General features: G+C 61.7%; 54 protein-coding genes and 1 other RNA gene (1 of these 55 cut by a window edge). 28 read left to right on the top strand and 27 right to left on the bottom strand.

Going from position 1 to position 55,900, the window contains the following annotated elements; translation table 11 throughout:
- Positions 1-535, bottom strand: partial view of an NADPH-dependent FMN reductase gene (ssuE, locus tag AB4Z20_RS09385; RefSeq protein WP_223472091.1) — the 5' portion only. 59 nt of this gene lie to the left of the window's left edge; only the first 535 of its 594 coding nucleotides appear in the window; it begins with the start codon at positions 533-535; the stop codon falls past the left edge of the window.
- A 317-nt stretch (positions 536-852) separates the two neighbouring features.
- Positions 853-1,491 (bottom strand): peroxiredoxin, encoded by a 639-nt coding sequence (locus tag AB4Z20_RS09380; protein ID WP_024617266.1) that lies wholly within the window; start codon positions 1,489-1,491, stop codon positions 853-855.
- A 337-nt stretch (positions 1,492-1,828) separates the two neighbouring features.
- Between AB4Z20_RS09380 and mntA the strand changes: the two genes are divergently transcribed.
- Complete coding sequence (gene mntA / locus AB4Z20_RS09375; protein ID WP_014340760.1) at positions 1,829-2,224, top strand: type VII toxin-antitoxin system MntA family adenylyltransferase antitoxin; 396 nt, start codon at positions 1,829-1,831, stop codon at positions 2,222-2,224.
- Positions 2,214-2,642, top strand: a complete 429-nt coding sequence (gene hepT / locus AB4Z20_RS09370) for a type VII toxin-antitoxin system HepT family RNase toxin (protein ID WP_214510042.1) — start codon at positions 2,214-2,216, stop codon at positions 2,640-2,642. The genes mntA and hepT overlap by 11 nt, the downstream gene beginning before the upstream one ends.
- A 96-nt stretch (positions 2,643-2,738) precedes the next feature.
- Here hepT and AB4Z20_RS09365 read toward each other — a convergent pair whose 3' ends face one another.
- The 3 genes from AB4Z20_RS09365 to argE all read right to left on the bottom strand — a co-directional run bounded on the left by AB4Z20_RS09365 (position 2,739) and on the right by argE (position 7,133).
- Positions 2,739-4,064, bottom strand: a complete 1,326-nt coding sequence (locus AB4Z20_RS09365) for an OprD family outer membrane porin (protein ID WP_339479487.1) — start codon at positions 4,062-4,064, stop codon at positions 2,739-2,741.
- A gap of 473 nt (positions 4,065-4,537) precedes the next feature.
- Positions 4,538-5,836: an amino-acid N-acetyltransferase gene (gene argA / locus AB4Z20_RS09360; RefSeq protein ID WP_214510044.1), complete on the bottom strand. Its 1,299-nt coding sequence runs from the start codon at positions 5,834-5,836 to the stop codon at positions 4,538-4,540.
- Positions 5,837-5,975: 139 nt separating this feature from the next.
- A complete protein-coding gene (gene argE, locus AB4Z20_RS09355) occupies positions 5,976-7,133 on the bottom strand; it encodes an acetylornithine deacetylase (RefSeq protein ID WP_253470296.1) in 1,158 nt (385 codons plus the stop codon).
- A gap of 147 nt (positions 7,134-7,280) precedes the next feature.
- Here argE and AB4Z20_RS09350 point away from each other — a divergent pair, with 147 nt between their 5' ends.
- Positions 7,281-8,648 (top strand): CYTH domain-containing protein, encoded by a 1,368-nt coding sequence (locus AB4Z20_RS09350; RefSeq protein WP_442089784.1) that lies wholly within the window; start codon positions 7,281-7,283, stop codon positions 8,646-8,648.
- 106 nt (positions 8,649-8,754) lie between these two features.
- Here the strand turns inward: AB4Z20_RS09350 and AB4Z20_RS09345 are convergent, their stop codons facing one another.
- Positions 8,755-9,225 carry an Lrp/AsnC family transcriptional regulator gene (locus AB4Z20_RS09345; RefSeq protein WP_057449489.1) on the bottom strand — a complete coding sequence of 157 codons (471 nt, stop codon included), beginning with the start codon at positions 9,223-9,225 and terminating at the stop codon, positions 8,755-8,757.
- A gap of 126 nt (positions 9,226-9,351) precedes the next feature.
- On the opposite strand from AB4Z20_RS09345, the gene AB4Z20_RS09340 reads away from it, so the two are divergent.
- The 4 genes from AB4Z20_RS09340 to AB4Z20_RS09325 all read left to right on the top strand — a co-directional run bounded on the left by AB4Z20_RS09340 (position 9,352) and on the right by AB4Z20_RS09325 (position 12,465).
- The gene (locus AB4Z20_RS09340; RefSeq protein ID WP_320389606.1) at positions 9,352-9,696 is read left to right on the top strand and encodes a hypothetical protein; all 345 of its coding nucleotides are present in this window, start codon (positions 9,352-9,354) and stop codon (positions 9,694-9,696) included.
- A 144-nt stretch (positions 9,697-9,840) separates the two neighbouring features.
- Positions 9,841-11,625: a GspE/PulE family protein gene (locus tag AB4Z20_RS09335; RefSeq protein ID WP_253470300.1), complete on the top strand. Its 1,785-nt coding sequence runs from the start codon at positions 9,841-9,843 to the stop codon at positions 11,623-11,625.
- A gap of 37 nt (positions 11,626-11,662) precedes the next feature.
- Complete coding sequence (locus tag AB4Z20_RS09330) at positions 11,663-12,049, top strand: NfeD family protein (RefSeq protein WP_442089831.1); 387 nt, start codon at positions 11,663-11,665, stop codon at positions 12,047-12,049.
- Positions 12,050-12,114: 65 nt separating this feature from the next.
- Positions 12,115-12,465 carry a DUF2388 domain-containing protein gene (locus AB4Z20_RS09325; protein WP_442089830.1) on the top strand — a complete coding sequence of 117 codons (351 nt, stop codon included), beginning with the start codon at positions 12,115-12,117 and terminating at the stop codon, positions 12,463-12,465.
- Here the strand turns inward: AB4Z20_RS09325 and gcvH are convergent.
- The 8 genes from gcvH to AB4Z20_RS09285 all read right to left on the bottom strand — a co-directional run bounded on the left by gcvH (position 12,446) and on the right by AB4Z20_RS09285 (position 21,566).
- Entirely contained in the window at positions 12,446-12,835 is a 390-nt protein-coding gene (gcvH, locus tag AB4Z20_RS09320) for a glycine cleavage system protein GcvH (protein ID WP_258689700.1), read from the bottom strand. The two genes, AB4Z20_RS09325 and gcvH, sit on opposite strands and share 20 nt — an antisense overlap.
- A gap of 52 nt (positions 12,836-12,887) precedes the next feature.
- Entirely contained in the window at positions 12,888-13,970 is a 1,083-nt protein-coding gene (gcvT, locus tag AB4Z20_RS09315) for a glycine cleavage system aminomethyltransferase GcvT (RefSeq protein ID WP_442089783.1), read from the bottom strand.
- Positions 13,971-14,125: 155 nt separating this feature from the next.
- Positions 14,126-15,742, bottom strand: a complete 1,617-nt coding sequence (locus AB4Z20_RS09310; protein ID WP_442089782.1) for an ABC transporter permease — start codon at positions 15,740-15,742, stop codon at positions 14,126-14,128.
- A gap of 210 nt (positions 15,743-15,952) precedes the next feature.
- On the bottom strand, positions 15,953-16,957 hold the full coding sequence (locus AB4Z20_RS09305) for an extracellular solute-binding protein (RefSeq protein WP_442089781.1): 1,005 nt from the start codon (positions 16,955-16,957) through the stop codon (positions 15,953-15,955).
- 225 nt (positions 16,958-17,182) lie between these two features.
- Entirely contained in the window at positions 17,183-18,400 is a 1,218-nt protein-coding gene (locus tag AB4Z20_RS09300; RefSeq protein WP_253478336.1) for a 2-octaprenyl-3-methyl-6-methoxy-1,4-benzoquinol hydroxylase, read from the bottom strand.
- Between the two features lie 67 nt (positions 18,401-18,467).
- Positions 18,468-19,655 carry a 2-octaprenyl-6-methoxyphenyl hydroxylase gene (ubiH, locus tag AB4Z20_RS09295; protein ID WP_442089780.1) on the bottom strand — a complete coding sequence of 396 codons (1,188 nt, stop codon included), beginning with the start codon at positions 19,653-19,655 and terminating at the stop codon, positions 18,468-18,470.
- A complete protein-coding gene (gene pepP / locus AB4Z20_RS09290) occupies positions 19,652-20,986 on the bottom strand; it encodes a Xaa-Pro aminopeptidase (RefSeq protein WP_442089779.1) in 1,335 nt (444 codons plus the stop codon). The genes ubiH and pepP overlap by 4 nt, the downstream gene beginning before the upstream one ends.
- Before the next feature lie 25 nt (positions 20,987-21,011).
- A complete protein-coding gene (locus AB4Z20_RS09285; protein ID WP_442089778.1) occupies positions 21,012-21,566 on the bottom strand; it encodes a YecA/YgfB family protein in 555 nt (184 codons plus the stop codon).
- A gap of 129 nt (positions 21,567-21,695) precedes the next feature.
- On the opposite strand from AB4Z20_RS09285, the gene AB4Z20_RS09280 reads away from it, so the two are divergent.
- The 4 genes from AB4Z20_RS09280 to AB4Z20_RS09265 all read left to right on the top strand — a co-directional run bounded on the left by AB4Z20_RS09280 (position 21,696) and on the right by AB4Z20_RS09265 (position 23,149).
- Positions 21,696-21,905 carry a TIGR02449 family protein gene (locus tag AB4Z20_RS09280; protein WP_003177365.1) on the top strand — a complete coding sequence of 70 codons (210 nt, stop codon included), beginning with the start codon at positions 21,696-21,698 and terminating at the stop codon, positions 21,903-21,905.
- The gene (locus AB4Z20_RS09275) at positions 21,902-22,219 is read left to right on the top strand and encodes a cell division protein ZapA (protein ID WP_003177364.1); all 318 of its coding nucleotides are present in this window, start codon (positions 21,902-21,904) and stop codon (positions 22,217-22,219) included. The genes AB4Z20_RS09280 and AB4Z20_RS09275 overlap by 4 nt, the downstream gene beginning before the upstream one ends.
- 30 nt (positions 22,220-22,249) lie before the next feature.
- Positions 22,250-22,429, top strand: a non-coding RNA gene (gene ssrS, locus AB4Z20_RS09270) — 6S RNA.
- Positions 22,430-22,543: 114 nt separating this feature from the next.
- Positions 22,544-23,149, top strand: coding sequence for a 5-formyltetrahydrofolate cyclo-ligase (locus AB4Z20_RS09265; RefSeq protein WP_442089777.1), 606 nt, complete (start codon positions 22,544-22,546; stop codon positions 23,147-23,149).
- Between the two features lie 35 nt (positions 23,150-23,184).
- Here the strand turns inward: AB4Z20_RS09265 and AB4Z20_RS09260 are convergent, their stop codons facing one another.
- Positions 23,185-23,331: a hypothetical protein gene (locus AB4Z20_RS09260; RefSeq protein WP_003206689.1), complete on the bottom strand. Its 147-nt coding sequence runs from the start codon at positions 23,329-23,331 to the stop codon at positions 23,185-23,187.
- A gap of 195 nt (positions 23,332-23,526) precedes the next feature.
- On the opposite strand from AB4Z20_RS09260, the gene AB4Z20_RS09255 reads away from it, so the two are divergent.
- The 4 genes from AB4Z20_RS09255 to AB4Z20_RS09240 all read left to right on the top strand — a co-directional run bounded on the left by AB4Z20_RS09255 (position 23,527) and on the right by AB4Z20_RS09240 (position 28,861).
- Positions 23,527-23,976 (top strand): EVE domain-containing protein, encoded by a 450-nt coding sequence (locus tag AB4Z20_RS09255; protein WP_442089776.1) that lies wholly within the window; start codon positions 23,527-23,529, stop codon positions 23,974-23,976.
- Positions 23,977-24,057: 81 nt separating this feature from the next.
- The gene (locus tag AB4Z20_RS09250; protein WP_442089775.1) at positions 24,058-25,023 is read left to right on the top strand and encodes an HlyD family secretion protein; all 966 of its coding nucleotides are present in this window, start codon (positions 24,058-24,060) and stop codon (positions 25,021-25,023) included.
- Positions 25,020-27,743 carry a ribosome-associated ATPase/putative transporter RbbA gene (rbbA, locus tag AB4Z20_RS09245; protein WP_442089774.1) on the top strand — a complete coding sequence of 908 codons (2,724 nt, stop codon included), beginning with the start codon at positions 25,020-25,022 and terminating at the stop codon, positions 27,741-27,743. Before AB4Z20_RS09250 ends, rbbA begins: the two co-directional genes overlap by 4 nt.
- The gene (locus tag AB4Z20_RS09240; RefSeq protein ID WP_214510058.1) at positions 27,743-28,861 is read left to right on the top strand and encodes an ABC transporter permease; all 1,119 of its coding nucleotides are present in this window, start codon (positions 27,743-27,745) and stop codon (positions 28,859-28,861) included. Before rbbA ends, AB4Z20_RS09240 begins: the two co-directional genes overlap by 1 nt.
- Positions 28,862-28,928: 67 nt before the next feature.
- Here AB4Z20_RS09240 and AB4Z20_RS09235 read toward each other — a convergent pair whose 3' ends face one another.
- On the bottom strand, positions 28,929-29,345 hold the full coding sequence (locus tag AB4Z20_RS09235) for a flagellar basal body-associated protein FliL (protein ID WP_018610646.1): 417 nt from the start codon (positions 29,343-29,345) through the stop codon (positions 28,929-28,931).
- A 150-nt stretch (positions 29,346-29,495) separates the two neighbouring features.
- Here AB4Z20_RS09235 and AB4Z20_RS09230 point away from each other — a divergent pair, with 150 nt between their 5' ends.
- Both AB4Z20_RS09230 and glpT read left to right on the top strand, forming a co-directional pair.
- A complete protein-coding gene (locus AB4Z20_RS09230; protein WP_320389612.1) occupies positions 29,496-30,473 on the top strand; it encodes an NADPH:quinone oxidoreductase family protein in 978 nt (325 codons plus the stop codon).
- A gap of 215 nt (positions 30,474-30,688) precedes the next feature.
- Positions 30,689-32,038: a glycerol-3-phosphate transporter gene (gene glpT / locus AB4Z20_RS09225; RefSeq protein WP_253470312.1), complete on the top strand. Its 1,350-nt coding sequence runs from the start codon at positions 30,689-30,691 to the stop codon at positions 32,036-32,038.
- On the opposite strand, the gene AB4Z20_RS09220 is transcribed toward glpT, so the two are convergent.
- From AB4Z20_RS09220 to AB4Z20_RS09195, 6 genes are all read right to left on the bottom strand, one after another.
- Positions 32,014-32,682: a gamma-glutamylcyclotransferase gene (locus AB4Z20_RS09220; protein WP_442089773.1), complete on the bottom strand. Its 669-nt coding sequence runs from the start codon at positions 32,680-32,682 to the stop codon at positions 32,014-32,016. The genes glpT and AB4Z20_RS09220 overlap by 25 nt on opposite strands.
- Before the next feature lie 310 nt (positions 32,683-32,992).
- A complete protein-coding gene (locus tag AB4Z20_RS09215; RefSeq protein WP_253470313.1) occupies positions 32,993-33,961 on the bottom strand; it encodes a CDP-6-deoxy-delta-3,4-glucoseen reductase in 969 nt (322 codons plus the stop codon).
- Positions 33,961-35,427 (bottom strand): 4-hydroxy-3-polyprenylbenzoate decarboxylase, encoded by a 1,467-nt coding sequence (ubiD, locus tag AB4Z20_RS09210; protein ID WP_039590257.1) that lies wholly within the window; start codon positions 35,425-35,427, stop codon positions 33,961-33,963. Before ubiD ends, AB4Z20_RS09215 begins: the two co-directional genes overlap by 1 nt.
- 124 nt (positions 35,428-35,551) lie before the next feature.
- Positions 35,552-36,811: a transcription termination factor Rho gene (gene rho, locus AB4Z20_RS09205; RefSeq protein WP_003206716.1), complete on the bottom strand. Its 1,260-nt coding sequence runs from the start codon at positions 36,809-36,811 to the stop codon at positions 35,552-35,554.
- A 241-nt stretch (positions 36,812-37,052) separates the two neighbouring features.
- Positions 37,053-37,382 (bottom strand): thioredoxin TrxA, encoded by a 330-nt coding sequence (trxA, locus tag AB4Z20_RS09200; protein ID WP_214510063.1) that lies wholly within the window; start codon positions 37,380-37,382, stop codon positions 37,053-37,055.
- A 120-nt stretch (positions 37,383-37,502) separates the two neighbouring features.
- Positions 37,503-38,210, bottom strand: coding sequence for a FadR/GntR family transcriptional regulator (locus tag AB4Z20_RS09195; RefSeq protein ID WP_214510064.1), 708 nt, complete (start codon positions 38,208-38,210; stop codon positions 37,503-37,505).
- Between the two features lie 254 nt (positions 38,211-38,464).
- Between AB4Z20_RS09195 and AB4Z20_RS09190 the strand changes: the two genes are divergently transcribed.
- From AB4Z20_RS09190 to ppx, 5 genes are all read left to right on the top strand, one after another.
- Entirely contained in the window at positions 38,465-39,250 is a 786-nt protein-coding gene (locus AB4Z20_RS09190; protein ID WP_018610665.1) for a transporter substrate-binding domain-containing protein, read from the top strand.
- 21 nt (positions 39,251-39,271) lie between these two features.
- The gene (locus AB4Z20_RS09185; RefSeq protein WP_014340792.1) at positions 39,272-39,952 is read left to right on the top strand and encodes an amino acid ABC transporter permease; all 681 of its coding nucleotides are present in this window, start codon (positions 39,272-39,274) and stop codon (positions 39,950-39,952) included.
- Complete coding sequence (locus tag AB4Z20_RS09180) at positions 39,949-40,599, top strand: amino acid ABC transporter permease (RefSeq protein WP_003206735.1); 651 nt, start codon at positions 39,949-39,951, stop codon at positions 40,597-40,599. Before AB4Z20_RS09185 ends, AB4Z20_RS09180 begins: the two co-directional genes overlap by 4 nt.
- Positions 40,586-41,320: an amino acid ABC transporter ATP-binding protein gene (locus AB4Z20_RS09175; RefSeq protein ID WP_442089772.1), complete on the top strand. Its 735-nt coding sequence runs from the start codon at positions 40,586-40,588 to the stop codon at positions 41,318-41,320. Before AB4Z20_RS09180 ends, AB4Z20_RS09175 begins: the two co-directional genes overlap by 14 nt.
- Before the next feature lie 294 nt (positions 41,321-41,614).
- Positions 41,615-43,117 (top strand): exopolyphosphatase, encoded by a 1,503-nt coding sequence (gene ppx / locus AB4Z20_RS09170; protein ID WP_253470316.1) that lies wholly within the window; start codon positions 41,615-41,617, stop codon positions 43,115-43,117.
- Between the two features lie 231 nt (positions 43,118-43,348).
- On the opposite strand, the gene ppk1 is transcribed toward ppx, so the two are convergent.
- Together ppk1 and hemB are read right to left on the bottom strand one after the other, a co-directional pair.
- On the bottom strand, positions 43,349-45,565 hold the full coding sequence (ppk1, locus tag AB4Z20_RS09165) for a polyphosphate kinase 1 (RefSeq protein ID WP_214510069.1): 2,217 nt from the start codon (positions 45,563-45,565) through the stop codon (positions 43,349-43,351).
- Between the two features lie 17 nt (positions 45,566-45,582).
- Entirely contained in the window at positions 45,583-46,596 is a 1,014-nt protein-coding gene (gene hemB, locus AB4Z20_RS09160) for a porphobilinogen synthase (protein ID WP_063323855.1), read from the bottom strand.
- A 205-nt stretch (positions 46,597-46,801) separates the two neighbouring features.
- Between hemB and AB4Z20_RS09155 the strand changes: the two genes are divergently transcribed.
- Positions 46,802-47,425 (top strand): DedA family protein, encoded by a 624-nt coding sequence (locus AB4Z20_RS09155; RefSeq protein WP_442089771.1) that lies wholly within the window; start codon positions 46,802-46,804, stop codon positions 47,423-47,425.
- Here AB4Z20_RS09155 and AB4Z20_RS09150 read toward each other — a convergent pair.
- On the bottom strand, positions 47,406-48,653 hold the full coding sequence (locus AB4Z20_RS09150) for a sterol desaturase family protein (protein WP_442089770.1): 1,248 nt from the start codon (positions 48,651-48,653) through the stop codon (positions 47,406-47,408). The genes AB4Z20_RS09155 and AB4Z20_RS09150 overlap by 20 nt on opposite strands.
- A gap of 123 nt (positions 48,654-48,776) precedes the next feature.
- Between AB4Z20_RS09150 and elbB the strand changes: the two genes are divergently transcribed.
- Positions 48,777-49,445 carry an isoprenoid biosynthesis glyoxalase ElbB gene (elbB, locus tag AB4Z20_RS09145; RefSeq protein WP_253470319.1) on the top strand — a complete coding sequence of 223 codons (669 nt, stop codon included), beginning with the start codon at positions 48,777-48,779 and terminating at the stop codon, positions 49,443-49,445.
- 121 nt (positions 49,446-49,566) lie between these two features.
- Here elbB and AB4Z20_RS09140 read toward each other — a convergent pair whose 3' ends face one another.
- Positions 49,567-50,022, bottom strand: coding sequence for a YaiI/YqxD family protein (locus AB4Z20_RS09140; RefSeq protein WP_253470322.1), 456 nt, complete (start codon positions 50,020-50,022; stop codon positions 49,567-49,569).
- 108 nt (positions 50,023-50,130) lie between these two features.
- On the bottom strand, positions 50,131-52,029 hold the full coding sequence (locus AB4Z20_RS09135; protein ID WP_258689739.1) for an FTR1 family protein: 1,899 nt from the start codon (positions 52,027-52,029) through the stop codon (positions 50,131-50,133).
- A gap of 313 nt (positions 52,030-52,342) precedes the next feature.
- Here AB4Z20_RS09135 and AB4Z20_RS09130 point away from each other — a divergent pair, with 313 nt between their 5' ends.
- From AB4Z20_RS09130 to AB4Z20_RS09115, 4 genes are all read left to right on the top strand, one after another.
- Positions 52,343-53,737 carry a COG3014 family protein gene (locus tag AB4Z20_RS09130; protein WP_214510074.1) on the top strand — a complete coding sequence of 465 codons (1,395 nt, stop codon included), beginning with the start codon at positions 52,343-52,345 and terminating at the stop codon, positions 53,735-53,737.
- Between the two features lie 18 nt (positions 53,738-53,755).
- Entirely contained in the window at positions 53,756-54,127 is a 372-nt protein-coding gene (locus tag AB4Z20_RS09125; protein ID WP_003206754.1) for a YcfL family protein, read from the top strand.
- A 153-nt stretch (positions 54,128-54,280) separates the two neighbouring features.
- On the top strand, positions 54,281-54,868 hold the full coding sequence (gene lpoB / locus AB4Z20_RS09120; RefSeq protein ID WP_003177333.1) for a penicillin-binding protein activator LpoB: 588 nt from the start codon (positions 54,281-54,283) through the stop codon (positions 54,866-54,868).
- Between the two features lie 3 nt (positions 54,869-54,871).
- Positions 54,872-55,615 carry a penicillin-binding protein activator LpoB gene (locus tag AB4Z20_RS09115; RefSeq protein ID WP_253470325.1) on the top strand — a complete coding sequence of 248 codons (744 nt, stop codon included), beginning with the start codon at positions 54,872-54,874 and terminating at the stop codon, positions 55,613-55,615.
- Positions 55,616-55,900: the final 285 nt, after the last annotated feature.

Here is a 55,900-nt window from a genome sequence, read left to right as displayed (position 1 = left end):
TGGGCCGACGGGCCATGGCGCTGAAAAACTGTTCCAGCGCCTCGTCCAGGCGCTGTTGCAGGGCCGGTACCAATTGCGCCTGGGCGCTGCCTTCGCCATAAGCGATCTGGCTATCTTCAGCAAAGATCCCATGGAGCATTTCCTGGGCCTTGAGCGCAGACAACACCGGCTTGAGGGCGTAGTCCACTGCCAGCATGTGGGCGATGCTGCCGCCGGTTGCCATCGGCAACACCACTTTATGAGCCAGGGCCCGTTCAGGCAGCAGGTCCAGCACGGTCTTCAGCGCACCGGAAAAAGACGCCTTGTACACCGGCGTGGCAATCAACAGGCCGTCGGCATTTTCGATCTGCTGGAGCAGGTCGATCACCTTCGGGCTGTCGAAACGGGCATGGAGCAGATCTTCGGCCGGAAAGTCGCGTACCTGATAGCTCACCACTTCCACACCTTGCTGCTGCAACCAGCGTTGCGACCGCTCCAGCAGCACCCCGGAGCGGGAGCGTTGGCTGGGACTGCCACCGAGTGAGACGACCAACATGCCTGCCATTCCTTAACTGTCACGTGCGATTCGCGGTGGGCGATCTCGCTGTATGGGTCAAACCATAACAGGGGATTAATATATCTTTAAATCATATTTATTCATTTGGTTATGCAATTTGGAGATATGAAACCCACTCTCTTCAAGCAATAAAAAAAGGCCGTCGAAACGGCCAAAACCCTTGGTGCACAGAAATCCCCTGTGGGAGCGAGCTTGCTCGCGATAGCGGTGTATCAGTCGACATCGACGTTGGCAGATCCGACGCCATCGCGAGCAAGCTCGCTCCCACAGCTTCAGAGTCAGGTTCAGGGGTTGCGTCAGCGGTTGGGCTGCGGGGTCAGGCGCAGGTAAGGCTTCACGGCGCGGTAACCCTTGGGAAAACGCTGCTTGAGTTCCTCTTCATCCTTGAGCGACGGCACGATCACCACTTCATCGCCGTCCTGCCAGTTGGCCGGGGTGGCGACTTTGTAGTTGTCGGTCAATTGGAGCGAGTCGATCACCCGCAGGATCTCATTGAAATTGCGCCCGGTACTGGCCGGGTAGGTAATGGTCAGGCGGATCTTCTTGTTCGGGTCGATCACGAACAAGGAACGCACAGTCAAAGTGTCGCTGGCGTTGGGATGGATCAGGTCGTACAGGTCCGACACCTTGCGGTCGGCATCGGCCAGGATCGGAAAATTGACCACGGCGTTCTGGGTCTCGTTGATGTCCTCGATCCATTTGTGGTGCGAGTCCACCGGGTCAACCGAGAGGGCAATGGCCTTGACCCCGCGCTGGGCGAATTCGTCCTTGAGCTTGGCGGTCAGGCCCAACTCGGTGGTGCACACCGGGGTGAAATCCGCCGGGTGGGAAAACAGCACGCCCCAGCTGTCGCCGAGCCATTCGTGGAAGCGAATCTTGCCGGCGCTGGAATCCTGTTCGAAGTCGGGGGCGATGTCGCCGAGTCTGAGGCTCATGGTGCGGCTCCTGGATGAGGTTGTTGTGAGCCCAACTTTGCACCGCTTTCGATTGCTTTAAAAAGAATAAATATCCATTTATCTAGATCGATAGGGAATATAAAAAACTGTTCACTGGCGCCACAACACATAGCGGCCCAAGATCATTTCCGAGGTTTCGAGAAGGCCTCGAGTTGCTGAAAAGAGGAGAAGGTTCGGGGAAGGCTACAGGGGTGGGCCAGACCCGAAACGCAAAAGCCCCGCCCGGCGTGTTGCCGGGCGGGGCTTTTTTTTGTTTTGTACCCACACTGCGGAAATTATTGACGCGATTTCAGGACGAGCGGCTAGGATAGGCAGCATGAACACTCAAGCCTTGTTGGCCCATCTGCAAAACCATCTCCCTGGACTGCTGGCGGTTTACCTGTTCGGCAGCCATGCACAGGGCACCGCCGGGCCTGACAGTGATGTCGATTTGGCTGTGCTCTTGTCCGGCGAGGTCGATCCTGTGTCGTTATGGCAGCTTTCAGGGGATTTGGCGGATATCGCGGGCAGTCCGGTGGATCTGATCGATCTACGCGAGGCAACGACCGTGATGCAGTACCAGATCCTTACCCGAGGTCAGAGGCTCTGGGCCAGAGACGTACAGGCGGGGTTGTTCGAGTGTTTTATTCTCAGCGAAAAAACCGCTCTCGATGAGGCTCGGGCGGGATTGCTCAAGGATATTCAGGAAGAAGGCAGCGTGTATGGCCGATGACGTACTGATCAATAAAGCAGCGAGTATCGAGCGTTGCGTCGCCAGGGTGCGAGAGGAATACGAGAAAGATCCCGCTACGTTTGCCACCGATTTCACTCGCCAGGATTCGGCCGTCCTGAACATCCAGCGTGCGTGCGAAGCGGCACTGGATATGGGACAGCATTTGATTCGACGTGAGCGATTGGGGGTCCCGCAAAGTGCCCGCGATACATTCGAGTTGCTTTTTCAAGGGGGCTGGGTGGAAGAAGGCCTGGTGAAGAACCTGAAGAACATGGTGGGCTTCAGGAATATCGCCGTGCATGACTACCAAGCCCTGCAGTTGCCGATCATGGTCGCGATCATTACCGGACATCTGGATGACTTTCTTGCATTCAGCACATTCATCCTGCGTAAGGACGCGGCGGAGTCCGCACCATAGCGGCGGGAACGCTAAGAGAACCCTCTCGCGTCCCCAAAAACGCAAAAGCCCCGCCCGGCGTGCTGCCGGGCGGGGCTTTTTTTACTTCGCTACGTCTTACATGAAGTTGTAAGTGTAGTTGAAGATCAGGCGGGTCTGATCCTGGTCGGCAATACCGGTGCTGCTGCCACGGTAGGTACCGTGACGCAGGGTGGTGCCGAAGCCTTTCAGAGGGCCTTGCTGGACGACGTAGTCCAGGCGCATGTCACGTTCCCACTCGGAAGTGTCGCTGCCGCCGGTAGCCGACTTGATGTCATCACCGTGCAGGTAGGCAATCGAAGCCTTCAGGCCTGGAGCACCCAGGGCCGTGAAGTCGTAGGAGTATTGACCGAAGGTGGTGTTTTCACCAGCACGGACAAACGCGTTGATCATGCTGTCGGTGAACAGGTAGAAGCTGGAACCACCCGCGCCTTCGTTACGACCGGCGTCATTGAGCAGGCTGCCCTGGTTCAGGTAGACGAAGCCACCGTCATCACCGACTTGTTGGTGACCCAACAGGAACGCGCTGCCACCCAAGGTGTAAGTGAACATGGCGCTCCAGGTCTTGTTATCGACCTCGCCCGGGTTCTTGGCGTAGCCACCGTTGTTGTTGAAGCGATAGCCCGCATCACCGTTGCGGCCATCCGAGCTGCTGTCGAAGTAACGCAGGTCAGTCTTGAACGACTGGCCTTCGCTGATCGGGAAAACGTGTACTGCGCCCAGGAAGTGCTGCTTGTAGTAATCCTGCAGGTTGGCGTAGTAGTACTGCAGCGTCAGGTCCTTGGTGACCTTCCAGTCGGCACCGCCGTAACGGAACTGGTTGCTGTCTTCAGTACCGCCGTTTACCGACATGCCAGTGCTGTTGGTGCCGGCACGACCCACAACGTGTTCCAGCTGACCGGCGTTGAACGTCACATTGTCGATTTCCTTGGAGGTGATGGTGCCACCTTCAAAGGTTTGCGGCAGCAGACGACCGTCGCTGGCGACCAGGATCGGCAGGTTAGGCGCCAGGGCGCCACCCAGGTGGGCCTCGGTCTTGGAGAACAGCGCCTTCACGTTGCCGGACAGACGGCTCCAGTCGTGTACGGCGGAGCCATCGGAATCGCTTGGAACGAAGGAGTTGGTATCCGGGTGATGGCCTCTGCCGCCATCGAGGTGGATACCGACCAGTGCTTGGGCATCGATACCGAAACCAACAACACCTTGAGTGAAGCCGGACTTGTAGTCGAATTTCAGGCCAGTAGCCGTCTCACGCTGGTCATTGCCGCCTTCGCGGTTATCGTTATCAAAGTACAGGGTACGAGAACTGACAGACGCCTTGCTGTCCTCGATAAAACCAGCGGCGCCTGCCTGCTGCGCCAAAACCCCAACGGCCACAGCCAGGGCCAAGGTGGACTTGTTCATGCTTCGCTCCTCTCGTTTTCTAATTCTTGTGTGTCTTTGGTTCCGGATCGAACGCCCGGATTCCGCGGATGCGCGATTAGCGCCAGACCGTGACTGACAAGTCAATCGTAACCATTTATGACTACGACTATGGTCTAACCCCTCTACACCGGATCGCAGAATAATGGATTGTTTATAATTCCAAAAAGAATTGTTTCAACAGTTTTCAGCTCATTTCGACATATGAGTGCCATCACGGCACCATCAGGCCGTGACATGACTTATCGGCGACGCAGGGAATTACTGAATGCTGATTCGTCGGGGATTTACGAGGCCCGCGAATTCTTGGCGGCGAGATCTGTTTGCGCGCCTCCTGCGCCTTCGATTCCTGTTCAAGACTGCGCGCGCATGCCGCGATCTTGACGTGTTCCAGACTAGCTGCTCATTGTCTGAAATCAAGAAGATCGCGACAGCGCGAATTTTCCGACGGCCGCTTACAAGGATTTTTCGAAGATTTTCGAGTTGCGCTGGTAGTTGTAGAGCGAAGCCCGCGCCGCCGGCAGGCGCTCGACACTGCTGGGTTCAAAGCCACGTTCACGGAACCAGTGGGCGGTCCGGGTCGTCAGCACGAACAGCGTCTTGAGCCCCTGGGCGCGGGCCCGGGTTTCGATCCGCTCCAGCAGCTCATCGCCCCGGCCACCATGGCGGTACTCCGGGTTCACGGCCAGGCAGGCCAGCTCCCCGGCGTCCGAATCGGCAATCTGGTACAACGCCGCGCAAGCGATGATCATGCCTTCGCGCTCGACCACGCTGAACTGCTCAATCTCGCGCTCCAGCACTTCGCGGGAGCGACGCACCAGGATCCCCTGCTCTTCCAGCGGGCTGATCAGGTCCAGCAGGCCGCCAACATCCTCAATGGCCGCTTCGCGTACCACCTCGAATTGCTCCTGGGCCACCAGCGTCCCGCTGCCATCGCGGGTGAACAGTTCGGCCAGCAGCGCACCGTTCTCGGCATAGCTGACGATATGGCTGCGCGCGACGCCGCCCCGACAGGCCTGGGCTGCCGCATCCAGCAATTCGGCCTGATAGTCGCTGCCCAGGCGTTGCATATGGCCCGGAACCTGTTGCGGGCGCAATTCGCGAACCAGCCGCCCGTCCTCACCGATAAGCCCCTGTTCGGCACCGAACAGCAGCAGCTTGTCGGCTGCCAGGTCGATGGCTGCCCGGGTGGCAACGTCTTCACAGGCGAGGTTGAAGATCTCTCCGGTGGGCGAATAACCCAACGGCGACAGCAGCACGATGGAGCGCTCGTCCAGCAAGCGATTGATGCCCTTGCGATCGACCCGGCGCACTTCACCGGTGTGGTGATAATCCACGCCTTCGAGCACGCCGATGGGACGCGCGGTGACCAGGTTGCCGCTAGCGACCCGCAGCCGCGAGCCCTGCATGGGCGAGGACGCCATGTCCATGGACAGGCGGGCCTCGATGGCGATGCGCAACTGGCCGACCGCGTCGATCACGCACTCCAGGGTCGCGGCATCGGTGATGCGCATGCCGTGGTGGTAATGAGGCGTGAGGCCCCGTGCAGCGAGGCGGGTCTCGATCTGCGGGCGCGAACCATGGACCAGCACCAGGCGCACGCCGAGGCTGTGCAGCAGCACCAGGTCATGGACGATGTTGCCGAAATTAGGGTGTTCCACCCCGTCGCCGGGCAGCATGACGATGAAGGTGCAATCGCGGTGGGCGTTGATGTAGGGCGAAGCGTGACGAAGCCAATTGACGTATTCGGGCATGAACCTGGACCTGTAATAAATAACAGCCAAAACAAAGACGAAACAGAACGCACAACGGGGCTGGTGGTTATCGTCGGAACAGGCTTGGCGACACGCGCGCTCTCCTCATGTGATGAATACGGCCCCGCAAGGGGGCAATTTAACCGACCGTGGCCGGCGTCAGGCAGTAATGGCCGATCAACTGCCGCAACAACTGTACGGTAGGTTGCAAACGTGACATTTCAAGGTACTCGCCCGGTTGGTGGGCGCAGGCGATATCGCCAGGGCCGAGCACCAGGGTTTCGCAGCCAAGGCGCTGAAGATAAGGCGCTTCGGTGCCAAACGCCACTGCTTCGGCACGATGGCCGGTAAGTCGCTCGGCCACCCGTACCAGCTCGCAGTCTTCGGCCTGCTCGAAGGGTGGCACTTCGGGGAACAGCGGTGCGTAGTCGATCTTGACTTGATGGCGTTCGGCGATGGGGTTCAGCTTCTGTTGGATCGCCGCCCGCAGCACTTGCGGGTCCATGCCCGGCAACGGGCGCAGGTCGAATTCCATGGAGCATTGGCCGCAGATGCGGTTGGGATTGTCGCCGCCATGGATGCAGCCGAAGTTCAGGGTCGGTTGTGGCACGGTGAACTGCGGGTTACGGAACTCACGTTGCCATTGCAGGCGCAGTCCGCGCAGTTCGCCCATGGCATCGTGCATGGCTTCCAGCGCGCTGTGGCCCAGGCTCGGATCGGAGGAATGGCCGCTGCGCCCGAGAATGTCGATGCGCTCCATCATCACGCCTTTGTGCAGGCGAATCGGCCGCAGGCCGGTCGGCTCACCGATCACCGCCGCGCGCCCCAGTGGTCGCCCGGCATCGGCCAGGGCCCGGGCGCCGGACATGGAGCTTTCTTCGTCGCAGGTCGCGAGGATCAGCAGCGGTTGCTTGAACGGTTGGTCCAGCAGCGGCTTGACCGCTTCGATGGCCAAGGCGAAAAAACCCTTCATGTCACAACTGCCCAGGCCCACCCAGCGGCCATCGACCTCGGTGAGCTTCAGCGGATCGGTCTGCCACAACGCGCCGTCGAACGGCACCGTGTCGCTGTGGCCAGCCAGCACCAGCCCGCCGGGACCGCTGCCAAAACTGGCCAGCAGGTTGAATTTGCCGGGGTTGACCTGCTGGATATCACAGCAGAACCCCAGCTCGGTGAGCCAGCCTGCCAGCAGCTCGATCACGGCACTGTTGGACTGGTCCAGCCCAGGCTGGGTACAACTGACCGAAGGTGCGGCGATCAGGGCAGCGAATTGATCTTTCATGGACGGCAAAGGCATCGCTGACTCCGGGCTTACAGATTGGCGTTCATCATAGAACCATCTGGACCCAGGAATAAACCTAGGGCGAGTGAGTCCTGTACACTGCACGGCCTTGGCAGCCACACCTTCCCCCGGCTGCACACCCGATCCCTGGATTTTCCGGCCATGCAGAAAGAAACCGAAATCAAACTCCGCGTCAGCCGCGAGACCCTGGCAGCCTTGCGCGAGCATCCGCTGCTGAAAAAACGCAACAAGAGTGGCTGGGAACGCCACGAACTGATGAACCAGTATTTCGACACGCCGGAGCGTGACCTGGCCCAGGCCAAGGTCGCCCTGCGCCTGCGTCGTGACGGCGAAGAGGTGATCCAGACCCTCAAGACCCGCGGCCAGAGCGTCGCCGGCTTGTCCGAGCGCAACGAGTACGATTGGCACCTGCCCAAGGCCAAGCTCGACCTGAAGAAGCTCGACGGCGAATGCTGGCCCGAGGCCTTGGCCGAACTGGACAAGAAAACCCTCAAGGCCATCTTCACCACCGATTTCGTTCGCGAACGCGCTGAAATCGCCTGGGGCCGTGGCAAAAGCAAGGTGGTCATCGAAGCCGCCCTGGACCTGGGCCATGTGGTGGTCGGCAAGCAGAAGGAAGAAATCTGCGAACTGGAGCTGGAACTGCGCGAAGGCGAACCCGCCGCCCTGCTGGAACTGGCCGCCGAGCTGGCCGCGACCCTGCCCCTGATGCCCTGCGACATCAGCAAGGCCGAGCGTGGCTATCGCCTGTATGACGCGGGCAGCTACGCCCTGAGCCTGCCAGCGCCACAACTGACCGCCGAAACGCCGCTGGATGACGCCTTCGCCGCGCTGAGCTGGCACCTGCTCGGCAGCAGCCAGCGCCTGGCCGAACAATACCGTTTCAACGGCCATTGGCGCCTGCTGCAGGACTGGGTGGAAAACCTCGCCGAACTGCGTGCCCTGCTCAGCAGCCTCGGCCAGGCCGCGCCGCGCCAATCGAGCCACGACTTGCGCCTGGCCCTGGACGCGTTGCTGGAAGACTGGCGCCCACTGGTCCAGGCCGGCCTGGATGACGAAGACGTGCGCAAGGCGGCACCGGAACAGTTCCTTGAAGAGCTGCAAGACCCGCGCTGGGGCCTGTTTTCCCTCAACACTTCACGCTGGCTGTTGGCGCGCAGCTGGGCCGCCGAGCGCAACACCCGTGGCAATCGCCAGGGCGCGGCGCAACTGGGCAGCTGGCTGCCGCGCCTGCTCGGCGAAGAATCCTCGTCCCTGCAACTGCAACGCTACCAGCAGCAGCCGGAAGACCTGGCCGAGCAACTGCCGCGTATCGAACGCATCCAGGCCTGGCTGCACCACGCCCGCCATGTGCTGGAGATCCCGGAAATGGATCGCCTCTACGGTGAACTGAACAAACTGGCGCAATTGGCCAACCAACCGATCACCGACGAAACGCTGGATGCGCGCAAGCAACAGGCGATTGCGGTTTACCAGAATCGGGCCTGGAAGACTTTGTTGCGCCTGTAAGATCGCCATCGCGAGCAAGCTCGCTCCCACAGGGGTCTATATCGAGATCCAATGTGGGAGCGAGCTTGCTCGCGATGAGGCCAGCACAAACACCGCAGAAACCAGCTCAGCGCAGCACCGGTAAACTCGTCGTCGACTTGATCTCCGACAGCGCCACGATCGAGTTCACTTCCTGGATCCCCGGCACCATCGACAGCTTTTCGAAAAAGAATCGCTCATACGCCTCGATGTCCGCCGTGACGATGCGCAGCAGAAAATCCACCGACCCCATCAGCACGTAACACTCCAGCACTTCGGGAAAGCCGCGGATCGCCTCGGTGAATTCGGTGAAGTTCGAACGGCCGTGGGCGTTGAGTTTGATTTCGGCGAAGATCTGCGTGTTAAGGCCGATTTTCTTGCGATCCAGCAGGGTCACCTGGCCACGAATGATGCCCTCTTCCTTCATCCGCTGGATCCGCCGCCAGCATGGCGATTGAGACAAGCCGACCTGTTCAGCGATCTGTGCACTGGACAGCGAGGCATCCTCCTGCAGCAGCGCCAGTATCCTGCGGTCATAGCTATCCAATTCGCTGTGCATAATCAAACCCGAAATGATTGATGTAGAGAATCAAGCGATTCGAAATGTCGCCAGAATCACTCATCTTAGATAAGAAATACCCCGCCTGGCATGTAAATATTTCTCCCGCCACCAAGGAGACCGAACATGCCCCCACTCGAAGCCGTTGCCGTTGCCGTAGTCCCGACCCGCACCGACGTCTGGCACGCCGCCAACACCCATTGTCGGGTGCAGTACCAGATATTGGCCGAAGCCGAGCCGGATTTACTGTGTCGGGCGTTGAACCTGTTTGCCTTGCAGGGCCTGACGCCGCAGCGGGTTCACGTAGAACGCCCAGGCGATATGCTATCGCTGGACATCGTCATGGACGGGCTGAGCTGGCACCGTGCCCAGGTCATCGCTGAAAAATTACGTAACCTGATCAGCGTCTGCTCGGTGGACCTGCAAGACGCTGATATTGCGCACGTTGGGCCGGCCCAAGCCGTCTGTTGAACACCCACGGGCAAGAATTGGTAACGCATTGGTCGGGTAGTGGCCCAACGGCCTACGAGGTCGGGACTATTCTTTTGCAGACCGAGCGAGGACGCCGAAGCGTCTGTATCGCGGCTTTGCTGCAATTGTCCAATAGGAACCCGCATGTCCACCAAACACGCCACTCAGGACCGCTGGCTGGACCTCAACGATCTGCTGCGCCAACTGGTCACCCAGGGCCTCATCAGCCAGGATTCAGCCGAAACCGCGCTGAACGCCCGCCGACGCCACAGCGCCAATAGCCAGTTGCATCCGCTGGAGTTCATCGCCAACCAGCACCTGGACGACCTCAGCCGACCCGGCAAGCGCCTGGACCTGGAGAACCTGACCCTGTGGTTGTCCCAGCAGGCCGACCAGCCCTACATGCGCATCGACCCGCTGAAAATCAACGTCGCGGCCGTGACACCCTTGATGTCCTATGCCTTTGCCCAGCGCCACAAGATCCTTGCGGTGGCGGTCGATCGTGACGCCGTCACCGTCGCCAGCGCACAGCCCTACGTCAACAGTTGGGAAGCCGACCTGACCCACGTGCTCAAGCTGCCGATCAAGCGGGTGGTCGCCAACCCGGTGGACATCCAGCGCTTGAGCGTGGAGTTCTATCGCCTGGCCAAATCGGTCAGCGGCGCCACCACGGTCGATCAGCAACCGAGCAACCTGAGCAATTTCGAACAGTTGCTCAACCTGGGCGCCAGCGACCAGGAGCCGGACGCCAACGACGCCCACATCGTCAATATTGTCGACTGGCTGTTCCAGTACGCCTTCCAGCAACGCGCCAGTGATATCCACATCGAACCGCGCCGCGAGCAGGGCACCGTGCGGTTTCGCATCGACGGCGTGCTGCACACCGTCTATCAGTTCCCGCCGCAGGTCACGATGGCAATCGTCAGCCGTCTCAAGAGCCTGGGGCGGATGAACGTCGCCGAAAAACGCAAACCCCAGGACGGCCGGGTCAAGACCAAGACCCCGGACGGCGGCGAAGTGGAATTGCGCCTGTCGACCTTGCCCACCGCGTTCGGCGAAAAAATGGTCATGCGGATTTTCGACCCGGAAGTGCTGCTCAAGGACTTCGACCAACTCGGCTTCTCCGCCGACGACCTGCGTCGCTGGCAGGACATGACCCGCCAGCCCAACGGCATCATCCTGGTGACCGGGCCTACCGGCTCCGGCAAGACCACCACCCTCTACACCACCCTCAAGAAGCTGGCGACACCAGAAGTGAACCTCTGCACCATCGAGGACCCGATTGAAATGGTCGAGGCCTCTTTCAACCAGATGCAGGTCCAGCACAACATCGACCTGACCTTCGCTGCCGGGGTGCGGGCGCTGATGCGGCAAGACCCGGACATCATCATGATCGGTGAGATCCGCGACCTGGAGACTGCCGAGATGGCGATCCAGGCGGCGCTCACCGGGCACCTTGTGCTGTCGACGCTGCACACCAACGACGCGCCGAGCGCCATCAGCCGCCTGCTGGAGCTAGGTGTGCCCCATTACCTGATCAAGGCCACCGTGCTCGGAGTCATGGCCCAGCGACTGGTGCGCACCTTGTGCCCGCAATGCAAGGCGCCCCTGACCCTGGACGAAGATGACTGGCAAACCCTGACGCGGCCCTGGCAGGCGCCACTGCCGAGCAACGCCCAACAGGCCGTCGGTTGCCTGGAATGCCGTGACACCGGTTACCGCGGTCGCGCGGGCGTCTACGAAATCATGCAACTGACCGACAGCGTCAAGGCCTTGATCCACCCCGACACCGACCTGCTGGCGGTGCGCCGCCAGGCATTCAAGGAAGGCATGCGCAGCCTGCGACTGTCGGGGGCGCAAAAGGTGGCGGCGGGCTTGACCACGGTCGAGGAAGTGTTGCGGGTGACGCCGCAGAGCGAGCAGAAGTAGCTGTGGCAGCACCTGTGGCGAGAGGCGTCTCCTGCTGATCCTTGAAGTGTTCGGCGCCGGCGGCTACTTGCTGTGGATCGGCATGGCCGCCGCGGCGGTCGGCGTGCTCACGTTCATCCTGCCGCAGATGCCGTGGGAGCTGCAGTTCCTGTTGTTCGGCCTGTTCGCCATCGCAACAGCGCTGTACTGGTGGCGGCGCCAGCGCAGCGCGGTGCGCCAAAGCGATCAGCCGCACCTGAACCTGCGCGGGCAAGAGCTGATCGGCAAGGTCTTCCAGGTTCATGAAGCGATTGTCGATGGCCGCGGCAAGATCAAGGTGGCCGACAGTGTCTGGCTGGCCAAGGGGCCCGAGTCGTCCGTGGGAATGCGGGTCAGGGTGGTGGCGCAGGAAGGCGCGGTGCTGCAGGTGGAACGGGCTGACTGACAAGGCATGGAACTGAATAGAGGCGCAGGTAATCCAACATCATAGTTAACCCAGTGGAGTCCCCTATCATGCGTCTCAAACTTGCTGTCGCTACCCTAGCCTTGCTGTCTCTACCTGTTGGCTCGGCAATGGCCGACACGTTTTGGCGTAACGTCATCTCATCCGGTGCGACCACCGGTTCCACCTACCTGACTTTCAAGGATCACAAGCTGATCGTCGCCGCCCAGGATGATGCCGGCAGCTTCGTCGCCAGTGACGGCGGTATTCGTGGCCCTTACCTGGAAGCGGCGATGCAGAAAGTGCGTGCCGACAACCCAGGCCTGCGTGTCAGCCAACATCAATGCTGCTGGTCCACCGCTATCGCGAGCAAGCTCGCTCCCACAGGTGCAGTCGTCCTTATTCGCCTTCGCCAATAGCGGCCTGGTAACCTGCCGCATCGAGCAGCTTGTCCAGCTCAGCCTTGTCGCTTGGCTTGAGCTTGAAGATCCAGGCGCCATACGGATCGGAATTCAGCAGCTCCGGCGAACCGCCCAACTCTTCGTTGATCGCAATCACTTCACCTGAGATAGGGGAATAGATGTCGGAAGCGGCCTTGACCGACTCAACCACACCGGCCTGGTCGCCTGCGCCAAAGACCTTACCGACTTCAGTCAGCTCGACAAATACCACATCGCCCAAGGCTTCCTGCGCATGATCGCTGATGCCTACGGTGACGGTACCGTCAGCTTCCAGGCGTGCCCACTCATGGCTTTCGGCAAAACGCAGTTCGGCAGGGATATCGCTCATATTCTGTGTCCTCAAGAGAAAGTGTCAGCGGCCAGCGGCCCGCCGCAAAAGGTTAGATCAGGGTTTTGCCATGGCGGACGAAGGTCGGTTTGACCACCCGTACCGGGTACCACTTACCGCGAATTTCTACCTCGGCACGGTCGGCGGTAGCCATCGGAACACGTGCCAGGGCGATCGACTTGCTAAGCGTAGGAGAAAAACTACCACTGGTGATCTCCCCTTCGCCAACATTGGCGATGCGAACCACCTGATGGGCGCGCAAGACACCCCGTTCTTCCAGCACCAGCCCAACCAGTTTGTGCTGCACACCGCTGGCAATCTCGGCTTCCAGCGCACTGCGCCCGATGAACGGACGGCTCGCCGGTTCCCAGGCGATGCTCCAGGCCATGTTCGAAGCCAGCGGCGAAACGTCCTGGTTGATGTCCTGGCCGTAGAGGTTCATGCCGGCCTCCAAGCGCAAGGTATCGCGGGCGCCGAGGCCGATGGGCGAAATGCCGGCCCCTACCAGGTCGTTGAAGAAACTCGGGGCCTCCTGGGCAGGCAAGACGATTTCCAGGCCATCTTCGCCGGTATAGCCGGTCCGGGCGATGAACCATTCGCCGTCGGCGCGACCTTCGAAAGGCTTGAGTTGCTGGATGATTTGCCCGCGCGGTTGCGTCACCAGTTCGGCAATCTTCTGCCGGGCCTGGGGGCCCTGGATCGCCAGCATCGCCAGCTCGGGGCGCTCATGCAGCTGCACGTCGTAGCCACCGAGCTGTGCCTGCATCCAGGCCAGGTCCTGATCGCGAGTCGAGGCGTTGAAGACCAGCCGATAGCCGTCCTCGACCCGGTAGATGATCATGTCGTCGACGATGCCGCCGCGCTCATTGAGCATCGCGCTGTACAAGGCACTGCCTGTGTCCTGCAAACGATCGACGTCATTGGCCAGCAAACGCTGCAACCAGACCTTGGCCTGGGGGCCGGCGACATCGATCACGGTCATGTGGGATACATCGAACACTCCGCAGTCGCGACGCACCTGATGGTGTTCTTCGACTTGCGAGCCGTAGTGCAAAGGCATATCCCAACCGCCAAAATCGACCATCTTCGCGCCGAGGGCGAGATGAAGGTCATACAGAGGCGTACGCTGTCCCATGGGTTTCTCCTTCCGGGCTTGGCGAAGGTGCGGACGGGCACTGCATAGCGCGAACGTCTGAAAAAAGGAGTTTTCTGACGTTCTCAGTTGCCCGGTCCGACAGACGGACCGCACCGAATGCCGCGCATTGTAGCCGCATGAGGTGGGACTGACACCTAGCTGTTTCGATGGGCCGAACGGCGTATCAATCCGATGACCGGCAATAACCCCACCAGTACCAACGTCAGCGCTGGCAGCGCGGCCCGGGCCCACTCCCCTTCGCTGGTCATCTCGAAGATCCGCACCGCCAGCGTGTCCCAGCCGAACGGGCGCATCAGCAGGGTGGCGGGCATTTCCTTGAGCACGTCAACGAACACCAGCAACGCCGCGCTCAAGGTGCCGGGCAACAGCAAGGGCAGATACACTTTGAAAAACAGTCGTGGCCCACTGACCCCAAGGCTGCGCGCAGCCTCGGGCAAAGACGGACGAATTCGCGCCAGGCTGCTTTCCAATGGACCGTAGGCCACGGCCAGGAAGCGCACCAGATACGCCAGCAACAGCGCCGACAGGCTACCCAGCAACAACGGCTTGCCTGCCCCGCCGAGCCAGCTCGACAGCGGGATGACCAGCTCACGGTCCAGGTAGCTGAATGCAAGCATGATCGACACCGCCAGCACCGAACCGGGCAAGGCATAACCCAGGTTCGCCAGGCCGACGCCGGCACGAATCGGACGGGTTGGCGCCAGCCGCCGGGCGAACGCCAGCAGCAAGGCCACGCAAACGGTGATCAGCGCGGCCAGGCCGCCCAGGTAGAGGGTGTGGACGATCAGCCCGGCATAACGCTCGTCCAGGTCGAAACGACCGCGCTGCCAGAACCACACCACCAACTGCAGCACCGGAATGACAAACGCGCAGGCAAACACCAGGAAGCACCAACTGCTGGCTGCCACGGCCTTGAGACCGCGCAACGTATACAAAGCCTTGGCTCGGGGACGTTCGTTGCTGGCTCGGTGGGCCCCGCGGGCCCGGCGTTCGCCGTAGAGCACCAGCATCACCGCCAGCAACAGCAGGCTGGCCAGTTGGGCAGCGCTGGAGAGGCTGAAGAAGCCATACCAGGTCTTGTAGATCGCGGTGGTAAAGGTGTCGAAGTTGAACACCGACACCGCGCCGAAATCCGCCAGGGTTTCCATCAGCGCCAACGCCACGCCTGCACCGATGGCCGGCCGGGCCATCGGCAGCGCCACGCGCCAGAACGCCTGCCACGGCGATTGCCCGAGCACCCGCGCGGCTTCCATCAAGCCCTTGCCCTGGGCCAGGAATGCACTGCGCGCCAGCAGATAGACGTAAGGGTAAAAGACCAGCACCAGCACCAGGATCACCCCACCGGTGGAACGGACCCGGGGCAGGCGCAGGCCGCTGCCGAACCATTCCCGCATGAGCGTCTGTACGGGGCCGGCAAAGTCCAGCAGGCCAACGAAGACAAACGCCAACACGTAGGCCGGAATCGCAAACGGCAGCATCAACGCCCAGTCGAGCCAGCGGCGCCCGGGGAACTCACACAGGCTGGTGAGCCAGGCGAGGCTGACACCCAGCAACGTCACCCCGACACCCACGCCAAGGATCAACGTGAGGGTGTTGCCCAGCAAGCGCGGCATTTGCGTGTCCCACAGGTGGGACCAGATCTGTTGGTCGATGCTCTGCCAGGACAGCAGCAAGACGCTCAAGGGCAACAGGACCAGCACGGCGATGGCGAAGACCAGGGGATACCAGCGGCGTTGGGCGGGGTGGGCCAAGGAATACTCTCGTTAAACAAACGGTCATGTGGCGAGGGAGCTTGCTCCCGCGGGGCTCTGTAGGAGCTGGCGAAGCCTGCGATCTTTTGATCTTTCTGATCTTTCGCTTGAGATTCAAGTGGGTGGGGAAAGATCGCAGCCTCGTTGCACTCGACAGCTCCTACACAGCTCCTACAGGCCCAGCGGGAGCAAGCTCCCTCACCACAGGTCTCAGTTCCAGCCAGCGCGATCCATCATGCGAATGGCTTCGGCCTGGCGTTTACCCGCGACTTCCACCGGCAGGGTATCGGCCTTGAACTTGCCCCAGGCCGCTACTTCCTTGGACGGCTCGACTTTCGGGTTGGCCGGGAATTCCTGGTTCACGTCGGCGAAGATGCTTTGCGCCTCCGGCGTGGTCATCCACTCCACCAGCTTCTTCGCGGCGTCCGGATGCGGTGCATGCTGGGTCAAGCCAATCCCCGAGAGGTTGATATGCACCCCTCGGTCGGCCTGGTTCGGCCAGAACAGCTTCACCTTCAGGTCCGGCTTCTGCTGGTGCAGGCGGCCATAGTAGTAGGTATTGACGATGCCGACGTCGCACTGCCCGGCGTTGATCGCCTCAAGCAGCGCGGTGTCATCGGAGAAGACGTCGGTGGACAGGTTCCGGACCCAGCCCTTGAGGATCTCCTCGGTTTTTTCCGCACCGTGGGTTTCGATCAGGGTGGCGGTCAGCGACTGGTTATAGACCTTCTTCGACGTGCGCAGGCACAGGCGGCCTTCCCATTCGTCACCCGCCAAGGCCTCGTAGGTGCTCAGCTCAGCGGGTTTGACCCGATCGGTGGAGTAGACAATGGTCCGCGCCCGCAGGCTCAAGCCGGTCCAGGCGTGGGAAGAAGCGCGGTATTGAGACGGGATGTTAGCGTCGATCACCGGCGAGGTGAACGGCTGGAGGATGCCCATCTGCTCGGCCTGCCAGAGGTTGCCGGCGTCGACGGTGAGCAGCAGGTCGGCGGTGGCGTTCTCGCCCTCGGCCTTGATCCGCTGCATCAGTGGCGCTTCCTTGTCGGTGATGAACTTCACCGACACGCCGGTTTTCTTGGTGTAGGCATCGAAGACCGGCTTGATCAGTTCGTCGATGCGCGAAGAGTAGACCACCACCTCATTGGCGGCCTGGGCGGCAGTGGTACCGATCAGGGTCAAGGCGAGGGCGGACAGCAGGCGCTTGGGTGCCGACATGGGGGCAGTCTCTCGAGTATAAAGTGCGCAAATGATAAGGACTCACATTTGGCTTCTCAATCGAACAGTGGGTGGACACATTTCCAAATGTTGCAACTTTGAGATGCGAGGTGTTTTTGCGTCCGCCATCGCGGGCAAGCCTTGCTCCCACAAAGGTCATCTCAAACTGCACACCTGTGGGAGCAAGGCTTGCCCGCGATGAGGCCATAAGCCCCAACCCACCTCTCAGGCCTTGGCCAGATCCGGCAAATCGCCAATCAACCCCAGCGCCTCGCGCACGAACAACGCCTTGGCCTCGGGCATGCTGTCTACCAGCTTCAGCCCGGTGTTACGCAACCAGCGCACCGGCAGTGGATCGGCCTGGAACAAGCGCTCGAACCCCTCCATCGCCGCCATCAACGCCAGGTTATGGGGCATGCGTCGCCGCTCGTAGCGGCTCAGCACCTTCACGTCCGCCAGTCGTTCGCCACGCCCGGCTGCCTGCAACAGCACTTCGGCCAGCACGGCGGCGTCGAGGAAGCCCAGGTTCACGCCCTGCCCGGCCAACGGATGAATGGTATGGGCGGCGTCGCCGATCAACGCCAGCCCTTCGGCTACATAGCGCTTGGCATGTCGTTGGCGCAGCGGCACGCACAGCCGCGGGTCGGCACTCAGTACCGTGCCGAGCTGGCCTTCGAAGGCTCGTTCCAGTTCGCTGCAGAATTGAGTTTCATCGAGCGCCATCAAGCGCTGCGCTTCACCGGGGGTGGTGGACCAGACGATCGAGCACCAATCGTGCTGACCGTCACGCTCAAGTGGCAGGAACGCCAGCGGACCGTTGTCGGTGAAGCGCTGCCAGGCCGTCATTCGATGCGGCCGGGCGCTGCGCACGCTGGTGACGATGGCGTGGTGCAGGTAATCCCATTCGCGCGTGGCAACGCCGGTCAGGCGGCGCACAGCGGAATTCGCGCCGTCAGCCGCGATGACCAGGGGCGCCCGCAACGTGCGGCCATCGGCCAAGGTCAGCAGCCAGTCGTCACCGGAACGACGCATCTGTTCCAGCCGGGCATTGGCCAGCAGGCCCAGGTCGCAGTCATGCAGTCGATCCAGCAAGGCGTCCTGCACAACGCGGTTTTCAACGATGTGCCCAAGCGTCTCGGCGTGCAGGCTGGCCGCCGAGAAATGGATCTGCCCGGTGCCGCTGCCGTCCCAGACGTGCATGTCGGTATAGGGGCTGGCGCGTCGGGCGGTGATGCCGTCCCAGACGCCCAGGCGCTCGAGGATCCGCTGGCTGGCCGTCGACAAGGCACTGACCCGGGGCTCGAACGCGGCCTGGGGATCGAAGGGTTTGACGCTCATCGGGCTGCCGTCGAGCAACAGCACTTGCAGGCCACTGCCCTGCAACGCCAGCGCCAGGGCGCTGCCGACCATACCGGCGCCGACAATCAGCAGATCTGCACGCAATTCCATGCTCTAAGCCTGTTTTGCTGGCGACATCGGTCGCCCATGAAAAGAAATGACAGCCCCGGCCTCAAGCATCGGGACGCGTCCCCAGCCCCATGGCCTGACGGGCGAACCAGCGCTTGGCCGGCGGCAGCAAGTCGAGACCCAACAGGCCGAGGTTACGGCCCAGGGACACCAACGGCAGGTTGCTGGCGAACAGCCGCGTGACCTGGTCGGAAAAGCCCACGGTCAGGACCTGATCCATTCGCTGGCGCTCGCGATAGGCTTGCAACACGGCAAAATCCCCCGGCTCGCTTTCGCTGTCGAGCAGCGCATCGGCAAGAGCCTGGGCATCGCGCAGGGACAAGTTGAACCCCTGCCCGGCAATCGGGTGCAGGCTGTGGGCGGCGTTGCCCAGGATCGCCAGGTGCGGACGGACCTGTTCTTCGGCCTCCACCAGCGCCAGCGGGTACAGATGTCGCACGCCCACCTGTTTCAGGGTGCCCAGGCGATAGCCGAACACGCCCTGCAATTCGCTGAGGAAACTGTGCCCGTCGAGGGCCGCCAGCCGTTGTGCGTCCATGCCCTGGCGAGTCCAGACCAGCGCGCAACGATTCTCCGGCAGCGGCAACAAGGCCATCGGGCCGTCATCGGTGAAACGTTCGAAGGCCATGCCGTTGTGGGCTTCGCTGGGGGTGATATTGGCGATCAAGGCACTCTGGTCGTAGGGCCGACTGCGCACGCCGATACCCAACTGCTCGCGCAGGCCGGAGCGACCGCCATCGGCCAGTACGGCAAGGTCGCATTCCAGGGTGGTTTCGTCGTCGAGGGTCAGGCGATAACCGCCGACCAGCGGTTCCATGCGGGTGACCTGCGCCGGGCAGCGCCAACTGACCACTTCCGGGTCCAGGCCTTGCCACAGGCACTGGCCGAGCCAGGCGTTTTCCACCACGTAGCCCAGCGCCGGCACGCCCTCTTCCATGGCCGACAGCCGCGCCGTGGAAAACCGCCCGCGGTCGGACACATGGATCTGTTTGATCGGTTCGGCGCGGCGGGAAATCTCCTGCCAGACACCCAAGCGTTGATAAATCTGCCGGGCACCGTAGGACAATGCCGAGGACCGGGCATCGTAGCTTGGCTGCCAAGCGTCGCCGGGGGCGAAGGGCTCGATCAGCATGATCTTCCAGCCCCGGGCCTTGGCACCGGCCTGCAGGGCCAGCGCCAGGCTCGCGCCAACCAGGCCGCCACCGACGATCGCCAGATTGACCCGGGTCATGCCGTTTGCGTCCGGGCGGCGGCCATCAGGGCCTCGATGTCGGCGACCGTCTTCGGTACGCCGTGGCTCAGGATTTCACAACCGGTTTTGGTCACTACCACGTCATCCTCGATGCGCACGCCAATGCCGCGCCATTTTTTCGCGACGCTGCGATTGTTCGGGCCGATGTAGATGCCCGGCTCCACCGTCAGCGTCATGCCGACCTCAAGTACCCGCCACTCGCCACCAACGCGGTATTCACCCACGTCGTGCACGTCCATGCCCAGCCAGTGGCCAGCGCGGTGCATGTAGAACGCCCGGTAGGCCTCGCTGGCGATCAACGCGTCCACCTCACCCTCCAGCAGCCCAAGGTGCACCAGCCCCTCGGTAATCACCCGCACCGTCGCTTCGTGGGCCTGGTTCCAGTGTTTGTCCGGCGCGATCTGGGCAAACGCGGCTTCCTGGGCAGCCAGCACCACTTCGTAGATCGCCTTCTGCTCGGGCGAATACTTGCCACTGACTGGCCAGGTACGGGTGATATCGCTGGCGTAGCAGTCGATTTCACAGCCGGCGTCGATCAGCACCAGGTCGCCGTCCTTGAGCAGCGCGTCGTTCTGCTGGTAGTGCAGGATGCAGCTGTTGCGCCCCGCCGCGACGATCGAACCATAGGCGGGCATCTTCGCCCCGCCCTTGCGGAACTCATAATCGAGCTCGGCTTCCAGGCTGAACTCATGCAGCCCCGGGCGCGCCGCCTGCATCGCCCGAATGTGCGCCTGGGCGGAAATCCGCGCCGCTTCGCGCATCACTTTCACTTCTGCCGCCGATTTATACAGGCGCATGTCATGCAGCAGATGATCCAGGGCAACGAATTCGTTCGGCGGCTGGGCGCCGAGGTGGGCCTTGGAGCGAATCACGTTGATCCACTCCATCAGGTGCCGGTCGAATTCCGGGTTGCTGCCCATGGCCGAATACACCCGGTCGCGGCCTTCGATCAGGCCCGGCAGGATGTCGTCGATGTCGGTGATGGGAAACGCGTCGTCGGCACCGTAGTCACGGATCGCCCCTTCCTGGCCGGCGCGCAGGCCATCCCACAACTCACGTTCGGCGTTGCGCTCGCGGCAAAAGAGGATGTATTCGCCATGGGCGCGGCCGGGCATCAGCACCAGCACCGCTTGCGGCTCGGGAAAGCCGCTGAGGTACTGGAAGTCGCTGTCCTGGCGGTAGACGTGCTCGACGTCGCGGTTGCGGATCGCAACGGCGGCGGCGGGCAGGATTGCGATGCTGTTGGGTTCCATCTGCGCCATCAGGGCCTTGCGGCGACGGCTGTATTCCGATTTCGGGATATGAATCATGGGCAGACGGGGTTCCCTCTAAAAATTAATGCAAGGACGGCTTGGAGGCCGCTGCATCGGTTTTCTTGGTCTCGGTGAACAGCAGCAATGGCGCGACCCGCAGGTACTCCATCACTTCCATGTAGTCGCTTTCGCCGTCATCGGATTCTTCCAGGGCATCCTGGACCTGGGAGATCGCGGCCAGGTCCTGCAACACTTCCTTGGCCTCTTCGCTCAAGGCGTATTCGCGGCGGGTCAGGCCGAAGCCGGCGAGGAAGCCCTGGCACCACTGGCCCAGCGCCGCGGCGCGTTCAGCCAAGGGGGCGTCGTCAGTGGGCAGCAGCAGGACGACGGTCATGTCGTCGCTGGTCAGCTCGCCCTTGACCATTTCCTGCAGGCCGATAAGCGCGTTGCGGACGTTGTCCGCCGGCTCGCCTTCCAGCAGCTCGGCGGCGTCGGCCAACCAGCCGGCGGCATCGAAACCGGCGCCGGCGCAGCTGCGACCGAGCAGCAGGCCATGCAGTTCGGCAGGCGAGACAGGATGACCGCTGGTGCTCAGCAGGGTGGCGAATGCTTGATACGGGGAATTCTGAATGGGCATGGGCAGCTAGGCGCCAGACGGCGCTATGTCTAGAATGGAGGCCTTGTATCCTACATCGACAGACTCGCCAAGACTATCAGAGGCTGTGCGACTCATACCCTCCATCAGACACAATCTTCAGTGGACACAATGGAAGACACCGACCTGCAAGCGCTGATGGCCAGACTCGAACTGCTAATTGACCGGGTCGAGCAACTTAAGAGCCAAAACGGACTCCTATTAGCTCAGGAAAAAACCTGGCGCGAGGAACGCGCGCATCTCATTGAAAAAAACGAAATCGCCCGGCGTAAGGTCGAATCGATGATTTCGCGCCTCAAGGCCCTGGAGCAAGACTCATGAGTTCAAGCAATAGCGTTACCGTGCAGATCCTCGACAAAGAATATTCGATCATCTGCCCCCAGGAAGAGCGTAGCAACCTGGTGAGCGCCGCCCGTTACCTGGACGGCAAGATGCGCGAGATCCGCAGCAGCGGCAAAGTCATCGGTGCCGACCGCATCGCCGTGATGGCTGCCTTGAACATCACCCACGACCTGCTGCATCGCCAGGATACGCCGGACCTGCAGGTCAGCGGCTCGACCCGTGAACAGGTGCGCGACCTGCTCGATCGGGTGGATCTGGTGCTCGCCACCGATCCAGACGTCAGCAAGGGCTGATTCGCGAGGCTGCCTGGGGTATACTCGCATCACTCCCTGGGGTGCTTGCCAGTTGGTGATGTCCCTGAGCCGATACGCACAACCACGGGGGTTGCACGTTGGGGCCGGTGTGCATGTCCGCTTGACGGAAAGCCTTAACGCCCCCTGCAACTTCCACCTTGAACTTTCGGGTTCAAGGGCTAAGCCGACAGCGGTTCATCCGGGGAGCCTGATTCCAGACAATGCCAGTCCATGTGGACTGGCATTGTCGTTTCTGGCGCAGGCATTTCTGAGCAGCCTGTTTTGCGGTTACGCTGTGGCATCGCCACTGCGTGAAGCACTGATATGACCGAACCTGCGCTGCTGCCCCGCCCGCAACTTCGACGCCTGCTGCGCCAGGCCCGGCACGCCCTGACGCCCGCCCAGCAACGGCAAGCCGCCCACGGGCTGTACAAGCAACTGGCCCAGCACCCGCTGTTTCGCCGCGCGAAGCACATCGCCCTGTACCTGCCCAACGACGGCGAGATCGACCCGCGCCTGCTGCTGCGCGCAGCCCAACGCCGGGGCAAGGCCACTTACCTGCCGGTGCTCAGCCCGTGGCCGCAGACCAAGATGGTGTTCCAGCGAATCCACCCCGGCGAAAAAATGCAGCCCAACCGGTTTCGCATCCCAGAGCCGCGCAAGAACATCGCCCGGCAACGCAAGGTCTGGACGCTGGACCTGGTGTTGTTGCCACTGGTGGGGTTTGATGATGCGGGTGGTCGGCTGGGCATGGGCGGCGGCTTTTATGACCGCAGCCTGGCGTATCTGGCACGGCGCAAGCAGTGGCGCAAGCCGACGCTATTGGGGCTGGCCCATGAATGCCAGAAAGTCGAACGATTGGCGCAGGCAAGCTGGGACGTGCCGCTGCAGGGAACGGTCAGCGACAGGCATTGGTATATCGCGGGGTAGACGCCGCGGTCATCAGCGGCGCCAGGAAAGCGGATTCAGCGTTTGAACGATGACGCGGGTTGGGTGATTTCCACCGGCGCGTCGGTCTTGTTGGCCCACAGGCTTTGGGCGTAACCCGTGGTCACGACACCCAGACCGAACAGAATGACCAAGATCCACAACAAATCCGGTTTGCGTTTCATCGATTGCCCCCCTCAAGGCACATCACACACGATGACAGCAGCGGTTTTCTTATTGGCCGTGCAGCAGCGTCAAGCTTGGAAGGCCGGCATTTTGCGGCAACCGGCCCCGACACGCAAACTCTGGCGTCAACCGACTGTCGGTTTGTCATAAAATCGCTGAACTATTTTTTTCAACACCGCCAAGGAGTAGCAATCATGGCCTATTGGCTGATGAAATCCGAGCCCGACGAATTATCCATCCAAGGTTTGGAAAAGCTCGGCCAGGTACGCTGGGACGGGGTTCGCAACTACCAGGCGCGTAACTTTCTGCGAACCATGGCGGTGGGCGACACGTTCTTTTTCTACCACTCCAGTTGCCCCGAGCCAGGCATTGCCGGGATCGGCCGGATTGTCCGCGCGGCCTACCCCGACCCAACGGCGCTGGAACCCGACAGCCATTACTTCGACCCCAAGGCCGGCCCGGACAAAAACCCCTGGACCGCGATCGACGTGGCCCATGTCGAAACGTTTCCCCGTGTGCTGAAGCTCGACTACCTCAAGCAACAGACCGCCCTGGCTGAAATGCCACTGGTGCAAAAAGGCTCGCGACTGTCGGTGATGCCCGTCACGGCCGAACAATGGGCCGCGGTGATTGCCCTGCGCTGATCGCCAATGAGTTGATGGATATCAAGCTGGCTCGGCCATTGATCGCGCAGACTTCGATGCTATAGCCGCAGGATGCCGGACATGTCGAAGAACCATCGTACCTCGCGTTTTTTTGCCTTTGCCTTGATGGCCGTGTTGCTGGCCGCCGGCGGTTTCGGCTACTGGAAGTCACGCCACGATCGCCTGCCGGAAGGCTTGAGCATGGGCAACGGCCGCCTTGAGGCCACCGAGGTCCAGATCGCCAGCAAGACGCCCGGGCGCCTGGCCGAAGTTCATGTCGACGAAGGCGACAACGTCATCAAGGGCCAGGTACTGGCGCGCATGGACACCCGCACCTTGGAGGCCCAGCGCAACCAGGCCGAGGCCGAAGTCGTGCGTGCCCGGCAGAACCTTGCCGCCACCGAAGCCAACGTGCAGTTGCGCCAGAGCGAACAATTGCTCGCCCATCAGGAGCTCAAGCGGACCCAGGAACTGTTCAAGCGCGGTTACGCCAGCGGCCAGGTCATCGACCAGCAACAAGCCCGCGCCGACACCGCCAACGCCGCGGTCAACGCCGCCCGGGCCCAGGTATCGGCGGCGAATGCGGCCATCGGCGCGACCCTGGCCCAAGTGGCGCAGCTCACCAGTGAAATAGATGACAGCACGTTGCGGGCACCGCTCGACGGCGTGATCCAGTTGCGCCTGGCCGAGCCAGGTGAGGTGCTGGGCGCTGGCGGCCGGGTGTTGCTGATGATCGATCCGAACGACCAATACATGAATCTCTACCTGCCGGCCTCGGTGGCCGGGAAACTGGCGGTGGGCGATGAAGCGCGCCTGCTGCTCGACGCCCTGCCCGAGCGACCGCTGCCGGCCAAGGTCAGCTTCGTCGCGGCCAAATCCCAGTTCACCCCGAAAGAAGTCGAGACCCGTGATGAGCGCCAGAAACTGGTGTTCCGCGTCAAGGTACGCCTGACCCAACCCGGCGAAGTGCCCCAGGCCAAACCCGGCATGCCCGGCGCCGGCTATGTACGCACTGCCCCCATCGACTGGCCGGCCAACCTGCAATGACCACCGCCCTCAGCGAGGCATTGCACGCCTCGGGCATCGAGCATCGCTACGGCCAGCAGGTGGCGTTGAGCGATATCGCCTTCAGCTTGCCCGTCGGCACTCGCTGCGGCCTGATCGGCCCGGACGGCGCCGGCAAGTCGAGCCTGCTGGGGCTGATTGCCGGGGTGAAGAAACTCCAGCACGGTCAACTGGACGTGCTCGGCGCCTCGATCGACGACCGACGCCATCGCAACACCCTCTACCGACGCATCGCCTTCATGCCCCAGGGGCTGGGAGGCAACCTTTACCCGGACCTGTCGATACGCGAGAACATCCGCTTCTTCGGCACGCTGTTCGGGTTATCGCGGGCAGATTGCGAACAGCGCATGGGCACCTTGCTGCTGGCCACCGATCTGCAGCGCTTTGCCGATCGTCCGGCGGGCAAACTGTCCGGCGGCATGAAACAGAAGCTCGGCCTGTGCTGCGCACTGATCCATGAACCGGACCTGCTGATTCTCGACGAACCCACCACCGGCGTAGACCCGCTGTCCCGGCGACGCTTCTGGGAACTGATAGAAGACGTGCGCCGACAACGCCCGCAACTGACCCTGCTGGTCGCCACCGCGTACATGGAAGAGGCCGAGCAATTCGAGCATTGCCTGATGCTCGACAACGGTCGCTTGATCGCCAAGGGCTTGAGTGCGGAGCTGGCCAAGGTCACACCGGACGGCAAGCTCGACTCGGCCTTCACCCATTTCCAGGGCGACATCGGCCGCGATGCCGAACCGCTGGTGATTCCCCCCAGGGGCGCCAACACCGCCGACATTGCCATCGAAGCCCACGACCTCACCTTGCGCTTCGGTGATTTCACCGCCGTCGACAACGTCAGTTTCGCGATTGGTCGCGGGGAGATCTTTGGGTTCCTGGGTTCCAACGGTTGCGGCAAGACCACCACCATGAAGGTGCTGACCGGGTTGATCCCCGCCAGCGAAGGCAGTGCCCGGCTGCTGGGCAACCCGGTCAACGCCAAGGACCTCGCCACCCGCAAGCGGGTGGGCTTCATGTCCCAGAGCTTTTCGCTGTACGGCGAACTGAGCGTGCGCCAGAACCTGGAACTGCACGCCAAACTCTTCGACCTGCCCACGACGGACAGTCGCCAGCGCATCGACGAACTGATCCAGCGTTTCAATCTCCAGGCATTGGCGGACCAGCCCTCCGGCGCGCTGCCACTGGGCCTGCGTCAGCGTTTGTCCCTGGCGGTGGCGGTGCTGCATCGCCCGGAAGTGCTGATCCTCGATGAGCCGACCTCGGGTGTCGACCCGGCTGCGCGGGATGATTTCTGGCGGCTGTTGATCGAGCTGTCTCGCGAACAGGGCGTGACGATTTTCCTTTCCACGCATTTCATGAACGAGGCCCAGCGCTGCGATCGCATTTCGCTGATGCACGCCGGCAAGGTCCTGGCTTGTGACACGCCGGCGGCCTTGCAGGCGCAGTTCAACGGCCAGACGCTGGAAGCCGCGTTCGTCACCTGCCTGGAAAAAGCCCAGGGCGAGACGCAGCAAGACGCCGCTCCCGTGACCCTCGACAGTGCCGACGCCCCCCGGGACCGGCGCGGCCTGAGCCTCGGTCGCCTGTGGGCCGTTGCCAGCCGGGAGGGCAAGGAACTGCTGCGCGACAAAGTGCGGATGGCATTCGCCCTGCTGGGCGCCTTGTTCATGATGGTGGTCTTCGGCTTCGGTATTTCCCTTGATGTGGAGAAACTGGCCTTCGCCGTGTATGACCAGGATCAGAGCCCGCAAAGCCGTGCCTACCTGGAAGCGTTCCGCAGTTCGCGCTACTTCGAGGAGCAGCCGATCATCCGCGACGCGAAGGAGCTGCACCGACGCTTGCAGCGCTCGGAGATCAAGCTGGCCCTGGAAATCCCCCCCGGTTTCGGTCGTGACCTTTATGCCGGCCGCCAGCCGACGGTGGGTGCCTGGCTGGACGGCGGCATACCGTTTCGAGCCGAGACCAGTCGCAACTACGTCCAGGCCGTGCACCAGGCCAACCTTGAGCAACTGGCTGAAATAAGCAGCCGCGCGCCAAACCGGCAACCCGGCGCGACACTGAAGACGCGCTTTCGTTATAACCAGGACGTGGTCAGCGTCAACGCCATCGGCCCCGGGGTCATGGCGCTGATCCTGGCGTTCATTCCAGCCATGTTGACGGCGCTGGGCATCGTGCGAGAGAAAGAGCTGGGCTCGATCACCAATTTCTACGCCACGCCGCTGACCCGCCTGGAATTCCTGCTGGGCAAACAAGTGCCCTACCTGGCGGTCAGCCTGATAAACCTCGCCTTGCTGACAGCGATGAACCGCTGGCTGTTCGGTGTGCCGTTCAAAGGCAGCGGCCTGACGCTGGCGGTGGGCGGCCTGCTCTATGTACTGGCGACCACCAGCATGGGGTTGCTGATCTCGGCGTTCACTCGCACCCAGATCGCGGCGATCCTCGGCACCATGATCATCACCAGCCTGCCGACCATCCAGTTCTCGGGGCTGATCGTGCCGCGTTCGTCCCTGGAGGGTGCCGCTGCGGTGATGGGCCAGTTGTTTCCCGCCGGCTACTTCCTGGATATCGCCGTCGGCACCTTCACCAAGGCCCTGGATCTGCGCCAGTTATGGCCGCAATGCCTGGCGCTGGGCGGGTTTTTCCTGGGCTTCACCGGACTCAGCCTGATCATGCTGAAAAAGCAGGAGGCCTGATGCACACGCTTTCACATATCTGGCGTCTGGGGCTCAAGGAACTGACCAGCCTGCGCTACGACTCCGTTCTGCTGCTGTTTTTGGGCTACGCCTTCACGGTGGCGATCTACATGCCGGCCGCCGGCTCGGTAATCGGCGTCCACAACGCCAGTGTCGCAATAGTGGACGAAGACCAGAGCCATCTTTCGCGCCAATTGGCCCAGGTCCTGCAACCGCCGGAGTTCCAGAACCCGATGGCCTTGCCCTATGCCGAACTGGACAAGGTCATGGACAGTGGCCGCTACACCTTTGTCATTAACGTGCCCGCCAACTTCCAGGCCGACCTGCTCGCAGGACGCGAACCGACGCTGCAACTCAACGTCGATGCCACGGCCATGAGCCAGGCGTTCATGGGCGCCGGCTACATCGGACGGATTTTCCAACAGGAACTGACGACCTACGCCGGCCAGGCACAAACGAGCGAAGCAACGCCCGTGAGGCTGACCACGCGTTCGCTGTTCAATACCAACCTGGAAGGTGGCTGGTTCCTGGCGGTGATCCAGATCGTCAACAACATCACGATCCTGGCGATCATCCTGACGGGGACCGCGCTGCTGCGCGAGCGCGAGCACGGCACCCTCGACCACTTGCTGGTGCTGCCGCTGACGGCATTGGAAATCATGCTGGCGAAAATCTGGAGCAACCTGCTGGTAGTGGTGCTGTGCACCTGGGCGTCGCTGGAAATCATCGTCAAGTTCGCCCTGGGGGTTCCACTCGCCGGCTCCATGGTGCTCTTCCTGCTGGTGACCGCACTCTACCTGTTCGCCAGCACCTCACTGGGCATCTTCCTCGCCACCCTCGCCCGTTCGACGCCACAATTCGGCTTGCTGGCGATCCCGGTCATCATTCCGATGCTGCTGTTGTCGGGCGGCAGTACACCGCTGGACAGCATGCCGCAATGGTTGCAATGGGTGATGCAAGGCTCGCCCTCGACGCATTTCGTCAGCCTCAGCGCGGCGATCCTGTTCCGAGATGCCGGCCCTGGCGTGATCTGGCCGGACCTGCTGGCGCTGGCGGTCATCGGGCTGTTGTTCTTTGCAATCGCCCTGGCCCGGTTTCGGAAAAGCCTGGCGTCTTGACGAAAAAAAGCAGCCTTTGGCAGCGCCAGGAGATCCGGGCACTGCCAAAGGCTGCGATCGAGCCGGTTTACTGAATGATCAGGTTGTTGAACAACAGGTCATCGACCATCGGCTTGCCGGTTTCGTCGTTCATCACCTGCTGGGTCTGCTTCAACGCTTCCTGACGCAGCTTTTCCTTGGCTTCCAGGTTATTCATGGCCTCGGTGGTCTGCTGGGCGAACAGCGCCACCAACTGGTTACGAATCAGCGGCTCGTTGGCCTTGACCGCCGCAGCGGCGGCGTCACCGGTCACGCGCAGGGCCACGTCGGCCTTGTAGACCTTCAGTTTCGCCGTACCGTCGAGCCCATAGTTGCCGACAAAGGGTGGGCTGAGGGTGATGTAGCTGACCTTCGGCGCCTCGCCTTCCTTCGCTTCCTTGCCCTCTTCGGCCATCGCTGCCACAGGCAACGACAGGGCCAGCATCAACATGATCCACGCTTTCACAATTGATTCCTCATCCGGTTTGCGGCCCAGCATACCGCCCCGCCGTTCAAGCACAAGCTTATGGCCGGCTATCAGGGCAGGGCATGCTCGTTGACCCGTTGTCTCTCACACCTACACTTATCGGCCATCACTCCCAAAGGAATAGCCCTGATGAAAGCCGTGCTGTGCAAAGAATTCGGCCCCGCCGAATCGCTGGTGCTGGAAGACGTCGCCAACCCCGTCGCCAAGAAGAACGAAGTGCTGCTGGACGTGCATGCCGCCGGGGTGAACTTCCCTGACACGCTGATCATCGAGGGCAAATACCAATTCAAGCCACCCTTCCCGTTCTCCCCTGGCGGCGAAGCGGCGGGCATCGTCAGCGAAGTGGGAGAGAAAGTCAGCCACTTGAAGGTCGGCGACCGGGTGATGGCGTTGACCGGCTGGGGTAGCTTTGCCGAGCAGGTGGCGGTACCTGGCTACAACGTGTTGCCGATCCCCGCGTCCATGGACTTCAACACCGCCGCCGCCTTCAGCATGACGTACGGCACCTCGATGCACGCCCTCAAGCAACGGGCCAACCTGCAAGCCGGCGAAACCCTGCTGGTGCTCGGCGCATCCGGTGGTGTCGGCCTGGCGGCGGTGGAGATCGGCAAGGCCATGGGCGCCCGGGTGATCGCCGCTGCCAGCAGCGCGGAGAAACTCGCCGTGGCGAAGGCCGCTGGTGCCGACGAATTGATCAACTACACCGAAACCAGCCTGAAGGATGAAATCAAGCGCCTCACCGACGGCCAGGGTGCCGATGTGATCTACGATCCGGTGGGTGGCGACCTGTTCGACCAGGCCGTCCGCGCCATCGCCTGGAACGGCCGGTTGCTGGTGGTGGGCTTTGCCAGCGGACGCATCCCCGAACTGCCGGTGAACCTCGCGCTGCTCAAGGGCGCCGCCGTGGTGGGCGTGTTCTGGGGCTCCTTCGCCCAGCGCCAGCCCCAGGACAACGCCGCCAACTTCCAGCAATTGTTCGGCTGGTTTGCCGAGGGCAAGCTCAAGCCGCTGGTGTCGCAGGTGTACCCGCTGAGCAACGCTGCCCAGGCGATCAATGATCTTGGCCAACGCAAGGCGGTCGGAAAAGTGGTGGTTCAGGTTCGCTGATTGCTTACCTGAATTGTTTATACCGGGCCGCAACCCTACGACCCGGTTTCGCCATTCCCACACCGCCCTTCATTTATACCTGAGCGACATGTTCGTAAAAGAACACAACATCTCCAACATTCCCGCTTTTTTGTGGATAAGAACCGATGCTATTTTCGGTAACGAAACTGTAACATTCGTATCCGCAGTCAAAACAAGAAATTTGGAGCTCTTGAATGTTTGCTTTCTTTCGCCCTGCCCCACATCAGGCGCCATTGCCTGAAGAAAAAATAGACAGCACCTATCGACGCCTTCGCTGGCAGATCTTCGCCGGAATTTTCATCGGGTATGCGGGTTACTACCTGCTACGCAAGAACTTCACCCTGGCATTTCCGGATCTGATCGCCCAAGGCTATACAAAAGGCCAACTGGGGGTGGCGATGTCGGCGATCGCGATCGCCTACGGCCTTTCCAAGTTTTTGATGGGCATCGTGTCCGACCGTTCCAACCCTCGTTACTTCCTGCCCTTCGGCCTGATCGTGTCCGCCGGCGTCATGTTCGTTTTCGGTTTCGCACCGTGGGCAACCTCCAGCGTGACCATGATGTTCATCCTGTTGTTCATCAACGGCTGGGCCCAAGGCATGGGTTGGCCACCTAGCGGGCGCACCATGGTGCACTGGTGGTCGCAGAAAGAACGCGGCGGTGTGGTTTCGGTATGGAATACCGCCCACAACGTCGGCGGCGGCCTGATCGGTCCACTGGCAATACTTGGCATGGGCTGGTTCAACGACTGGCACAGCAAGTTCTACGTACCGGCGGCGGTGGCGCTGCTGGTCGCTGTATTTGCCTTCATTGTGATGCGCGACACGCCGCAATCGACGGGCTTGCCACCCATCGAGAAGTACAAGAACGATTACCCGGAAGGCTACGATGCCAGCCACGAAGAAGAATTCAGCGCCAAGGACATCTTCGTCAAATACGTGCTGCGCAACAAAATGCTCTGGTTCATCGCGCTGGCCAACGTCTTCGTCTACTTGTTGCGTTACGGCATCCTGGATTGGGCGCCGACCTATCTTAAAGAGGTCAAGCACTTCAACTTCGACAAGACGTCCTGGGCTTACTTCCTGTACGAGTGGGCCGGCATTCCCGGCACGCTGTTGTGCGGATGGATGTCGGACAAGATCTTCCGGGGCAACCGTGGCCTGACGGGCATGGTGTTCATGGCATTGGTGACCGTTGCGACGATCGTTTACTGGCTGAATCCGCCGGGCAACCCGATGGTCGACATGATCTCGCTGTTCGCGATCGGCTTTCTGATCTACGGTCCGGTCATGCTGGTGGGTCTGCAGGCGCTGGAACTGGTACCCAAGAAAGCGGCGGGCACGGCTGCCGGCTTTACCGGTCTGTTTGGTTATCTCGGTGGTTCGGTCGCGGCCAGTGCCATGATGGGCTACACGGTGGACTATTTCGGCTGGGATGGCGGCTTCATCCTACTGGTTGTCGCCTGCCTGCTGGCGATGGCCTTCCTTGCGCCAACCCTGTGGCACAGGCAGATCGCCAGTCAGAGCCGCGAAGCGATCGCCTGATCCAGCGCTGATTTGCAGCGCTTGAGCCGCGCCTCCAGATTCCGGTCTGGCATGGCGTGGCTGCGCAGGGCGTGGATGGTCTGCTCGACGTAATCACGAGTGGTGCCATAACGCCCACAGGCGCTTTCGAACACCTGGCTCAGCACATGGTCCGGCAGGTTGCCGGCATAGCTGGGCAGGTGTCGCTCCAGTACAAACCCCAAGGCTTGCACCCGGCTGCCATCCTCGAGACGGCAACTGAGCCAGTGCGGGCGATAGGACGGGACCGGCATCTCGCGCTGCCACAGGGCAAACAGCGAACTCTCGAGATTCTCCTCCGGCAATCGGTAGGCGAAACCGCTGCAGGAGCCGCCGCGATCCAGCCCGAACACCAGCCCCGGCAACTCCGGTGTACCGCGATGCTCGTGGGACCACAGGTACAAACCGCGATGATAACCATGGACCCGGCCGCGCATCCGCTCCACCGCCGTGCATTCGGGCCGCCAGATCAAGGAACCGTATGCGAACAGCCAGACCGGACCGCCCTGGTGGAGACTCATGGTCAATTGCATCGAGGCGAGCAATTGCTCACGGGTCAGCTGCGGCCCCAGGTCGAGCCTTGGCGGGTACAAGGCACAGGTAATGGCGGATTCGATAGCGGTCATGGCCGGTAGCGTTTGGCTCCTCGCGGGTCGGAAAGTGAATGGAGACCGTCATGGGGTTGACGTTCATGGGGAGCAAGGCAAGTTAAATGCCATCCCGTACCCTATATACGTTATCGGTATCTAGCCTCAAGACTAAATATCGAAACGAAATATATGAGGTTATATCGACGGGTGGACATGCGCGCGGTTGTGGCGAGGGAGCTTGCTCCCGCTCGGTTGCGCAGCGACCGCAAGATGTTGGGGCCGCTACGCAGCCCAGCGGGAGCAAGCTCCCTCGCCACAAAAGCCCACCCATCCAGATCAGTCGCTATCAAGCCCGCGGCGCATACGCAAACACGTCGGCGCGCATTTGATGGGCGTCCATGCCGGCTTCCACCAGCGCATCGAGCGTGGCGTAGATCATGGCCGGCGAGCCGCTGGCGTAGACGTGCACACCGGAAAGATCGCTAAGGTCCTCGCACACCGCTTCATGGAGCATCCCGCAGCGCCCTTCCCAGCCGCACAAGTCGCTGACGACTTTGTGCAGGAACAGGTTCGGCAGTTTTTTCCATTCGTCCCAATGCTCGATTTCATAGAAATCTTCCGGCCGCCGCACGCCCCAATACAGGTGCACCGGGTGCTTGAAACCCGCCGCCCGGCAGTGCTCGATCAGGCTGTGCATCTGCGCCATGCCGGTTCCGGCGGCGATCAGTACCAACGGGCCATCGGGCAGTTCGGACAAATGCGTGTCGCCAAAAGGCATTTCGATACGCACGCTGGGGTTGCGCCGCAGTTGCTCCAGCAGGGCTTGTGCACTGCTTTCGCGCACCAACACGTGCAATTGCAGCTCGCGCCCCGAATGCGGCGCCGAGGCCAGGGAGAAGGCCGATTTTTCGCCGTTTTCCCGTTCGATCATCAGGTACTGCCCGGCGTGATAGCGCGGCGGCTTACCGGCCGGCGCACGCAGGTGCACTCGCCAGACATCACCCCCCACGTCGGCGCACTCGACCACCTGGCACGCCAGGTTGCGTACCGGCAGCTCACCCGGCGACAGCACGCCATCCCACAACACCACGCAATCCTCCAGCGGCTCGGCGATGCAGGTGAAGATCTCTCCGTGATCGCGCACCTCGCCCGCCTGTTCCACACGGCCTTCCACCAACAACGCGCCGCAGACGTGGCAGTTGCCGTTGCGGCAACTTTGCGGGCATTCATAGCCCAGGCGCCGCGCGCCATCGAGAATCCGCTCGGCGGGCCGGATCTCCAGCACCGCCCCGGAAGGCTGCAAGGTTACACGCATCAATCTATTCCTAACTGATTCCAGATGGCATCGATCCGTTGGGTAACGGCCTCATCCTTGACGATAACCCGGCCCCACTCACGAGTGGTTTCACCGGGCCATTTATGCGTGGCATCGAGCCCCATCTTCGACCCCAGGCCGGACACCGGCGAGGCGAAGTCGAGGTAGTCGATCGGCGTATTCTCGATCATCACCGTATCGCGCTTGGGGTCCATGCGCGTGGTGATGGCCCAGATCACGTCGTTCCAGTCCCGTGCGTTGATATCGTCGTCGGTGACGATAACGAACTTGGTGTACATGAACTGTCGCAAAAACGACCAGACTCCGAGCATCACCCGCTTGGCATGCCCCGGATACGACTTCTTCATGGTCACCACGGCCATGCGATACGAACAGCCTTCCGGCGGCAAATAGAAATCGGTGATTTCCGGAAACTGCTTTTGCAGGATAGGCACGAACACTTCGTTCAGGGCCACGCCGAGAATGGCCGGCTCATCGGGCGGACGGCCGGTATAGGTGCTGTGGTAAATCGGCTTGATCCGATGGGTGATGCGCTCGACGGTGAACACCGGGAAGCTGTCGACTTCGTTGTAGTAACCGGTGTGGTCGCCGTACGGACCTTCATCGGCCATTTCACCTGGATGGATCACCCCTTCAAGGATGATCTCGGCGGTGGCCGGCACTTGCAGGTCGTTGCCACGGCACTTCACCAGCTCGGTGCGGTTGCCCCGCAACAGGCCGGCGAATGCATATTCGGAAAGGCTGTCGGGCACAGGCGTGACGGCGCCGAGGATGGTCGCCGGGTCCGCGCCCAGGGCCACCGACACCGGGAATGGCTGGCCGGGGTGTTTTTCACACCACTCACGGTAGTCCAGCGCACCGCCGCGATGGCTCAGCCAGCGCATGATGACCTTGTTGCGGCCAATCACTTGCTGACGATAGATGCCCAGGTTCTGGCGATCCTTGTTCGGGCCCTTGGTGACGGTCAGGCCCCAGGTGATCAGTGGCCCTACGTCGCCCGGCCAGCAGGTCTGCACCGGGAGCATGGCCAGGTCGACATCGTCACCCTCGATCACCACTTCCTGACAGATCGCGTCCTTGACGACTTTCGGCGCCATGGAAATGATCTTGCGGAAGATCGGCAGCTTGGACCAAGCGTCCTTCAGGCCTTTCGGCGGCTCGGGCTCCTTGAGGAACGCCAGCAGCTTGCCGATTTCGCGCAGTTCGCTGACCGCTTCGGCGCCCATGCCCAGGGCCACGCGTTCCGGCGTGCCGAACAGGTTGCCCAGGACCGGAATGTCGTAGCCTGTCGGGTTTTCGAACAACAGCGCCGGGCCTTTTGCGCGCAGGGTGCGGTCGCAGACCTCGGTCATTTCCAGGACGGGGGACACCGGCACCTGGATGCGCTTGAGTTCGCCGCGCTGTTCCAGCCCGCTGATAAAGTCGCGCAAGTCGCGATACTGCATGCAAAAGCCTCATGGTGGCCGTGGCGTTCGGGGGCCCGAGTTTAACGCCGCCCGTCCAGAATAGTGAATGCACAGATAGCAAAAAGCCGGGTTTCCCCGGCTCTTGCTGGCCTGTCTTGTCGAGTTACTTGCGTTTCATCGACAGGAAGAACTCGTCGTTGGTCTTGGTCGTCTTCAGCTTGTCGACCAGGAACTCGATGGCGGCGACTTCATCCATCGGATGCAGCAGCTTGCGCAGGATCCACATGCGCTGCAACTCGTCGTCGGCGGTCAGCAACTCTTCGCGGCGTGTGCCGGAACGGTTGATGTTGATGGCCGGGAACACACGCTTCTCGGCGATACGGCGATCCAGAGGCAGCTCCATGTTGCCGGTGCCCTTGAATTCCTCGTAGATCACTTCGTCCATCTTCGAGCCGGTTTCAACCAGCGCGGTGGCGATGATGGTCAGCGAACCGCCTTCCTCGATGTTCCGCGCGGCGCCGAAGAAACGCTTCGGTTTTTCCAGCGCGTGGGCATCGACACCACCGGTCAGCACCTTGCCGGAGCTCGGGATCACGGTGTTGTAGGCACGGGCCAGACGAGTGATGGAGTCCAGCAGGATCACCACGTCCTTCTTGTGCTCGACCAGGCGCTTGGCCTTCTCGATCACCATTTCGGCAACCTGCACGTGGCGGGTCGGCGGCTCGTCGAACGTCGAGGCGACCACTTCGCCGCGCACGGTGCGTTGCATCTCGGTCACTTCTTCCGGACGCTCGTCGATCAGCAGCACGATCAGGTGAACTTCAGGGTTGTTACGGGCGATGTTGGCCGCGATGTTCTGCAGCATGATCGTCTTGCCCGCTTTCGGCGGTGCCACGATCAGGCCGCGCTGGCCTTTGCCGATGGGTGCGCACAGGTCGATGACACGACCGGTGAGGTCTTCGGTGGAACCGTTGCCGGCTTCCATCTTCATGCGTACGGTCGGGAACAGCGGCGTCAGGTTCTCGAAGAGAATCTTGTTCTTCGCGTTTTCCGGACGATCGAAGTTGATCGTGTCGACCTTCAGCAGTGCGAAGTAACGCTCGCCTTCCTTCGGAGGGCGGATCTTGCCAACGATGGTGTCACCGGTGCGCAAGTTGAAGCGACGGATCTGGCTCGGCGAGACGTAGATATCGTCTGGGCCGGCAAGATAGGAAGCGTCTGCGGAGCGAAGGAAGCCGAAGCCGTCCTGGAGAATCTCCAGCACGCCATCACCGGAGATTTCCTCGCCGCTTTTCGCGTGCTTCTTGAGCAGGGAGAAAATCACGTCCTGCTTGCGCGAACGGGCCATATTTTCTATGCCCATCTGTTCGGCCAATTCGAGCAGTTCGGTAATCGGCTTTTGCTTGAGTTCAGTCAGATTCATATAGGAATGACGTAATCATTTATGGAGGGGGGAAATTAAGCTTTTGGCTTAATGAGGCCGCGCCGCGGAGAAGGCGACAGGATCGCGTACTTATTCGAAAGGAGAGCGTCGGCGACGGCTTGCAGGGGGCACTGGAGAAACCAGTGCGGGGCCGAATGTAACACCTGGGTTTGCGAGCGTCTAGCCCTGAATAACGAAAAAGCCCCGCGATTTGCGGGGCTTTTTCAATGGCATTCGACGCTTAGATGTTGGCGTCGATGAAAGCAGCCAGTTGCGACTTCGACAGCGCGCCAACCTTGGTAGCTTCGACGTTGCCGTTCTTGAACAGCATCAGGGTCGGGATACCACGTACGCCGTGCTTGGCCGGAGTCTCCTGGTTTTCGTCGATGTTCAGCTTGGCGATGGTCAGCTTACCTGCGTAGGTGGTAGCAATATCGTCCAGGACCGGGGCGATCATTTTGCAGGGACCGCACCACTCAGCCCAATAGTCGACCAGTACCGGGCCTTCGGCCTTGAGTACGTCAGCCTCGAAGCTAGCGTCGCTAACGTGTTTGATAAGCTCGTTGCTCATGGAAGTCTCCGGGTAATCAGCAAAAAAACGTGGCCCATCATAGCTGCCCTTCCAAGGTTCAGGAAGCTTGAGTTGATTGAGTCTCGCTATGGCGACAGATGTATTTGGGTATAGCCCAAGTCACGAGGCAACAGGCGCCACGAAGGAAATCCCGGTACGCAGTGCGGCGTTACGTACATGTTCCTGCATGGCTTTTTGCGCAGCCCCCGAAGCGCGGCGAGCCAGGGCGCGAAGGATCTTGCGATGCTCCTGCCAGGTTTCCATCGCCCGCTCCGCCCGGATGAACGGTAGTTTCTGGCTTTCCAGGAAGATATCGGCGCTGGCGGTGAGGATGCTCAGCATCGCCTGGTTGCCGCTGGCCAGCAGGATTCGTCGATGGAATTCGAAATCCAGTCGCGCGGCGGCGTCGAAATCGCCGATCTTCAACTCCCGGCGCATGGCTTCGACATTGTCTTGCAGCATGTCCAACTCGTCGGCGCTCAGCGTTACCGCCGCCAACCCCGCCGCGAAGCCCTCCAGGGCGTAGCGCAATTGGAAGATATCCACCGGCGAGGCCTGGGCCGCGAATGGCCAGCCCGGCGCCGACTCGCTGCGTGGAGCCTCTACCGGCGCCTGCACGAAGACCCCCTTGCCCGGTTGCACGCTGATCATGCCCAGGGCACTGAGGGAGGACAGCGCTTCGCGCAGCGACGCCCGACTCACCCCCAATTGCAGCGCCAGGTCCCGTTGCGACGGCAGCGCATCGCCCGGGCCGAAGCCTTCATCGACGATCAGTTTGCGGATGGCTTGCAGGGCCACTTCAGGAACGGCGCGAGCGATGGAATTCATGATTTTCAAGACGAACCGGGCCAGTGAGCGGCTAGTTGTAAAGCTATTCGCCGCGCCCGGCAAGTCGTGCCCCAGCGGGGTTCGGCGACAAATACCGACGCCCGATAACGGTGCGAAAAACGCCACGACTGTTCAGACCAGTAAGACCGCCCCCCACCAGCAAAACCGTGGCTTGGGCCGCTGAAAAGCCGCCTTGGCATGGCCTGTGCTCTGTCCGAACGCAGAAATCACATCACCGATTGCGGAGATTCGCCATGATTCAGCGTTGCAGCGCCCTGCTCACAGCCCTGTTTGCCAGCCTGATGCTCTGTCAGCTACCCGCCCACGCCGATGGCCTGGAAGACGTGGTCAAGCGTGGCACCCTCAAGGTCGCCGTGCCCCAGGACTTCCCGCCATTCGGTTCGGTAGGCCCGGACATGAAACCCCGCGGCCTGGACATCGACACCGCAAAACTGCTGGCCGACCAGCTCAAGGTCAAGCTTGAGCTGACGCCGGTCAACAGCACCAACCGCATCCCCTTCCTGACCACCGGCAAGGTCGACCTGGTGATTTCCAGCCTGGGCAAGAACCCGGAGCGGGAAAAGGTCATCGACTTCTCCAGCGCCTACGCGCCGTTCTACCTGGCCGTGTTCGGCCCGCCTGACGCCGCCATCAACACCCTGGACGACCTCAAGGGCAAGACCATCAGCGTCACCCGTGGCGCCATCGAAGACATCGAGCTGACCAAGGTCGCCCCCGAAGGCACCACCATCAAGCGCTTCGAAGACAACAACTCGACCATCGCCGCCTACCTGGCCGGCCAGGTCGACCTGATCGCCAGCGGCAACGTGGTGATGGTCGCCATCAGCGAACGCAACCCCAAGCGTGTTCCCGCGCTGAAGGTAAAACTCAAGGACTCGCCGGTGTACGTGGGCGTGAACAAGAACGAGCCGGCGCTGTTGGACAAGGTCAACCAGATCCTCGCCACCGCCAAGACCGATGGCAGCCTGGAGAAAAATTCCCAGACCTGGCTCAAGCAGCCGCTGCCGGCCGATCTCTGACCGTCGCTTGAGAGGCTGAGCATGGCTTATCAGTTCGATTTTCTACCGGTGGTGCAAAACACCGAGCTGCTGTTGCGCGGTGCGCTGTTCACCCTGGAACTGACGGCCATCGGCACGTTGCTCGGGGTCAGCCTGGGCATCGTCGGGGCCGTGGTGCGGGCGTGGAACATTCGCCCGTTCGCGGCGATCTTCGGCGTGTACGTGGAGTTGATCCGCAACACGCCGTTCCTGGTGCAGCTGTTTTTCATCTTCTTCGGCTTGCCGTCCCTGGGCCTGCAGATTTCCGAATGGCAGGCGGCAGTATTGGCGATGGTGATCAACCTCGGCGCCTACTCCACGGAGATCATCCGCGCCGGCATCCAGGCGATCCCGCGGGGGCAACTGGAAGCCGCCGCGGCCCTGGCGATGAGCCGCTTCGAGGCTTTCCGTCATGTGGTGCTGCTGCCGGCGCTGGGCAAGGTCTGGCCGGCGTTGAGCAGCCAGATCATCATCGTGATGCTCGGCTCGGCGGTCTGTTCGCAGATCGCCACCGAAGAGTTGAGCTTTGCCGCCAACTTCATCCAGTCGCGCAACTTCCGCGCGTTCGAAACCTACGCGCTGACCACGCTCATCTACTTGTGCATGGCGCTGCTGATCCGCCAGTTCCTTAACTGGGTGGGTCGCCGCTGCCTGTACAAGAGCGGCAACGGGAGCGGCCGATGAGCGATTTCACTTTCTGGGACGTGGTGCGCAACCTGCTCACCGGCCTGCAATGGACCCTGGCGCTGTCGCTGGTGGCGTTTATCGGTGGCGGCGTGATCGGTTTGCTGATCATGGTGCTGCGCATCTCCAAAAGCGCCCTGCCCCGCAACATCGCCCGTACCTACATCGAGCTGTTCCAAGGCACACCGCTGTTGATGCAACTGTTCCTGGTGTTCTTCGGCGTGGCCCTGGCCGGGGTGGAGATTTCCCCGTGGATGGCAGCGGCGATTGCCTTGACGCTGTTTACCAGCGCCTACCTGGCGGAGATCTGGCGCGGTTGTGTCGACTCGATTTCCCACGGCCAGTGGGAAGCCTCGGCGAGCCTGGCCCTCAACCCGCTGGAGCAGTTGCGCTACGTGATCCTGCCCCAGGCCCTGCGCATCGCCGTGGCGCCGACCGTGGGCTTTTCGGTGCAAGTGGTCAAGGGCACGGCCGTGACCTCGATCATTGGCTTTACCGAACTGACCAAGACCGGCGGCATGCTCGCCAACGCCACGTTCGAGCCGTTCATGGTCTATGGCCTGGTCGCCCTCGGTTATTTCCTGCTCTGCTACCCCTTGTCCCTCAGTGCGCGCTACCTGGAAAGGAGACTGCATGCCTCTGCTTAGAATTACCGCCCTGCATAAATACTACGGCGATCATCACGTGCTCAAAGGCATCGACCTGAGTGTCGAGGAAGGCCAGGTGGTGGCGATCATCGGCCGCAGCGGCTCGGGCAAATCCACCTTGCTGCGCACCCTCAACGGCCTGGAATCGATCAACGACGGTGTGATCGAAGTCGACGGCGAATACCTCGATGCGGCCCGCGCCGATCTGCGCAGCCTGCGGCAGAAAGTCGGAATGGTGTTCCAGCAGTTCAACCTGTTCCCGCACCTGACGGTCGGCGAAAACGTCATGCTCGCGCCGCAGGTTGTGCAAAAAGTGCCCAAGGCCAAGGCGGCCGTGCTGGCGCGGCAGATGCTGGAACGGGTCGGGCTTGGCGAGAAATTCGATGCGTTCCCGGACCGCTTGTCCGGTGGTCAGCAACAACGGGTGGCGATTGCCCGGGCGCTGGCGATGTCGCCAAAAGTGCTGCTGTGCGACGAAATCACCTCGGCCCTGGACCCGGAACTGGTCAATGAAGTGCTCAGCGTGGTGCGGCAGTTGGCCAAGGAAGGCATGACGCTGATCATGGTCACCCATGAAATGCGTTTTGCCCGGGAAGTCGGCGACAAACTGGTGTTCATGCACCAGGGCAAGGTGCATGAGGTGGGCGATCCCAAGGTGTTGTTCGCCGATCCGCAGACGGCCGAACTGGCGAACTTCATCGGGATGGTCGAGCCAGCCTGATCTTTGCTGCCAAAGAACAGTCTGCGGCGAGGGAGCTTGCTCCCGCTCGGTTCTGTAGGAGCTGGCGAAGCCTGCGATCTTTTGATCTTTGATCTTTCGCTTATGACTCAATGGGCAGCGGAAAGATCGCAGCCTCGTTGCACTCGACAGCTCCTACAGGCCCAGCGGGAGCAAGCTCCCTCGCCACAAAGGCACCCTGCAGGCTGCTCTGGCTCAAGGGTTTGGTTCAGGCGCGTTGGCGTAAGCGGTTGATCGTGGCAGGATGACGTGGTTATCGACCGAGACTTTTTGACCATGCCGCCATCCCAAGCCAAGAATCTGTCCCTGATCGCTGCCATAGACCTGGGCTCCAACAGCTTCCACATGGTCGTCGCCAAGGCCCAGAACGGGGAAATCCGCATTCTTGAGCGGCTTGGCGAGAAGGTCCAACTGGCCGCCGGTATCGACGAAGAGCGAAAGCTGAGCGAAGAATCCATCCAGCGCGGGCTCGATTGCCTCAAGCGGTTTGCCCAACTGATCAACGGTATGCCCCTGGGCGCGGTGCGGATCGTGGGTACCAACGCGCTGCGCGAGGCGCGCAACCGTGGCGAGTTCATCCGCCGCGCTGAAGAAATCCTCGGGCATCCGGTGGAAGTCATTTCCGGCCGTGAAGAAGCGCGCCTGATCTATCTGGGCGTCTCCCACACCTTGGCCGACACGCCGGGCAAGCGTCTGGTGGCGGACATCGGTGGCGGCAGTACCGAATTCATCATCGGCCAGCGCTTCGAACCGCTGCTGCGCGAAAGCCTGCAGATGGGTTGCGTCAGCTACACCCAGCGCTATTTCCGCGACGGCAAGATCACCCCGGCCCGCTACGCCCAGGCCTACACGGCGGCGCGCCTGGAAATCATGAGCATCGAACACGCCCTGCACCGCCTGACCTGGGACGAAGCCATCGGCTCCTCGGGGACCATTCGGGCCATCGGCCTGGCTCTCAAGGCCGGCGGTCACGGCACTGGCGAGGTCAACGCCGAGGGCCTGGCCTGGCTCAAGCGCAGGGTGTTCAAGCTCGGCGACGCGGACAAGATCGATTTCGAAGGCATCAAGCCCGATCGCCGGGCGATTTTCCCCGCGGGCCTGGCGATCCTCGAGGCGATTTTCGACGCCCTCGAACTGCAACGCATGGACCACTGTGAAGGCGCCCTGCGCGAAGGCGTGCTGTATGACCTGCTGGGGCGTCATCATCACGAAGACGTGCGCGAGCGCACCCTGGGCTCGCTCATGGAGCGTTATCACGTCGACCAGGAGCAAGCCGTACGGGTCGAACGCAAGGCCCTGCACGCCTTCGACCAGGTGGCTGACGACTGGGACCTTAACGACGGGGTCTGGCGCGAGTTGCTGGGCTGGGCCGCCAAGGTCCATGAAGTGGGCCTGGACATCGCCCACTATCACTACCACAAGCATGGCGCCTACCTGATCGAGCACTCGGATTTGGCGGGGTTTTCCCGGGAAGACCAGCAAATGCTCGCGCTGTTGGTGCGAGGCCATCGGCGCAACATTCCCAAGGATAAATTTGCCGAGTTCGGCGATGACGGCATCAAGCTGATTCGCCTGTGCGTGCTGCTGCGCTTCGCGATCCTGTTCCATCACATCCGTGGCACCCAGGAAATGCCCCAGGTGGTCCTGCACGCCAATGGCGATCAGTTGGATGTGCTGTTTCCCGAAAATTGGCTGGAAGAGAATCAACTGACCCAGGCCGACTTCGCCCAGGAAGCCGACTGGCTGACCCGGGTCGGGATTGTGCTGAACATTCACTGATTGCTTGCTGAAGTCCCTTGTGGCCCAGCAGCAACCCCTGTGGCGAGGGGATTTATCCCCGCTGGCTGTGTAGGAGCTGTCGAGTGCAACGAGGCTGCGATCTTTCCCCAGACACTTGAGTCCCAAGCGAAAGATCAAAAGATCGCAGCCTTCGGCAGCTCCTACAGCGCAGCCCAGCGGGGATAAATCCCCTCGCCACAAAAGCTGAGCCTGCCGCCGCCCACCGATTTTTTAACGAACCGCCAACACCGGGCTGCTCAAGCGCTCGAGCAACGTCGCCTGGGCGCTGCGCGGGTTCTGGTTGCCGGTCGGCGTGTTGCGGATGTAGCGGCCATCCGACTGCAGGCTCCAGCTGTGGGTGTTGTCGGTGAGGTAGCTTTCCAGCTCCTTCTTGACCCGCAGGATCAGCTTCTTGCCTTCCACCGGGAAGCAGGTCTCGACCCGCTTGTCGAGGTTGCGCTCCATCCAGTCGGCGCTGGACAGGAACATCTGCTCCTCACCGCCGTTGAGGAAGTAGAACACCCGCGTATGTTCCAGGAAACGCCCGATGATCGAGCGTACGTGGATGTTGTGGGACACCCCCGGGATACCCGGTCGCAGGCAGCACATGCCCCGCACCACCAGATCGATGCGCACGCCCGATTGGCTGGCCTTGTACAACGCACGAATGATCTTCGGGTCGGTCAGCGAGTTGAACTTGGCAATGATGTGGGCCGGCTTGCCGTCCAGGGCGAACTGCGTCTCCCGGGCGATCATGTCGAGCATGCCCTTTTTCAGGGTGAACGGCGCATGCAGCAGCTTCTTCATGCGCAGGGTCTTGCCCATGCCGATCAACTGGCTGAACAGCTTGCCGACGTCTTCGCACAAGGCATCGTCAGAGGTCAGCAGGCTGTAGTCGGTGTACAGGCGGGCGTTGGCGGCGTGGTAGTTGCCAGTGCCCAAGTGGGCGTAACGCACGATCTCACCGGCCTCACGGCGCAGGATGAGCATCATCTTGGCGTGGGTCTTGAAGCCGACCACGCCGTAGATCACCACCGCGCCGGCCGCTTGCAGGCGGCTGGCCAGTTGCAGGTTGGACTCCTCGTCGAAGCGCGCGCGCAATTCGATCACGGCCGTGACTTCCTTGCCGTTGCGCGCCGCGTCCACCAGGGCATCGACGATTTCCGAGTTGGCGCCACTGCGGTACAGGGTCTGGCGCACCGCCAGGACGTGGGGGTCCTTGGCGGCCTGGCGCAGCAGGTCGACCACCGGCGTGAACGACTCGAACGGGTGCAGCAGCAGGATGTCCTGCTTGCTGATCACGCTGAAAATGTTCTCGCTGTTTTGCAGCAGTTTCGGGATCTGCGGTGTGAACGGCAGGTATTGCAGCTCCGGATGGCTGTCCAGGCCGGTGATGCTGAACAGTCGGGTCAGGTTGACCGGGCCGTTGACCTGATACAGCTCGGTCTCATGCAGGTTGAACTGCTTGAGCAGGTAGTCGGACAGGTGTTTGGGGCAGGTATCGGCCACCTCCAGGCGCACCGCATCACCGTAGCGACGGGAGAACAGCTCGCCACGCAGGGCGCGGGCCAGGTCTTCGACGTCCTCGGTGTCCACCGACAGGTCGGCGTTACGCGTCAGGCGGAACTGGTAGCAACCCTTCACCTTCATGCCCTGGAACAGGTCATCGGCGTGGGCGTGGATCATCGACGACAGGAACACATAATTGTCGCCAGGGCCGCCGACGTCTTCCGGCACGCGGATGATGCGCGGCAGCAGGCGTGGCGCCGGAATGATCGCCAGGCCGGAATCGCGGCCGAAGGCGTCGATGCCTTCGAGCTCGACAATGAAGTTCAGGCTCTTGTTGACCAGCAACGGGAACGGGTGCGTCGGATCGAGGCCGATCGGGGTGATGATCGGCGCGATCTCGTCGCGGAAATAGCGGCGCACCCAAGTCTTGATCTTGGTGTTCCAGTTGCGGCGACGGATGAAGCGCACCTGGTGCTTTTCCAGCTCCGGCAACAGGATGTCGTTGAGGATCGCGTATTGCCGGTCAACGTGGCCGTGGACCAGCTCGCTGATGCGCGCCAGGGCCTGGTGCGGTTGCAGGCCATCGGCGCCGGCCTGTTCACGGGCGAAGGTGATCTGCTTCTTCAGGCCGGCGACGCGGATTTCGAAAAACTCATCCAGGTTGCTGGAAAAGATCAGCAGGAATTTCAGCCGTTCCAGCAGCGGATAGGACTCGTCCAGCGCCTGCTCCAGCACGCGGATGTTGAACTGCAGTTGCGACAGCTCCCGATGGATGTAAAGGCTGCTGTCATCCAGGTTGGGAATCACAATCGCCGGGGCCGGTGCGGGCTCGACGACAGCCGGGGCAGCAGGCTCCAGCGTCGGCGGTGTCTCGGCAATCTGCTCGACCACGGGTTGAGCGTCTTTTACGGCAACTTCGGAGAGTCCTTCGGTATTCATCGCAAGTTCCTGGGAGGCTATTTCTGCTCTCGTAACAATTGGGCGGCGCGCACAGCAAAGTAAGTCAGGATGCCATCAGCACCTGCGCGCTTGAAAGCGGTCAAGGACTCCAGGATCACCCCTTCGCCCAACCAGCCGTTCTGGATCGCGGCCATGTGCATCGCGTACTCGCCGCTGACCTGATAAACAAAGGTCGGCACTTTGAATTCGTCTTTGACCCGGCAAAGAATGTCGAGGTAGGGCATGCCAGGCTTGACCATGACCATGTCTGCCCCTTCTGACAAGTCAGCCGCCACTTCGTGCAAGGCTTCCTGACTGTTGGCCGGGTCCATCTGATAAGAGGCCTTGTTGGCCTTGCCCAGGTTCAGGGCCGAGCCGACCGCGTCGCGGAACGGGCCGTAATAGGCGCTGGCGTACTTGGCCGAATAGGCCATGATCCGCACGTTGACGTGACCGGCCACCTCGAGGGCTTCGCGGATCGCCTGGATGCGCCCGTCCATCATGTCCGACGGCGCCACCACCTGGGCTCCGGCCTCGGCATGGGACAGCGCCTGCCTGACCAGTGCATCGACGGTAATGTCGTTCTGCACGTAACCTTCTTCATCGAGGATACCGTCCTGCCCGTGGGTGGTGAACGGGTCCAGCGCCACGTCGGTGATCACCCCCAGCTCCGGGAAGCGCGCACGCAGGGCGCGGGTCGCGCGTTGGGCGATGCCCTCCGGGTTCCAGGCTTCGGCTGCGTCCAGGGACTTGAGTGTCGGCGGTGTGACCGGGAACAGCGCCAGCGCCGGAATGCCCAGCTCGACCCAGTGGGCGGCCTCTTCGAGCAGCAGGTCGATGGTCAGGCGTTCCACCCCGGGCATCGACGCCACCGCTTCGCGACGGTTCTCACCGTCCAGCACGAATACCGGCAGGATCAGATCATTGGTGGTCAGCACGTTTTCACGCACCAGCCGACGCGAGAACTCATCACGGCGGTTGCGACGCAGGCGGGTAGCAGGGAACAGACGATTGGCGGGGGTAAAGCTCACGGCAGACTCCTGAGCCCGTGCTGACGGGCGAGCGTGACAGTTATAAGCGCCCATTATGACGAAGACATTACAGTTATGTGCACCTGCGTCCTGTCGTCGCAGTTATTGTCATTGTAGGAATTGTTCACGTCGAGACACATTTCGATACTTTCCTGAATGTGCCTGAAGGGTTAGGCTGCGCGTTCATTTCGCCAGCACCCAGACAATGCTCCAACAATTTCTGCATGACTTCGGCTACTTGGCCCTGTTTATCGGCACGTTCTTCGAAGGCGAAACCATCCTCGTGCTCGCAGGTTTCCTGGCGTTCCGCGGCTACATGGACATCAACCTGGTCGTCGTCGTGGCGTTCTGCGGCAGCTACGCGGGCGATCAGCTGTGGTATTTCCTGGGGCGCAAGCACGGGCGCAAGCTCTTGGCGCGCAAACCGCGCTGGCAGTTGATGGGGGATCGGGCGCTGGAGCATATTCGCCGGCATCCGGACATCTGGGTCCTGAGCTTCCGTTTCGTCTATGGCCTGCGCACGGTGATGCCAGTGGCGATCGGCCTGTCAGGCTATCCGCCGGGTCGTTACCTGTTGCTCAACGGCATCGGTGCGGCGATCTGGGCCACGGCGTTGGCCGCGGCCGCGTACCACTTCGGCGCAGTGCTCGAAGGTATGCTGGGCAGCATCAAGAAGTATGAATTGTGGGTACTCGGCGCACTGCTGGTGCTGGGCCTGGTCTTGTGGCTGCGCCGACGCCTCAAGACTGCGCGCCTGGCCAGGAAAGTCCTCGAAGCCGAGCGCCTGGAGCAAGCCAGGTCTGACGAATCTACGACGCCAACCGAGTAAACCGGGTACGGCAGCAATACAACCCGATGCCGCTGAGCAGGCTGTAGCTGAGCAGCCCGGCCCAGGCACCATGGCTCATCACAGCGCTGGCCGGCCACAACCCGGCCAAGGGCGCCAGCCATACCAGCGGCAGGTTCGAGGCCAGCCGCAACAGCTCCAGCCGCAACGCCCACGGGCGATTCTCCAGGGCGACGCCCAACACGAACAGACCAAACGCCACCGCGCCCCAACCCAGCACCAGGGCGGCGACCGGCAGGCTGGTTTCAAGGTTCATCAGATAGCTGCCCAAGGCAATGTAGGCGCAGAACTGCAGCCCCACGTACCACTGCTGGCGAGCATCCAACGGCACTTCGAATTTGCGGAACTGGCTCAAGTCCGGCTTGTTCAGCGGGTGCCTGGCCGCGACGTCCGCCGGTCGCCAACCGGTGGGCATGAACCAGATCCGCAGCTTGTCCCACCAATGCCCGGCCCGCCGCGCATCCGCCCATAGCTGTGCATAGAACTGCAGGTTGGCCCACAGCGGATTCCAGCTCGCCAGCGGCGTGGTCACGCCGAAAATCACCGGTTCGTTGGCGTCTTCTTCCTGGAAGGTGCCAAACAGACGGTCCCAAATAATGAACACCCCGCCGTAGTTGCGATCCATGTAGAGAGGGTTCTGTGCATGGTGGGCACGATGATTGGACGGCGTGACGAAGCACCACTCCAGCCAGCCGAGCTTGGGAATGTGCTGGGTGTGGACCCAGAACTGGTACAGCAGATTCAACGCCGCGACGCTGACAAAGACCACCAGCGGCACGCCCAGTACGGCGAGCGGGACGTAGAAGATCCAGCTCAGCAGGAACCCGGTGCTGGTCTGGCGCAACGCCGTGGAAAGGTTGTAGTCCTCGCTCTGGTGGTGCACCGAATGAGCGGCCCAGAGGATGTTGCGTTCATGGCCCATGCGGTGCAGCCAGTAATAGCAGAAGTCATAGAGCACAAAGGCAAACACCCAGGTCCAGGCCCGATCGGCAGGCAGTTCGATGACAGCCAGGTGCTTCAACGCAAAGGCATAGGTCACCAGCCCCACACCTTTGGTCAAAAGGCCCGTAGTGGTCGACAGTACGCCGGTACTCAAACTGTTGATCGCGTCTGCCACACGGTAGTGGCTCACGCCCCGCCAGCGATCGGCCAGCAACTCGACGGCGATCAACACGAAGAAGAACGGCACGGCATACAGGATGAAGTTCATGACGCAACCCGGACATGCAAGGCAGGGAGATAGTCGGCAGATTAGGTGTAGCTGCCCGATCCCCCTATGGCAACGAGTGACAAATTAGTAGACATTTAACGCCATGAATCTGGAGAAAAGCCCATGAGCAAAAAAATTGCAGTGATCCTTTCCGGCTGTGGCGTGTATGACGGCGCCGAGATCTACGAAAGCGTGATCACCTTGCTGCGTCTCGATCAGCGTGGGGCTCACGTCCAGTGCTTCGCCCCCAACATTGCCCAGTTGCACGTGATCAATCACCTGACCGGCGAGGAAATGCCCGAGAGCCGCAACGTGTTGGTGGAATCGGCGCGGATCGCCCGGGGCAACGTGAAGGACTTGCGTGAAGCCAAGGCCGAGGATTTCGACGCCCTGATCATACCCGGTGGGTTTGGCTCGGCGAAAAACCTCTCCAACTTTGCCGTCGAAGGTGCTGGCTGCACGGTCCAACCAGAGGTCCTCGCGCTGACCGAGGCCTTTGCCGAGGCCGGCAAGCCGGTCGGGTTGATCTGCATCTCCCCGGCCCTGGCGGCGAAAATCTACGGCCCGGGCGTGGTCTGCACCATCGGCAACGACGTCGACACTGCCGCCGTAGTGACCAAAATGGGGGGTACTCACGAAGAGTGCGCCGTCACCGATATCGTTGAAGACCGCGCGCGCAAACTGGTCAGCACCCCGGCCTACATGCTGGCGCAGAACATCAGCGAAGCGGCTTCCGGCATCAACAAGCTGGTGGACCGGGTGTTGGAGCTGACGCACGAGAACGACGCCTGACCCCACCACCCCTTTCCTGTGGGAGCGAGCTTGCTCGCGATAGCGGTGGGTCAGCTACATTTGCATTGGCTGATACACCGTATCGCGAGCAAGCGCGCTCCCACAGGGGTTTGGGCATGACTCAAGGCAATCGGGTCAGGCGCGTCAGGATCCGATCCAGGGCATTGGCAAAACCCTGCTTGTCCCGCTCGCTATACGCCGCCGGGCCGCCGCCCATGTGGCCCTGTTCACGCAAATCAGTGAACAGGTTGCGCACCGCCAGTCGGTCGCCCATGTTCTGGGCATCGAACTCCTTGCCTCGTGGATCCAGGGCGGCGACGCCCTTCTTCACCAACCGGTCGGCCAAGGGCACGTCGCTGCAGATCACCAGTTCACCCGGCTCGGCGTGCTCCACCAGGTAATCGTCCGCCGCATCAGGGCCACTGGGCACCACGATCAGCTTCACACAGGCCAGGGCCGGCTTGATCTGCGGCTGACCGGCCACCAGCACCACCTCGAACCTGCGCTTCAAGGCGAACTTGACCACCAGTTCCTTCGCGGCCTTGGGACAGGCATCGGCGTCGATCCATACGCGCATTGGGGTTGCTCCTCTTTAAATGCATCGCGAGCAAGCTCGCTCCCACAAGGACAGCCTACATCCTGTGGGAGCGAGCTTGCTCGCGATAATGAGCGCAGCTAATGTTTTTCAGGAAACCTGGACCCGACGCTTCTCCACCACCCAACTGCGCCCATACAGCACCATGATCGCCAGGATCGCCACCACTTGAGCGGCCAGCGAATAGGCATCGGCATGAATGCCCAGCCAGTCGAAGTCGAAGAACGCCACCGGATGGGTGCCGAAGATCCCGGCCTCCTGCAACGCCTTCACGCCATGACCGGCGAATACCACCGACAGCGCGCACAGCAACGCGGCATTGATGCTGAAAAACAATGCCAGGGGCAGTTTCGCCGAGCCGCGCAGGATCACCCAGGCCAGCCCCACCAACAACACCAGCGCCGTCGCGCCGCCGGCCAGCACCGCGTTGTGCCCGGCGGGGCCCGCTTGCAACCACAGGGTTTCGTAGAACAGGATCACTTCGAACAGTTCGCGATAGACCGAGAAGAACGCCAGGATCGCAAAACCAAAACGACCACCGCCACCCACCAGGCTGCTCTTGATGTAGTCCTGCCAGGCCGCTGCGTGGCGACGGTCGTGCATCCACACGCCCAGCCACAGCACCATCACACTGGCGAACAACGCCGTCGCGCCTTCAAGCAGCTCACGCTGGGCACCGCTGACGTCGATCACATACGCCGCCAGCCCCCAGGTCGCCAGGCCGGCCAACAGCGCCAGGCCCCAACCGGCGTTGACGCTGCGCACGGCCGACTGCTGGCCAGTGTTGCGCAAGAACGCCAAGATCGCCGCCAGCACCAGGATCGCTTCCAGCCCTTCGCGCAGCAGAATCAGCAACCCGGAGATGTAGCTCAGCGACCAGCTCAAGCCATCGCCGCCCAGCAGGCCGGCTGACTCCTTCAACTTGGCCTTGGCCGCGTCCAGACGCTGTACCGCCTGCTCGATTGGCAAACCGTCCTGCAAAGACTGACGGTAGGCCATCAGGGACTTTTCGGTGTCCTTGCGCACGTTGGCGTCGACGTTATCCAGCGAGCTTTCCACCAGCTCGAAACCTTCCAGGTAAGCCGCTACCGACAGATCGTAGGCCTGGTCGTGGTCACCAGCACGATACGCCGCGATGCTTTTATCCAGGGTGGCCGCCGTGTAGTCGAGCAACTGCGCCGGGCCACGTTGCACCTGCGGCGGCTGGGCACGCTGGGCACGGAACGTCGCTGCCGCAGCGGGGCCTTGCGCGGCGAGGACTTCGACCGGGGTCTGGCGCGCCAGGTCAGCGAGGTTGAAGACCTGTTCACTTTTGGCGGCGGCCGGGTCGGCGCTGAAGCTGGCGATGTAGGTCGCCAGGTCCCAACGTTGACGGTCGTCGAGCTGATCGGCGAAGGCCGGCATGTCGGTGCCTTCGATGCCCATGCCGACGGTGTTGTAGATCGCATAGAGACTCAGGCGGTCCAGGCGCTGGGCATCCCGCATGTTGGCGGGCGGCGGTTCCATGCCGACACCGGCTGGACCGTCGCCGGCACCGTTGGCCCCATGGCACACCGAGCAATGCTGGGCATACAGCGGCGCACCACGGGAGGGATCGGGGGTGATGACCGGCGCCTGGCTGACTTCATATGCCACCGCCAGCTTGGCCCCTAGTTGCCGCGCCAGGCGCGCGACATCGCCGCCGTCCTGGCGCTGGGTGATCGCGCTGCGCAAGGTGTCGATACCCAGGGTCAATTCAGCCTTTTCCGGTTTGGCCGGCAGCCCGGCGATCAACCCTGCCAGCACCTGGGTGAATTCCAGCTGCTCACGGTATTCCCCGTCCTCGATGACCTTGCCTGCCTCGACTGTCGCCGGGTAATCCGCGCCGATGTAATCCAGCAAATGCAGCGCCTGGGGGGCGCCCTCGACGGTGTCGGCCAGCAGCGACGTGCTGCACAGCGCAAGCAATGGCAGAGCAAGCCAGGCCAGGAAACGGAACGGCGCAGTCATGAATGACTCTCGATTGGTAATAAGAAGTAACACATTGTTCACTTCCAATGACTTTGGCTCAAGAGCCGATGTGCTTTGACGGCACATTTTCATCGGATTCCTGCTTTGGAGGTGATGTCACAAAAACAGCATTTCGAGATTGAAAAGCCATTACATAGCCAAGCGCCATGTTTATAATCGCGCCGCCTTCTTATTGTTCGATGGCATAAAAGCTCCTCTTCTTATGAGGAACCGACAACGTCCCGACGTTTGTCCGTGGGATCGCTCCAGCCCGACCCGCAAACCCCGGCTGTTACTCAGGGAAGAAATGTTCATGGCATCCCGTGCCGTTTTTTCGATCGCCCTCGGTGCGATCACCTTGTTGTCCGGCTGTTCGGCCTTTCGCAACTACGACAGCGAATTGGCCCAGACCAACCAGCAACTGGCTTCCGGCAACGTCGACGGCGCATTGACGCTGCTGGAAAAGAACAACACCAGCCAGGACAAGGACCTGCTGTATTACTTCGAGAAAGGTGAGCTGCTGCGCGCCAAGGGCGACCTGTCCGGCAGCCAGACGGCCTGGACCAGTGCCGATCAACAGGTTGGCCAATGGGAAGACGCGGTCAAACTCGACACGGCCAAGTACCTGGCCCAGTTCGGCAGCTTCCTGGTCAACGATAAAGTCCGCCGCTACGAAGGCTACGATTACGAAAAGGTCATGCTGACCACGCAGATGGCGCTGAACCTGCTGGCCGTGAATGACTTCGACGGCGCGCGGACCCAGATCAAGAAGACCCACGAACGCGAAGCGGTGATCGCCGACCTGCGGGACAAGGAATACCTCAAGCGCGAGGAAGACGCCGAGAAGCAAGGGGTCAAGACCGAATACAAGGACCTCAAGGGTTACCCGGTGGCCAGCCTCGACGCCCCGGAAGTGGTCAGCCTGAAAAACAGTTACCAGAGCGCGTTCAGCCATTACCTGGCCGGCTTCGTCTATGAAGCCCTGGGTGAAAAGGACCTGGCCGCACCGGGTTACCGCAAGGCCGCCGAACTGCGCCCCAACACGCCGCTGCTGGAGCAGGCCCTGCTCAATCTCGACAAGCCTGCCGCCAAGAACGATGACAGCGACATCCTGATCGTGGTGCAGAGTGGCCTGGCCCCGTCCCGGGACTCGATCCGCATTCCCCTGCCCTTGCCGATCAGCGGCAACGTGGTCATCACGCCATTGTCGTTCCCGCTGATCAAGCCTGACACCTCCACGGCCACCTTCAGCCAGATCGGTGTCGACGGTCGCCAGTTGGACCTGACCCAGCTCAACAGCACCACCGCCATGTCCCGCCGCGCCCTGCGCGACGACATGCCGGGCATCATCCTGCGCACCACCGTGCGCGCCGTCACCCGTGGCGTGGCGCAAAAGCAGATCAACGACACCAATCCCCTGGCCGGCCTGGCCGTCGGCCTCACCTCGGCCGTACTCGAAGGTGCCGATACCCGAACCTGGCGCACCCTGCCCGACTACACCCAGGTGGTGCGCCTGCGCCTGAAGAAAGGCGAGCACCAGGTCACCTTGCCAAGTTCGGTGGGCGGCTCGGTGGTCAAGGTCACCGTCGACCAGCGCTACCAGGTCATCAGCCTGCGGGCGGTGGGTAACCAGGTGTTCGCCGGTGGCCTGGCTGCCCAGGTGATGCCAAGCGCCAACCCGACCGCCATTGCCCTCAAGCAACCTTAAGAACGGAGTCTTGTTCACATGCGTTTAAAACTGATCGCCGTCGGCGCCCTGGCCTTGCTGGCCGGTTGCGCCACCCCGCCACCACCGGAGCCGGGCAGCGCCGCCAGCAAGGTCGTGGCGATGGGCAAGACCAAGAACATTGTGGTCGGCGCCATGCGCGTGGCCCGGGAAAACGGCTACATGACCGTCAATGTCCAGTTGAGCAACACCAGCTACAACAACAAGACGATGTATTACCGCTTTGCCTGGCTGGGGCCGGAAGGCTTTCCGATCGCCGAGGAAGAAACCTGGAAAAGCCTGACGCTGTACGGCGAACAGACCAGTTTCCTGCCGGCCATCGCACCGACACCCAAGGCGGTGGATTTCCGCTTGGAAATCAATACCCCGTAAGACGCAAAAAACTGTGGGAGCGAGCTTGCTCGCGATAGCGCTGGATCAGCCAGCCATGATGTGACTGACACACAGCTATCGCGAGCAAGCTCGCTCCCACAAAAAACGCCCGAGTGACGCGTTACTCCTTTTTCAGTTTTCGAGAGCACCCACATGTTTGTACGCATTTCCTCCCTCGCCCTCGCCGCCTTGCTGGTCAGCGGTTGCGCCAACAACTCGCCGGTCCTGGGCAACAAGAACATCAGCTATGGCGATACCAAGGCCGTGGAAACCGTGACCAACGAGTTCGGCTCCACCGACCTGCAAATGATCGCCGAGTCCATGACCCGCTCCCTGGCCCAGTCCGGCATCCTGCAGGGTCGCCCGGTGGTCCAGGTCTATGACGTGAAGAACAAGACCAGCGAATACATCGACACCCGTGAAATCACCACCAGCATCAAGACCCAGCTGATGAAGACCGGCGCTGCCCGCTTCGCCAGCGACAACACCGCCATGGACAGCCAGGTCGACCAGCTCAAGCTGCAGAACCAGAGCGGCCTGTACAAGAAAAGCACCGTGGCCAAGACCGGCAACATGATCGCTGCCAAGTACCGCCTCGAAGGCTCCATCAGCTCGATCGTCAAGCGCAGCAGCGACTACAAGGACGTCTTCTACAAATTCAGCCTGCAATTGATCGACGTCGAAAGCGGTCTGGCCGAGTGGATGGACGAAAAAGAAATCCGCAAGACCACGGAGCGTTAAGCCATGCGCACATGGATAGGTATCATGGCCCTGGCCTGCGCATTTGGCGCGCAGGCGGCCCCGAAAGTCGCAGTGACCGACCTTGCGTTCCAGGAGCGGGTGGAGGAGTACATCCACACCGTTTCAGCGCAGAGCAACTTCCAGGCGAACCCTTACAGCGCCAGCGCTTCCTCGAGCTACGACGAGATGGAAGCCACCAGCAGCTACATCGAGCAGGGCGAGCTGCGCAAGTTCACTGGCGACATCAAGGGCGAGATCCTGCGCAGCGGGATGTTCCAGCTGACCCAGGGCACGCCCTACACGGCGGCGTCCAAGGGCGACGTCTATGACGTGATCAAGCGCATCAAGGCCGGGAACTTCAAGGGTGCCGACTACGTGCTGTTCGGCACGGTGTCGGACATCGACTTCACCCGCGACATCAACGAGCTGGCCAATACCGACAGCTACTCGGCGGTGCTGGCACTGACCCTGGTGGCAGACTTCAGCCTGATCAACACCAAGACCTACGAAATCACCTCGGCCTTTACGGCCATGGGCGAAGGCCAGGACACCAAGCTGTTGAACCACCGGGACGTGCACATCAGCCTCAACCGCCCGCGGGTGGTGCGCGATGTGTCCAAGGCCCTGGGGGAAGACGTGGCGCGGCAACTGAGCGAACAGCTCGGCGGCCCGAGCTACCAACAACCCAGCGAGCCGATACAGCGCAACAACCTGCCACGGGATACGGCACCGGTGATTTTGCGTTGAGCCTTACCGTCGGGTAGCTCTTCAGCTGCTTCTGTGGCGAGTTGGATGCTTTTGCTTTTGTGATGAGCTGGATGCTTTTGCTTTTGTGGCGAGGGAGCTTGCTCCCGCTGGGCTGCGAAGCGGCCCCAAGATCTTGCGGTCGCTGCGCAACCGAGCGGGAGCAAGCTCTCATCAAACAAAATCCATCCCCTTGTTCTTAAAGCTTTTTTAAGCCGCAACCAATCGGACACCCAACTTTGTAGCCTTGCGCTGCAAAGCTCTAAGCTGACGATCACGGCTTTTAGC

The sequence above is a fragment of the Pseudomonas sp. KB_12 genome (genome assembly GCF_052114545.1).
GTDB classification, from domain to species: Bacteria; Pseudomonadota; Gammaproteobacteria; order Pseudomonadales; family Pseudomonadaceae; genus Aquipseudomonas; species Aquipseudomonas brassicacearum.
Note: the sequence above shows the minus strand (reverse complement) of the source record. Positions and strands in the feature narration are given on the sequence as shown.

Bases quoted from the DNA above. Each gene is read 5' to 3' on its own strand.
- AB4Z20_RS09195 (WP_214510064.1), bottom strand. From the start codon at position 38,210: ATGAATTCCATCGCTCGCGCCGTTCCTGAAGTGGCCCTGCAAGCCATC.
- argA (WP_214510044.1), bottom strand. From the start codon at position 5,836: ATGCCCGAATACGTCAATTGGCTTCGTCACGCTTCGCCCTACATCAAC.
- AB4Z20_RS09155 (WP_442089771.1), top strand. From the start codon at position 46,802: ATGCTCCAACAATTTCTGCATGACTTCGGCTACTTGGCCCTGTTTATC.
- gcvT (WP_442089783.1), bottom strand. From the start codon at position 13,970: ATGGGACAGCGTACGCCTCTGTATGACCTTCATCTCGCCCTCGGCGCG.
- AB4Z20_RS09240 (WP_214510058.1), top strand. From the start codon at position 27,743: ATGCACACGCTTTCACATATCTGGCGTCTGGGGCTCAAGGAACTGACC.
- AB4Z20_RS09380 (WP_024617266.1), bottom strand. From the start codon at position 1,491: ATGAGCCTCAGACTCGGCGACATCGCCCCCGACTTCGAACAGGATTCC.
- AB4Z20_RS09250 (WP_442089775.1), top strand. From the start codon at position 24,058: ATGTCGAAGAACCATCGTACCTCGCGTTTTTTTGCCTTTGCCTTGATG.
- trxA (WP_214510063.1), bottom strand. From the start codon at position 37,382: ATGAGCAACGAGCTTATCAAACACGTTAGCGACGCTAGCTTCGAGGCT.
- rbbA (WP_442089774.1), top strand. From the start codon at position 25,020: ATGACCACCGCCCTCAGCGAGGCATTGCACGCCTCGGGCATCGAGCAT.
- AB4Z20_RS09265 (WP_442089777.1), top strand. From the start codon at position 22,544: ATGACCGAACCTGCGCTGCTGCCCCGCCCGCAACTTCGACGCCTGCTG.
- gcvH (WP_258689700.1), bottom strand. From the start codon at position 12,835: ATGAGCGATATCCCTGCCGAACTGCGTTTTGCCGAAAGCCATGAGTGG.
- lpoB (WP_003177333.1), top strand. From the start codon at position 54,281: ATGTTTGTACGCATTTCCTCCCTCGCCCTCGCCGCCTTGCTGGTCAGC.
- AB4Z20_RS09150 (WP_442089770.1), bottom strand. From the start codon at position 48,653: ATGAACTTCATCCTGTATGCCGTGCCGTTCTTCTTCGTGTTGATCGCC.
- AB4Z20_RS09125 (WP_003206754.1), top strand. From the start codon at position 53,756: ATGCGTTTAAAACTGATCGCCGTCGGCGCCCTGGCCTTGCTGGCCGGT.
- AB4Z20_RS09305 (WP_442089781.1), bottom strand. From the start codon at position 16,957: ATGTCGGCACCCAAGCGCCTGCTGTCCGCCCTCGCCTTGACCCTGATC.
- glpT (WP_253470312.1), top strand. From the start codon at position 30,689: ATGTTTGCTTTCTTTCGCCCTGCCCCACATCAGGCGCCATTGCCTGAA.
- AB4Z20_RS09140 (WP_253470322.1), bottom strand. From the start codon at position 50,022: ATGCGCGTATGGATCGACGCCGATGCCTGTCCCAAGGCCGCGAAGGAA.
- rho (WP_003206716.1), bottom strand. From the start codon at position 36,811: ATGAATCTGACTGAACTCAAGCAAAAGCCGATTACCGAACTGCTCGAA.
- AB4Z20_RS09180 (WP_003206735.1), top strand. From the start codon at position 39,949: ATGAGCGATTTCACTTTCTGGGACGTGGTGCGCAACCTGCTCACCGGC.
- AB4Z20_RS09280 (WP_003177365.1), top strand. From the start codon at position 21,696: ATGGAAGACACCGACCTGCAAGCGCTGATGGCCAGACTCGAACTGCTA.
- AB4Z20_RS09260 (WP_003206689.1), bottom strand. From the start codon at position 23,331: ATGAAACGCAAACCGGATTTGTTGTGGATCTTGGTCATTCTGTTCGGT.
- ppk1 (WP_214510069.1), bottom strand. From the start codon at position 45,565: ATGAATACCGAAGGACTCTCCGAAGTTGCCGTAAAAGACGCTCAACCC.
- AB4Z20_RS09175 (WP_442089772.1), top strand. From the start codon at position 40,586: ATGCCTCTGCTTAGAATTACCGCCCTGCATAAATACTACGGCGATCAT.
- AB4Z20_RS09115 (WP_253470325.1), top strand. From the start codon at position 54,872: ATGCGCACATGGATAGGTATCATGGCCCTGGCCTGCGCATTTGGCGCG.
- ubiD (WP_039590257.1), bottom strand. From the start codon at position 35,427: ATGCAGTATCGCGACTTGCGCGACTTTATCAGCGGGCTGGAACAGCGC.
- hepT (WP_214510042.1), top strand. From the start codon at position 2,214: ATGGCCGATGACGTACTGATCAATAAAGCAGCGAGTATCGAGCGTTGC.
- ppx (WP_253470316.1), top strand. From the start codon at position 41,615: ATGCCGCCATCCCAAGCCAAGAATCTGTCCCTGATCGCTGCCATAGAC.
- ubiH (WP_442089780.1), bottom strand. From the start codon at position 19,655: ATGACCCGGGTCAATCTGGCGATCGTCGGTGGCGGCCTGGTTGGCGCG.
- elbB (WP_253470319.1), top strand. From the start codon at position 48,777: ATGAGCAAAAAAATTGCAGTGATCCTTTCCGGCTGTGGCGTGTATGAC.
- AB4Z20_RS09130 (WP_214510074.1), top strand. From the start codon at position 52,343: ATGGCATCCCGTGCCGTTTTTTCGATCGCCCTCGGTGCGATCACCTTG.
- AB4Z20_RS09335 (WP_253470300.1), top strand. From the start codon at position 9,841: ATGTCCACCAAACACGCCACTCAGGACCGCTGGCTGGACCTCAACGAT.
- pepP (WP_442089779.1), bottom strand. From the start codon at position 20,986: ATGATTCATATCCCGAAATCGGAATACAGCCGTCGCCGCAAGGCCCTG.
- AB4Z20_RS09220 (WP_442089773.1), bottom strand. From the start codon at position 32,682: ATGACCGCTATCGAATCCGCCATTACCTGTGCCTTGTACCCGCCAAGG.
- AB4Z20_RS09365 (WP_339479487.1), bottom strand. From the start codon at position 4,064: ATGAACAAGTCCACCTTGGCCCTGGCTGTGGCCGTTGGGGTTTTGGCG.
- AB4Z20_RS09275 (WP_003177364.1), top strand. From the start codon at position 21,902: ATGAGTTCAAGCAATAGCGTTACCGTGCAGATCCTCGACAAAGAATAT.
- AB4Z20_RS09255 (WP_442089776.1), top strand. From the start codon at position 23,527: ATGGCCTATTGGCTGATGAAATCCGAGCCCGACGAATTATCCATCCAA.
- AB4Z20_RS09345 (WP_057449489.1), bottom strand. From the start codon at position 9,225: ATGCACAGCGAATTGGATAGCTATGACCGCAGGATACTGGCGCTGCTG.
- AB4Z20_RS09185 (WP_014340792.1), top strand. From the start codon at position 39,272: ATGGCTTATCAGTTCGATTTTCTACCGGTGGTGCAAAACACCGAGCTG.
- AB4Z20_RS09190 (WP_018610665.1), top strand. From the start codon at position 38,465: ATGATTCAGCGTTGCAGCGCCCTGCTCACAGCCCTGTTTGCCAGCCTG.
- argE (WP_253470296.1), bottom strand. From the start codon at position 7,133: ATGCCTTTGCCGTCCATGAAAGATCAATTCGCTGCCCTGATCGCCGCA.
- AB4Z20_RS09215 (WP_253470313.1), bottom strand. From the start codon at position 33,961: ATGCGTGTAACCTTGCAGCCTTCCGGGGCGGTGCTGGAGATCCGGCCC.
- AB4Z20_RS09135 (WP_258689739.1), bottom strand. From the start codon at position 52,029: ATGACTGCGCCGTTCCGTTTCCTGGCCTGGCTTGCTCTGCCATTGCTT.
- AB4Z20_RS09350 (WP_442089784.1), top strand. From the start codon at position 7,281: ATGCAGAAAGAAACCGAAATCAAACTCCGCGTCAGCCGCGAGACCCTG.
- AB4Z20_RS09340 (WP_320389606.1), top strand. From the start codon at position 9,352: ATGCCCCCACTCGAAGCCGTTGCCGTTGCCGTAGTCCCGACCCGCACC.
- mntA (WP_014340760.1), top strand. From the start codon at position 1,829: ATGAACACTCAAGCCTTGTTGGCCCATCTGCAAAACCATCTCCCTGGA.
- AB4Z20_RS09230 (WP_320389612.1), top strand. From the start codon at position 29,496: ATGAAAGCCGTGCTGTGCAAAGAATTCGGCCCCGCCGAATCGCTGGTG.
- AB4Z20_RS09285 (WP_442089778.1), bottom strand. From the start codon at position 21,566: ATGCCCATTCAGAATTCCCCGTATCAAGCATTCGCCACCCTGCTGAGC.